The 57,671-nt window shown below is 46.6% G+C and carries 29 protein-coding genes and 4 pseudogenes (1 of these 33 running past the window's edge); 8 read left to right on the forward strand and 25 right to left on the reverse strand.

All coding sequences use genetic code 11. The features are described 5' to 3' along the window. Both LPW36_RS05240 and LPW36_RS05245 read right to left on the reverse strand, forming a co-directional pair. Window positions 1–76 (reverse strand): IS1 family transposase (locus tag LPW36_RS05240; RefSeq protein WP_338085967.1); only part of this gene is annotated, 76 nt, incomplete at its 3' end. Window positions 77–550: 474 nt separating this feature from the next. Continuing rightward, a pseudogene (locus LPW36_RS05245) lies at window positions 551–1,201 on the reverse strand (ROK family protein); the annotation flags it as partial. A 5-nt stretch (window positions 1,202–1,206) separates the two neighbouring features. Here LPW36_RS05245 and LPW36_RS05250 point away from each other — a divergent pair. After that, window positions 1,207–1,329, forward strand: a pseudogene (locus LPW36_RS05250) (MFS transporter); the annotation flags it as partial. Between the two features lie 204 nt (window positions 1,330–1,533). On the opposite strand, the gene eptB reads toward LPW36_RS05250, so the two are convergent. The 9 genes from eptB to LPW36_RS05295 all read right to left on the reverse strand — a co-directional run bounded on the left by eptB (window position 1,534) and on the right by LPW36_RS05295 (window position 12,043). Beyond that, complete coding sequence (gene eptB / locus LPW36_RS05255; protein WP_230608374.1) at window positions 1,534–3,189, reverse strand: kdo(2)-lipid A phosphoethanolamine 7''-transferase; 1,656 nt, start codon at window positions 3,187–3,189, stop codon at window positions 1,534–1,536. Between the two features lie 154 nt (window positions 3,190–3,343). Further along, window positions 3,344–3,664, reverse strand: coding sequence for a hypothetical protein (locus LPW36_RS05260; RefSeq protein ID WP_230608375.1), 321 nt, complete (start codon window positions 3,662–3,664; stop codon window positions 3,344–3,346). A 29-nt stretch (window positions 3,665–3,693) separates the two neighbouring features. After that, window positions 3,694–4,455 carry a 2-dehydro-3-deoxy-D-gluconate 5-dehydrogenase KduD gene (gene kduD / locus LPW36_RS05265; protein ID WP_230608376.1) on the reverse strand — a complete coding sequence of 254 codons (762 nt, stop codon included), beginning with the start codon at window positions 4,453–4,455 and terminating at the stop codon, window positions 3,694–3,696. 83 nt (window positions 4,456–4,538) lie between these two features. Then, window positions 4,539–5,375: a 5-dehydro-4-deoxy-D-glucuronate isomerase gene (gene kduI / locus LPW36_RS05270; RefSeq protein ID WP_230608377.1), complete on the reverse strand. Its 837-nt coding sequence runs from the start codon at window positions 5,373–5,375 to the stop codon at window positions 4,539–4,541. A 140-nt stretch (window positions 5,376–5,515) separates the two neighbouring features. Continuing rightward, window positions 5,516–5,959: a nuclear transport factor 2 family protein gene (locus LPW36_RS05275; protein WP_230608378.1), complete on the reverse strand. Its 444-nt coding sequence runs from the start codon at window positions 5,957–5,959 to the stop codon at window positions 5,516–5,518. Between the two features lie 66 nt (window positions 5,960–6,025). Further along, on the reverse strand, window positions 6,026–7,027 hold the full coding sequence (gene kdgT / locus LPW36_RS05280; RefSeq protein WP_230608379.1) for a 2-keto-3-deoxygluconate transporter: 1,002 nt from the start codon (window positions 7,025–7,027) through the stop codon (window positions 6,026–6,028). A gap of 767 nt (window positions 7,028–7,794) precedes the next feature. Continuing rightward, window positions 7,795–10,467 (reverse strand): aconitate hydratase AcnA, encoded by a 2,673-nt coding sequence (gene acnA / locus LPW36_RS05285; RefSeq protein ID WP_230608380.1) that lies wholly within the window; start codon window positions 10,465–10,467, stop codon window positions 7,795–7,797. Window positions 10,468–10,708: 241 nt separating this feature from the next. After that, entirely contained in the window at window positions 10,709–11,713 is a 1,005-nt protein-coding gene (locus LPW36_RS05290) for an AI-2E family transporter (RefSeq protein ID WP_230608472.1), read from the reverse strand. Between the two features lie 141 nt (window positions 11,714–11,854). After that, window positions 11,855–12,043 carry a hypothetical protein gene (locus LPW36_RS05295; RefSeq protein WP_230608381.1) on the reverse strand — a complete coding sequence of 63 codons (189 nt, stop codon included), beginning with the start codon at window positions 12,041–12,043 and terminating at the stop codon, window positions 11,855–11,857. A 194-nt stretch (window positions 12,044–12,237) separates the two neighbouring features. On the opposite strand from LPW36_RS05295, the gene LPW36_RS05300 reads away from it, so the two are divergent. Then, window positions 12,238–12,984 (forward strand): GntR family transcriptional regulator, encoded by a 747-nt coding sequence (locus tag LPW36_RS05300; RefSeq protein ID WP_230608382.1) that lies wholly within the window; start codon window positions 12,238–12,240, stop codon window positions 12,982–12,984. Between the two features lie 207 nt (window positions 12,985–13,191). On the opposite strand, the gene LPW36_RS05305 is transcribed toward LPW36_RS05300, so the two are convergent. The 3 genes from LPW36_RS05305 to LPW36_RS05315 form a co-directional block, all read right to left on the reverse strand. Then, window positions 13,192–14,172, reverse strand: a complete 981-nt coding sequence (locus tag LPW36_RS05305; protein ID WP_230608383.1) for a PfkB family carbohydrate kinase — start codon at window positions 14,170–14,172, stop codon at window positions 13,192–13,194. Next, window positions 14,159–15,181 (reverse strand): ADP-ribosylglycohydrolase family protein, encoded by a 1,023-nt coding sequence (locus LPW36_RS05310; RefSeq protein WP_230608384.1) that lies wholly within the window; start codon window positions 15,179–15,181, stop codon window positions 14,159–14,161. Before LPW36_RS05310 ends, LPW36_RS05305 begins: the two co-directional genes overlap by 14 nt. 74 nt (window positions 15,182–15,255) lie before the next feature. Then, a complete protein-coding gene (locus LPW36_RS05315; RefSeq protein WP_230608385.1) occupies window positions 15,256–16,527 on the reverse strand; it encodes a nucleoside permease in 1,272 nt (423 codons plus the stop codon). Window positions 16,528–17,045: 518 nt separating this feature from the next. Between LPW36_RS05315 and LPW36_RS05320 the strand changes: the two genes are divergently transcribed. Next, window positions 17,046–17,834: a protein bax gene (locus tag LPW36_RS05320; RefSeq protein WP_230608386.1), complete on the forward strand. Its 789-nt coding sequence runs from the start codon at window positions 17,046–17,048 to the stop codon at window positions 17,832–17,834. 653 nt (window positions 17,835–18,487) lie between these two features. Here the strand turns inward: LPW36_RS05320 and LPW36_RS05325 are convergent. From LPW36_RS05325 to LPW36_RS05345, 6 genes and pseudogenes are all read right to left on the reverse strand, one after another. After that, window positions 18,488–19,024: an MltR family transcriptional regulator gene (locus tag LPW36_RS05325; RefSeq protein ID WP_230608387.1), complete on the reverse strand. Its 537-nt coding sequence runs from the start codon at window positions 19,022–19,024 to the stop codon at window positions 18,488–18,490. A 96-nt stretch (window positions 19,025–19,120) separates the two neighbouring features. Further along, the gene (locus LPW36_RS05330) at window positions 19,121–20,275 is read right to left on the reverse strand and encodes a mannitol-1-phosphate 5-dehydrogenase (protein WP_230608388.1); all 1,155 of its coding nucleotides are present in this window, start codon (window positions 20,273–20,275) and stop codon (window positions 19,121–19,123) included. Between the two features lie 134 nt (window positions 20,276–20,409). Beyond that, a pseudogene (locus LPW36_RS17950) lies at window positions 20,410–20,862 on the reverse strand (PTS sugar transporter subunit IIA); the annotation flags it as partial. Window positions 20,863–20,946: 84 nt separating this feature from the next. Then, a pseudogene (locus LPW36_RS05335) lies at window positions 20,947–22,376 on the reverse strand (PTS mannitol transporter subunit IICBA); the annotation flags it as partial. 656 nt (window positions 22,377–23,032) lie between these two features. Continuing rightward, window positions 23,033–24,247 (reverse strand): MFS transporter, encoded by a 1,215-nt coding sequence (locus LPW36_RS05340; protein ID WP_230608390.1) that lies wholly within the window; start codon window positions 24,245–24,247, stop codon window positions 23,033–23,035. A 197-nt stretch (window positions 24,248–24,444) separates the two neighbouring features. Then, complete coding sequence (locus LPW36_RS05345) at window positions 24,445–24,768, reverse strand: hypothetical protein (RefSeq protein WP_230608392.1); 324 nt, start codon at window positions 24,766–24,768, stop codon at window positions 24,445–24,447. Window positions 24,769–25,516: 748 nt separating this feature from the next. Here LPW36_RS05345 and LPW36_RS05350 point away from each other — a divergent pair. Further along, window positions 25,517–26,872: an MFS transporter gene (locus LPW36_RS05350; RefSeq protein ID WP_230608395.1), complete on the forward strand. Its 1,356-nt coding sequence runs from the start codon at window positions 25,517–25,519 to the stop codon at window positions 26,870–26,872. 233 nt (window positions 26,873–27,105) lie between these two features. Next, window positions 27,106–27,858 carry a C40 family peptidase gene (locus tag LPW36_RS17810; RefSeq protein ID WP_276574008.1) on the forward strand — a complete coding sequence of 251 codons (753 nt, stop codon included), beginning with the start codon at window positions 27,106–27,108 and terminating at the stop codon, window positions 27,856–27,858. Window positions 27,859–28,096: 238 nt separating this feature from the next. Here the strand turns inward: LPW36_RS17810 and LPW36_RS05360 are convergent, their stop codons facing one another. From LPW36_RS05360 to LPW36_RS05375, 4 genes are all read right to left on the reverse strand, one after another. Next, window positions 28,097–28,711, reverse strand: a complete 615-nt coding sequence (locus tag LPW36_RS05360) for a helix-turn-helix domain-containing protein (protein WP_230608396.1) — start codon at window positions 28,709–28,711, stop codon at window positions 28,097–28,099. A 110-nt stretch (window positions 28,712–28,821) separates the two neighbouring features. After that, on the reverse strand, window positions 28,822–29,439 hold the full coding sequence (locus LPW36_RS05365; protein WP_230608398.1) for a helix-turn-helix domain-containing protein: 618 nt from the start codon (window positions 29,437–29,439) through the stop codon (window positions 28,822–28,824). A 114-nt stretch (window positions 29,440–29,553) separates the two neighbouring features. Then, the gene (locus LPW36_RS05370) at window positions 29,554–29,823 is read right to left on the reverse strand and encodes a helix-turn-helix domain-containing protein (protein WP_338085968.1); all 270 of its coding nucleotides are present in this window, start codon (window positions 29,821–29,823) and stop codon (window positions 29,554–29,556) included. Between the two features lie 83 nt (window positions 29,824–29,906). Next, window positions 29,907–30,524 carry a helix-turn-helix domain-containing protein gene (locus LPW36_RS05375; RefSeq protein ID WP_230608402.1) on the reverse strand — a complete coding sequence of 206 codons (618 nt, stop codon included), beginning with the start codon at window positions 30,522–30,524 and terminating at the stop codon, window positions 29,907–29,909. Window positions 30,525–31,538: 1,014 nt separating this feature from the next. On the opposite strand from LPW36_RS05375, the gene LPW36_RS05380 reads away from it, so the two are divergent. Together LPW36_RS05380 and LPW36_RS05385 are read left to right on the forward strand one after the other, a co-directional pair. Beyond that, complete coding sequence (locus LPW36_RS05380; protein WP_230608404.1) at window positions 31,539–49,538, forward strand: autotransporter-associated beta strand repeat-containing protein; 18,000 nt, start codon at window positions 31,539–31,541, stop codon at window positions 49,536–49,538. Between the two features lie 919 nt (window positions 49,539–50,457). Next, on the forward strand, window positions 50,458–55,350 hold the full coding sequence (locus tag LPW36_RS05385; protein ID WP_230608406.1) for an autotransporter outer membrane beta-barrel domain-containing protein: 4,893 nt from the start codon (window positions 50,458–50,460) through the stop codon (window positions 55,348–55,350). 454 nt (window positions 55,351–55,804) lie between these two features. Here the strand turns inward: LPW36_RS05385 and LPW36_RS05390 are convergent, their stop codons facing one another. Continuing rightward, window positions 55,805–55,966: a hypothetical protein gene (locus LPW36_RS05390; RefSeq protein ID WP_230608408.1), complete on the reverse strand. Its 162-nt coding sequence runs from the start codon at window positions 55,964–55,966 to the stop codon at window positions 55,805–55,807. 543 nt (window positions 55,967–56,509) lie between these two features. Here LPW36_RS05390 and LPW36_RS05395 point away from each other — a divergent pair. Next, window positions 56,510–57,671, forward strand: the 5' portion of a protein-coding gene (locus tag LPW36_RS05395; RefSeq protein WP_230608409.1) for a S8 family serine peptidase. Its footprint extends 2,135 nt past the window's final position; 1,162 of the gene's 3,297 nt are visible here — the first part of the coding sequence; its start codon is at window positions 56,510–56,512; its stop codon lies beyond the right edge, outside the window.

The raw sequence follows: 57,671 nt of genomic DNA on the forward strand, positions 1-57,671 counted from the left end.
CGGAGGTGGAATGACCGTTTCGGATCACATCACTCGTTTCAGAACAGCGGGGACAAACTACATCAATCTTTGCCATCAATCATCCAAAGGGCGAAGAATACCACAACACTAAATATGCGTCACGACCGCAATAAAGAAAGCGATTGAGTTAAATTTACTAAATTAAGTTAGCTATAGATAAACAGAGTATTTGGGGTATTAAAGTTGTTGTGTAAAATATAAGCAAGTCAGTTGGTGGTTTTGGTAGGGGAAATAAAGTATGAAATCCTGCTCCTTATCATTATGATTTCTAATGATATGCTTTGTATTTCAGCAGAGCACAATTACATTCTTCCCGGAATAAAAGGGAATTCAAAAATTCTATTTTATTGATTTATATAATTATCCCGACATTAGTGTCAGGTATCCTTTTTTCACTACTGATTTGTTATTTTTAAGTCGGAAAATGAAATTCCGATAACATATTAATCTATAAGCTTATTCTTTTTTTTGGATGAAAAATAACCAGGTGATCGCATCTTTTCATCAACCAGAAAATACTCACCAGACGTTAATCGTTCATTTCTTTCAGCGCTTGTTCCACATATAGGTAAGCAATGCCCATCACCTGCTGTTGGCGAGAAAGCTGACCAAAGCTAATATTCGTGGCGTTAATAAATACGGTATCCGTTTGATCAAAAGGATTAAAACCGGTTTGTTCCTGAATCAGCTGTAACCACTCTTTACCAAATCCACAACTGCGTCCGTATAGGTATATTTGATTGATATTTAATATATTTAGAAAATTGTACAGGCTAAGCCCAATGGCGCGGGCGGCTTTATTTACCATACTCCGCACTTCTTCATTTCGCTGATGATAATGTGTAATCAACCATTCTGTGGTGGGGGTTGCTGACGAATTCTGCTCCTGAGTATTCCGGACATAAACTTTGCGCACCTTACGAGCCATTTTCTTTAGGGCGGAAAGAGAAGCGATAGTCTCCAGACAGCCATAACGACCACAATCACACTGGCTGCCATCAGGGTCGATAATGGTGTGTCCTATTTGCCCACTACCATAAAGGCTTCCCCGATAGATCTGGTGGTTAATCACAAATGATGAGCCAATACCGTAATCAACATTAATGACGCAGAAATCCTGACAGTTGTGATGATTCTGCCACTTTTCCGCCATTGCCGGTAACTTTGATGAGTTTGTAATTTACCGCATTGACGCTGGCTCCGGTGACTTGGGTATTACTGTCGGAGATTTTTCCTAACCGCATTCGTGGTATGGCCATGGCGGTAGGCACTTTTTCACTGTGGATCGCCTGTTTCTTACTCACCTATATCTGGAAGCCTTAGAAGATGTACTGAGTGGCGATGCTCAGAGCACGAGAGGCAATACAGAAGAGATGGTTGAGGATAAGTAGGGTAATAAAGATTCAATAACGGATTACTTTAACCACTGATGTACTTCCGGCCGGATACTATGTTTATAGGTACACATGGTATCCGGCCGGAATATTCTCTGAAATTAAAACAGACGCAAGGTTATTGGCTACACCAGTTATTCGCCTGTTTAATTCCGCCATTCGGCGAACTATAACCCAGGCAACCAAGCATTGAGTCAAAGATCTCTTTGTGGTTTAGCGTCGCACCGGTACGTTGTTTGGCTCTCAGTCTTTCAAAAGCATCATAACGTTCTGGCTGTTTTAAAAAACTGTCAGAAGCCCAAACCATAATTGGCACCCGGAATTGCTCTGGTGGTGCCATTTCACGTGGGGTTGCGTGGAAGTGTGCATTATTACTGATGGATTCACCGTGATCGGCAGCATAGAACACCAGCGCATTTTTATCCCGCATTTGTTCAATCACATTAGTAATAAAGGTATCAACATACAGCACGCTGTTATCAAAGGAGTTAATTAACTGCGCTTTGGTACATGAACGGTCAATACCCATACATTCAGGCGTATAGCGCGCAAAACTGGCGGGGTAACGCTGAGAATAAAGATAGTGGGAGCCTTTAGTATGCAGAATCACCAGATGCTTACCGTTAGGGTAGCGCTGTAGTGATTTTTGTAGCTCATTGACTAACAGCATATCGTCAACGGGTTTGCCATTGTTGCGCTTCTCTGAGGCGATGGTTTCACGGAACTGATAGTCGTTAACATTGGTATCGTTATAAAACCACAGTTCACTTTGCATAGCGAAAAGCTCAGAGGTAAAACCTAATGACTTCATTACTGAAAAGACGTTTTTCTCTTGTAATGTGCGCTGGGCATTATCTTTAGTTCCTCCTTCACGTACAAACATGCAGAGTAAAGAGAGCTTGGTTGCCGTATCGCAAGACTTACCTTTAAACATCAGGAGATTATTTTCTTTCTCCATTTTAGGGGTGGTCTGACGGTAGTAACCCAACATACCCATATGATCCCAGCGGGTGGTTTCTCCGATGATAAACACCACATAGGTACTGTCGATATCAGCCGGAGGAACATAGGTGAATTGTTTAGCGGGATCGAACAGATCCTGTGTATTCTGATTGCCCTCAACTTTGGTATAAGCAAATAAACCGAGCGCTGCCAGCCAGTTAGAAGGAAGGTAAGAGTGTGCCACTATGCCACCATAGCTTGGCAGGTCCGTATTTGACTGTGTTTCTTCGTTTTTTTGCACATAGCCTTGCAGATGAAGCGGTAACCAGACTAACACCGCGGCTATCAGCAAGATCGCTAATGGTTTCCTGCGCTGGCCGGGCGTTTTGAGCTGCTCCATCAGAGTATGGTGTAAGTTATTTTTCCAGATCAGCAACAGCGGTAGGGCGCTAACCAGTACCATCCATAAAATTAAATGCCAGCCAATGGACTCTTTGTTCATATCCATATCGGTGGTGAGCACTGATATCACGACACCATAGCCAATGACCACATTGAAGAAAATCATGTAGTAGCTGGCCGCAACGGATATTAATACAAACAACGTAGCTGTTATGCGATAAAACAGTTTTCCCCCCAGCGATAGCAGACGCATAAGGAAAAAGGTAAAAAGAACGATAACCAGAATTTCGGTAGCGGCTTCGATGACTTTATCAAAACTTAAGCTATGGCTGAAACGACGGTAAAATACTGAAAGGTTAAGAAATATACCAATATAAATGGCTAATATTAAAGATATTTTTTGTTGTGATAGCGTTTTGAGTCTGTTCATAAAGTTGATGTATCGGTTTGGCTCATCAGGTTAGTTTTGTTATGGTCAAACAGTGTATAGAAAAATTCGTGCAATTAAATTTTTTATTATTAATAACAATATGTTGTAAGTTAATGTGTTGGTGAGTTTATATAAATATTTCAGTCTGTTAACTTTAAGACATTAATGAAATAGCCATACTGGTTAACATCGTTATTTCCTGATTACAGAGAGCGGATACCTGAAAGTGTGGCTTGCCGACACGACAGGCGTTGGTATTAAACCGATCAAAAACGGTCTGCTCCGTTGCCAGTGTTTTTTGCCATAAAGCGGGTGTTGCCAGTAGTAAGGCCAATAAGAAGATTCTTAGCATGATGATTTCAGCATTGTGTCGGGTTGAATAGAAAGGGTGGGAGATTTTAGGGGACAAAAATACAGGAGAAAAGGGGCAAGAAAGAATATCACCTTCGCCAATAAAAAAGGGGTGCTGGTGCACCCCAAAATCCTACAGAGAGAAGGTGGAACTTAGCGCGCTAACCAGCCGCCATCAACGGCAATAGTGTAGCCATTGATATAGTCAGAAGCAGGGGAAGAGAGGAATACCGCCGGGCCCATCAGATCGTCAGGTAAGCCCCAACGACCAGCAGGGATACGGTCCAGAATTTCAGCGCTACGGCTTTCGTCCGCACGTAACTGCTGAGTATTGTTGGTTGCCATATAGCCAGGCGCGATGGCGTTAACGTTAATACCGTGTTTTGCCCACTCGTTAGCCAGCAGACGGGTCACTCCCATTACGGCACTTTTCGATGCAGTATAAGAAGGAACGCGAATACCACCCTGATAAGAGAGCATTGATGCGATATTGATGATTTTTCCACCGTGGCCCTGCTTGATAAATTGGCGGGCAACCGCCTGTGACATAAAGAAGACGGTTTTGATGTTGAGGTTCATCACATCGTCCCAGTTCTTTTCGGTGAAATCGATGGCATCTTCACGACGAATAATACCGGCATTGTTAACCAGAATGTCGATTTTACCGTATTCGGCCAGCGCTTTTTCCAGCAGGCCGGGAATGCATTCAATGCTACTCAGATCGGCTGTCAGGCTTAAGAAACGACGACCCAGTGCTTTTACTTTCTCGATAGTTTCGGTTGGTTCGGTGATGTTTACACCAACGATGTCACAGCCAGCCTGTGCCAGACCTAACGCCATACCCTGACCCAAACCGGTATCACAACCGGTTACCATCGCTATTTTACCTTTCAAATTGAAAGAATCTAAAATCATGACAATATCTCCCTGGTGGGCAGCCTTAAGGTTGCCCATTTTGATATAGAAGCGGCCGGCATCACCGGCTGATAACAGATGAATTAACGGATATCTTTGATCTTCACATGGTCCATATCATCATAGGTTTGGTTTTCACCAATCATGCCCCAGATGAAGGTATAGTTTTTCGTACCCACGCCGGAGTGAATTGACCAGCTTGGTGAAAGTACGGCCTGCTCGTTGTGTACCAGAATATGACGGGTTTCTTGTGGCTGGCCCATCATGTGGAATACGGCATTTTCTTCGTCAATATTGAAGTAGAAATAGGCTTCCATACGACGCTCATGGGTATGAGTTGGCATCGTGTTCCATAAGCTACCTTCCGCCAGCTTGGTTAAACCCATGCTTAACTGACAGGTTTCTACTACTTCAGGGATCAGGTATTTGTTAATGGTACGCAGGTTACTGGTTTCCGGGCTACCTACAGTCATTGGGGTGACATCGGCGCGGGTGATCAGTTTGGTAGGATAAGCCATATGGGCCGGTGCACAGTTATAGTAGAACTTGGCTGGTTTAGCGGCATCAACACTGTTGAAAATCACCTCTTTTGCGCCTTTACCAATATAGATAGCTTCTTCATTACCTATTTCATAACGGGTACCGTCAACGGTAATAACCCCTGTGCCACCGATGTTAATCGCACCAAATTCACGGCGCTCAAGGAAGTAACTCACACCCAGTTGTTTACCCACTTCAGTACCGATAGTCACGCTCTTGCTGACCGGCATGATGCCACCGACGATGATGCGATCGATGTGGCTATAAGTCATGGTGTATTGGTCCGCTTCAAAGATTTTCTCAATCAGGAATTCGCGGCGTAGTTCAGTGGTATCCAGTTTTTTAGCGTGATCGCTGTGAATACTTTGACGAACTTGCATATCAGAACCTCTTTAACAAAATGAATAACAAGGATTATCTGTCTCATCTCCGCCATGCGAAGGCTAATCCACTGTCTTTATCAGGAATCAATCCTGTTAGTGTAGCCGCCATTTAAAACCATGGCGGCCCCCTGTCATGCTTATTGTGGCTGTGGAAGTTTATAAGCCTGGCGGGCTAACAGTTTCCAGTCGCCGGCTTTATCCTTTTTCCATACCTGCATGACGCCAATTTTAACTTCACCGGGCTTACCGCTGTCGTTGGTTTTGGCTTCAAAAATGTGTCGAACCACTGCGACATCACCATCTACGTTAACCGTCTGGTCATTCAGGTTTAGCGTCACAAAGCTGGATTTGCCGGTAACAATAGCGTCGACAAATTCGGCATTATTCTCAACGCGACCGCTGGAGTGGCCGTAACTGAGGTTTGGCGCGCCTACTTTTTCCAGCTCGGATTTCTTAGCGCTTAACATCGCCTGACGCATATTCTCGACCGCATTATTTACGGCTGTAACATCGGTACTTTGAGCAAAGCATGTACCGCTGATTAACAATGAGAACAGTGCTGCACCTAGTATTTTTTTCATGTTTCTTATCCCGTATCCTTGATTAAATAACCCAGAGTTCAAAACAACGTAGATAGTGCGTAAATCTTAAGCTTTGTCGGTAATGGCTGTGGTTTCGGCTTCAGCTTTTTGTGTTGCAGTCTTATTACCCATGCGTTTTGCCCACATGGCGGTAATAATTGGCACCAGAACCGAAGTCACGATAACTGAAGTTGCGACCAGTGCGGTGGCAGCAGGAGCAACAGGCTTAAATTGAGGTAGCATTTCTGCAATCAGTACCGGCGTGGCAACCGCAGCACCTGCGGTACTTGAAGCCGCAACCCCGGCGGTTCCGTTACCCCCACCGATAAACTTGTCGGCAATAATCAGTGGAATACCGGTGACAATAATAACCCCTACGCCTAACAGAATACCTAACAGACCGGTTTCCAGAATCACGCCCAGATTAATGGTGTTACCTAAGGCGAAGGCAAAGAATGGAATCAGCGTGTGTACCGCTTTGCTGAAGAATTCACGCAGTTCAGGATCCAGGTTACCCAGCGCGAAGCCAATCAGGAATGGCAGAACCGCACCAACGAAAGCTTGTGGTTCGAATGAAGCAATACCTGCGGTACCCAGAATAATCATGGTCATTAACGGACCCGATTCAATGGACATCAGTACGAATGCACCGGCTTCTTCCTTTGAGCCATACTGCTGCATGATAGAGGCGTACAGGCCACCGTTAGTCATATCCATCGCGGCAACCAATGCCAGCGTAGACATACCGGCGAAAAAGCCTACTTCAACACCGTATTCAGGAATGATTTGTGATGCAATAGCTGCAACCACCCAGGCGGTAGCAATTTTCGTAATAACCAGTGTACCGGACTTACGTAATACGGTGCCCGTTGCGCTCAGTTGTATGGATGCCCCCATACAGAAGAACCAGACAGCCAGAATTGGCACGGTACCTGTGATTAAACCGTTAGTAAATGAACCAAAATATTTACCCGCGCCAGGAGACAGGGTATGGCAAATAGCACCTAAGAACAGAGGAACCAGCATCAATCCGCCAGGGATTTTGTCAATTGCCTGTTTGATTTTCATATTATTTCCACCTAGTCAGTAAGTTATTTCCAATAACGATAAGTGCATAATTGATATCGTTGCTGAATAAAACAAAAAGTATCCTGTGATCACGCAATAATTACAGTGAGTATTATTGTGTGGCTCAATATTTTTTAATTTAAGTAGTTGCGACTGCTCTTTTAAGATAGTTTCAGAGAATATCCCAGTTTTAGTCAGGGTTTATACCCGCCTGATTTATCTTTTCTATTAGTGAATAGGTTTTAGTTAAGAGTAGTTGGCTCCTTATGGCGCTATTGGTTCCAATAATTAAAAGTAAATGAAATCGGTTAATGTTTTCTGTGATACTTAATTCTCGAAATAAATTATTCCATTGATAGTAAAGGGTTTATTTTATTTTTTTGTTTTGATTTGGCTTCGAGGTGCCGCTTTTGTTGATGCAATCCTAGCTAATTATGATGGTGGTTAGCTGTGATCTGAGTCATACAAATTATATTTTGTTTGTAAATATGAAACATCGTTTCAAAATTATAACTACGTTATTTCACAAAAATCAGTCTGGCGTGCTGGTGCTATCTGTAATGTGCTGGTTTTGTGATTTTTTTATCCGCTGATAAAAAATGAAAGGTTATAAGTCAGAATTTTTTTAAGTTGAATTGATTCTAAAGCGTGTGAATTGTCGTATGTGCGATTATTTCATTTGCTCAATAAAATGGTCAGCTAAAGTTTTAGTTGGTACGGAAGGGGAGCAACATCCATGTTGCTCGTACTGCTTTCGGTTGCGGTAACTACAGCATTTTTCTAATCACATAATGCAAAATACCGCCGTTTTGGTAATAGGTAAGTTCATTACCGGTATCAATACGGCAGCGGGTATTAATAATGTCATGGTGACCATCGGAGTGGGTGATAACGACCGTAACGGTTTGACCCGGTAGTAGGGTTGCCAATCCGGTAACGGTGATCGTTTCGTCTCCGGTTAAACCCAAAGATTTACGCGTAACGCCCGGCGCAAACTCCAGCGGTAAAATCCCCATACCAATCAGGTTAGAGCGGTGGATACGTTCAAAAGATTCGGCAATGACCACACGAACACCCAGCAGCATCGGCCCTTTTGCCGCCCAATCACGGCTGGAGCCGGAACCATACTCTTTGCCAACAATCACTGCCAGCGGCACATGGTCTTGCTGGTAACGCATTGCGGCATCGTAAATGGGCAGGGTTTCTTTGGTTGGAACGTAACGGGTAAAACCCCCTTCAACCCCGGGTACCATTTCATTGCGAATGCGAATATTGGCAAAAGTGCCGCGCATCATCACTTCGTGATTACCCCGGCGTGAGCCGTAAGAGTTAAAGTCTTTAGCCTCAATGCCGTGATTGTTAAGATAGATTCCCGCCGGGCTGTTAGCCTTTATATTCCCTGCCGGAGAGATGTGGTCCGTGGTGACGGAGTCTCCCAGCAGCGCCAGAATGCGGGCATCATGAATATCCTGTACCGCTTCAGGTGTTGCCTGCATAGTGGTAAAGAATGGGGGATGACGTATGTAAGTTGAATCTTCCTGCCAGCGGTAGGTTTGTGATGCTTCGACTTTAATGGATTGCCACTCTTCATCACCATCAAACACTTCCGCATACTCTTTGCGGAACATCGCTGCGGTAACCCCTTCAACCGCCTGAGCGATTTCATGGGAAGAGGGCCAGATATCTTTCAGATAGACGGGATTTCCCTGTTTATCCTGTCCCAACGGATCCTGAGACAAATCAACGTTCATATTACCCGCCAGCGCGTAGGCCACCACCAGTGGTGGAGAGGCCAGCCAGTTAGTTTTCACCAGCGGATGGATGCGGCCTTCAAAGTTACGGTTACCGGACAGCACGGCTCCAACGGTCAGATCCCCTTGTTTGATCGCCTCTTCAATTGGCGCTAGCAGCGGGCCGGAGTTACCAATACAGGTAGTACAGCCATAGCCAACCAGATTAAATCCCAGCGTTTCCAGATAGGGCGTCAGCCCTGCCGCATTCAGATAGTCAGTGACCACTTTAGAACCGGGAGCCAGAGAGGATTTAACCCACGGCTGGCGTTGTAAACCTTTCTCCACCGCTTTTTTCGCCAGCAATCCGGCCGCCAGCATCACGCCGGGGTTGGAGGTATTGGTACAGGACGTGATAGCGGCAATCGCGACGGCTCCCTGTTTCAGAGCAAAAGTATTCTCCTTCAGGGTGACGGGTACCTGCTCGGTACGCGGCGTTCGCGCAGTGGTGTCTAACTGAGTGTAGGCTGCAAAAGCCTGTTTGACGGCGCTTAATGTTACTCTGTCCTGAGGGCGTTTAGGGCCAGCCAGACTGGCTTCTACGCTGGATAAATCCAGTGACAGAGTACTGGTGAATACCGGTTCATCACCGGGATAGCGCCATAGCCCCTGCGCTTTACAATAGGCTTCAACCAGCGCAATTTGCTGTTCACCCCGACCGGACAGACGCATATAGCGCAATGTCTCTTCATCAACCGGGAAGAAGCCACAGGTAGCACCAAATTCCGGTGACATATTGCCGATGGTGGCACGGTCTGCCAGCGTCAGGCGCGCCAGCCCGTCACCATAGAATTCAACAAATTTGCCCACGACACCGTGCTGGCGCAGCATTTGGGTGACGGTTAGCACCAGATCGGTAGCGGTAATGCCTTCACGCAGCTGTCCGGTTATTTTGAAGCCAACCACATCAGGGATCAGCATTGAAACCGGCTGGCCCAACATGGCTGCTTCAGCTTCAATACCGCCAACGCCCCAGCCCAGAATACCCAAACCGTTAATCATCGTGGTATGAGAGTCGGTACCGACCAGAGTATCCGGATAGACCATCAGTTTGTCGTCCTGCTGCTCCTGCCAGACCGTTTGCCCCAGATACTCCAGATTGACCTGATGGCAAATGCCGGTACCCGGCGGCACCACGCGGAATCGATTGAAGGCTTTTTGCCCCCAGCGCAAAAAGGCGTATCGCTCATGGTTACGTTGCATTTCCAGCATAACGTTGGTGGTGAAGGCTCGGGCGTTAGCGTAATCATCCACGGTGACCGAGTGGTCAATCACCAGATCGGCGGGTGAGAGAGGGTTAACCTTACTGGCATCACCCCCAAGGCGATGAACGGCTTCCCGCATAGCGGCCAGATCGACAATGGCCGGAACGCCGGTAAAATCCTGCATTAATACCCGCGCCGGGCGATAGGCGATTTCACGGTCCGCATGGCCGCTCTCCAGCCACTTAACCAGTTCAGCCAGATCGGCTTCCTGTACCGTGTCGCCGTCGATAAAGCGCAGTAGGTTCTCTAATAGAACTTTAAGAGATTTAGGCAGGCGCTGGATATCGCCTAATTGGGCCGCGGCTTTCAACAGGCTGTAATAGTGATATTTCTGTTGGCCGACGGTTAGGATATCAAGGCTCTGTTGACGTAGATCAGATGACATAGCTCCTCCATTAATTACCGATATTGCTGGCATCCGCCAGTCGTTATTTTTGAAGTGCTGCCTGGCTGTATTAAAGATAACACAAATATTTCACAACATTTGATTAACATTTGTAAAGTTCGGTGGGGTTATTAATGAGGCAGGGGAAACAACAGACTCGGGAAAATCAGGGGAAAAAATCCACGGTGTAAAGACAAAACGTCGGGCAGACCTTTTTGATGGAATAGCTAAGGACAAGCCCTTATTTACCATCTCCCAGCATAACAGCCAGCCGCTGCCCTGAAGGGGTCGCTTCCAGCATGATTTTCGCCACAATGGTCAGGGGAACAGAGAGTAGCATCCCTACCGGTCCCAGTAACCAACCCCAAAATATGAGCGAAAGGAAAACCACTAAAGTGGACAAGCCCAACCCCCGGCCCATGACCCGCGGCTCGACGACATTACCAATCAGGATATTAACCATGGTAAAGCAGGCGGTTACAATCAGCGCATCGGACAGTCCGCTGAACAACAGGGTTTGTAACACCGGTGGAATGGCGGCAATCACTGAACCAATGTTAGGTATATAGTTAAGCAAAAAGCCCAAAGCGCCCCAAAGCAGAGCATATTTAACATCAAGAATTGACAGAAACAGCCAGATAATCAGTCCGGTTGCTACACTGGTGGCAGTCTTGATAGTTATATAGCGACTGATACTATCCAGTGCGGCCTGAATTCCCAACATTCCTTGCTGTGAATTATTCAGCGCTTTTCCTAACTTGCCGGGAAGGGTCTGAACTTCCAGCAGCATAAAAACCACGGTCATCAGCAACAAAAAGATATTGGTCATCATGCCGGAAAAACCCGACAACATACGGGTAATAAAGCTAACCAACGCGCCGGGATCGAAATACTGCATTAACTCTTCATTAGAGATATGAATATTAACCTGTGCCGCATAGGTCTGAAAGGTACGTAAGTGTTCACTAATTGGGCCGCGATACTGGGGCAGGGTACGGGTAAATTCATTCAGGGAAGAGCCCAACAGGCTGACGGCCATAAACATACCGATCATGATGGCAACAATAATAATTAACACTGAAAGTACCGAAGGTATTCGCCAGCGCGCCATCATGCGTACCAGAGGATAGAGAACAATGGACAAGAAAAGTGCCAGCAAAAAAGGAACCACAATTTGAGAGGCTGCTTTAATACCGGATAAAATAATTACCACTGAGGCCAGCATTAGCAGGGTACGTAACCCCATAGTGGATAAATCAGTTTTCAATCCTGTTTCTCTTCTGTCATTGGCAAATCGAACGCTATTATGACACAAATCAGATAATCCCACCCGTTTGATGATTTTGCTGCGTTATCGCTGGGTATTGCTGGTTTTTGTCGTCATTTGTTAGCCGGATAGCTTAATTAATCGAACCTGATAGTCCGCCAGCCTCTCTGCCACTGCTTCCCCTGTGCCATAGCTGGCACCGGTAATCAGAATAGTTTTGTTTTGCAGATAGTGACTTAGCGCGGATTTATCTGGTTGGCGATAGGGGAAGAGCAGGTATTTAGTTAATACGGAGGTGCGAGTATTCATTCATCCAGTTCCATAACTTTCCCTGACAATAATCCAATAGGCTGACAGAAATAACACGATGAAACCATTTTCTCAATCAGGGGTGTGTGTGAATAAAAGCATGCCGATAAATTCAGAGTGAGTATAATGGAGATACTTCAACTGAAAAAATAGTAATTTATTATTTTTCAACTAATTACTCTGGGCTGACTGAGATGAATAACACACACGCGACGTTGATTAAACAACTCTGTGAGCGTATTGCAGAGCCAGATAATACGCCGTTATACCTGAAGTTTGCTGAAACGGTCAAAATGGCAGTGCGTACTGGTATTTTGCCGCCGGGAAATATTCTGCCCGGTGAGCGTGACTTAAGTCAGTTAACCGGAGTGTCGCGAATCACCGTGCGTAAAGCTATGGAGACGCTGGATGAGCAGGGCGTAGTTATTCGTTCCCGCGGTTTTGGTACTCTAATTAGCGATAAGTTTGAATATTCATTGAAAGAAGCTAAGGGTTTTTCTCAACAGATAGAACTACAAGGGAAAAGGCCAAATACGCTGTGGATTAATAAGAGTATTGTGGATTGCCCGGATGAGGTTGCCGGACAGTTAAAAATTCCGGCTAACAGCCAGGTATTTATGCTTAAGCGTATTCGTTATGTGGATGAAGACCCGGTTTCTATTGAAGAGTCCTACGTTCCGCTAGAGTTAATCAAAAATGCCGATGATATCGGTATGTCGCTGTATGACTACTTTCGCAGTCAGAACATTATTCCTCAGCACACCAAAAGCAAAGTCAGTGCCCGTATGCCGGACGTTGAATTTCAGTCACATATTAAGCTGGATAGTGCGGTACCGGTGCTGGTGATTAAGCAGGTGGTGTTTGATCATCTGAATCGGCTGATTGAGTATAGTATTAATTTGTGCCGTAGTGATATGTATGTTTTTGTTTCGGAAGAATGATTTTTGGTCTGTGTTTATTTCGTCCACTAATAGTTATAGTGTCTGGATTTACAGCTGTGCGAGTGGCCGGGCAGGGAGGCATTACGGCGAATGCCCCCTGCACCCCCTGCGTCCATGCGGGGTGTGCTGGCCTCTCTGAGTCGTCAACTGAATTCCAGTGCTCTTTGGGAAGAGCAAAGATTAAGGACTAAAGGGCTGCTTTGTTGATCAAATATATTGTTTAAGATATTCCGATAACTCGGCTACCGATGGTGCGCAGTCGCCGCCGCGGTGGCTGACGACGTAAGAGGCAACGGCATTGCCCAGGGTGACTGCGTCAGGCAGTGACCAGCCAGAGGACAGGGCGGCGAGTACTCCGCCTGCGTGGCTGTCGCCGGCGCCGATAGTGTCGACTACCTGTGCGGCGAACGGTTTAACCCAGCCTTTTTGTTTAGCGTCGTGATAACAGGCACCCTCTTTATCGACACGAATAATTAACGGACAACCGTAGCGGCAGAACCAGTCTTCTGTCAGCGTTTCGGCACTCAGAACAGAAGTATGGCCGGATAGTCGGGCATTCATCAGTTCGGCTTCCTGACGATTGAGAGAGACCATTGGCTTGAGGGCCATCAGGCGCGCCAGTTGCTGTTCTGATATATCTTCAATACGCGGGCCAAAATCGATAAACAGATTAATACTGCTTTCCAATGACTCCAGCCAGTCAACCAGCACTTCTCCGGTGACAGAGGCTAACTGGTAGCCAGAGAGGTAGACTAAGGTATCTGGCTGGAGTTTAAGACGACTCAGAATTTCTCTGTCCCACTGGTTTTCCACACCGCTGACGGACAGAAAGGTGCGTTCACCGTCGGGTTCGACTAATGCCAGGCACCAGCCGTTATCACCTTTGTCGGTTTCCAGTGCGGAAACGATGCCTTTCTCATTCAGAGTTTTACGAATAATATCGGCCCAGATTCCTTGCCCCATCGGCAAAGCGTTAAGGGAGGATAGTCCTAATCGATGCAGGGTGATGGCGATATTCAATGCACAACCCCCCACATTGACACCTTGCTGGTGTAGTTCAATATCACTGCCACGGTGGGGCAGTGAATAGGCATCGGCAATGACATCAATCACTGCGGCACCAATCACACAAATTGGGCGCTGGTTAATTAACGATGGAAGTCGATTTTTTAGTTCAGCGGCGTTCATAAGCGGTCTCCCTTTGGTGACGAAGCTGGATAAAGGCCTGACTGTAGTGAGTGAAATCCAACTGATTGGCCCGATCTAACTGCTGTTTTAACTGCGGATCAATACGCTCAATTCCGTGTAAGGCTCCGCAAATGGCGGTTGCCATCGCACCAATGGTATCCGTATCACCGCCGAGGTTGGCACACAGAATGGCGCAGCGGTTAGGATCGGTTTGCGCCAGTTCAACCATTGCGATAGCCGCAGGTACGGATTCAATGGTACTGGTGCCGGCTCCGACTAACCGATAAATCTGTTCCATCCCTTGCTCAACGCCTTCTGCCCGCCTGGCGGTGTGTAATGCCAGCTCGATTCTGGCCGCCATTGAAGCGCTAAAGGTGGTGATATGCTTTTCCTGTGCCGCTTTGGCTACCGCAGGAAGCTGATCGCAAATTTGTGACCAATTGGCACCATCAATCGCCTTAGAAATTGCCCAAGCCACGGCCACGGCACCGGCAATAGCCACGTCAGACTTATGGGTTGGGCTGGAGGCTTTGGCCACATCGGCGATAAAATCATCCAGCGAATGGGTTGGTAGCAGGCAGCCAAGAGGCGAAACCCGCATGGCGGCACCGTTGGTGACGCCATTATTCTCTAATTGCTCAATGGGCGTGCCCTGTTTAATGGCATTAAGTGCAATCTTGGAGGTTGGGCCCAGGACGTTTTTATTAAAGGCGTCAAACTTCTCTGCCCAGCTCATAATATTACGACCAATAACCGCAGGCTCAATGTCCCCTTTGCATTCAATGATGGCATCTGCCAGCGCCAGCGCCATTGAGGTATCATCAGTAAATTCGGCGGTATTAAAGTAGCAGGCGGCGTTGTTTTCTGCCGGTCCCGGTAAAAAACGATCTATCCAGCCAAAATAGGATTTGACCCGAGAACGAGGCCACAACTCCGAGGGCATGCCCATTGCGTCGCCCAAAGCCTGGCCATAGAAGGCACCTAAAATGCGGTTCTCTTTATTCATCATAAACCCTTAATATTGACTTTATTACTGTACCGCGGAATTCACTGGCTGAAGACCGCGGCGGATAACACTATCTATTATGCTTCGGCTGATTTGGCGTCTTGTGCCACGACGTCAATGGTTTTGATTTCGCCGTCGGATTCTCTGAAGAACAGCATAAACAGGATGGTAATCACCACAATCATGATGGCTCCAAAGCCCCACATGCCTGCCCAGTTAAACGTTTGTCCGTTAACCGGCTCGGCGTAGGCAAACATTTTTTCCATCATTTGACCGCCTAAACGGTAGCCTAACAGGCTGCCGAAGCCCTGACAGCAAAGGGTAATCAGCCCCTGAGCGGCGGCGCGCATATGTACCGGCGCTTTTTTATCAACATAGATATAAGCGGTGACGTAGTAGAAGTCGTAGCTCACACCGTGCAGCAGAATACCGAGGAATAGCAGGCCATAAGTGAAGATATGGTCGGCACCACCATAAACGAAGAAACCATAGCGGATAGCCGCAGTGATCAGGCCAAGTAATAGCACTTTTTTGATGCCAAAACGCTTGGTAAAAAACGGTAACGCCAGCATAAAGAAGATTTCAGAGAACTGGCCCAGCGTCATCCAGCCGGTGGCATTCTTCATACCCACTTCGGTCAGGTAACCATTGGCAAAGATGTAGTAGAAAGCCAGCGGCATAGCGAACAGGAATGAACAGAAGAAGAACACCAGAAAGTTGCGATCTTTCAACAGAACGATTGCATCCAGCCCCAGCATCACCTTCATACTCATCTTACCGGTACTCTTCGGCGGCGTATTTGGCAACATCAGAGCAAATACCCCCAGCAGCGCAGAGCTGGCAGCGGTAATCAACAGAGGAATATTGCTGGCAGAAATATCGCCATAGCCCAGCATTCCCGGTAAGAAACCACACACCAGACCAGAGGCAATCCAGCCGATAGTGCCCATGACCCGAATACGTGGGAACTGACGCTCTACATCATCGACGTTAGAAAACGCAATGCTGTTGGTGAGCGCAATTGTTGGCATATAGGTTAATGAATAGGCCAGCAGCAACGGGAAGAAGGTACTGAACTGGGTTTGTTGTGCTGCCAGCCACATTAGTATGGCTCCGGCAAACATCAATACGGCCAGTACTTTCTGTGCCGCGAAGAAGCGGTCAGTGATGGATCCCACCAAAATAGGGGAGAGAATGGCGGCTATTGCCGTACAGGCGTAGGACCAGCCGATTTCTGTTGGCGTAAAGCCGCTTGAGTTCAGGAAAAGCCACAGAGGTACAAACCAGGCTCCCCATATAAACCATTCAATGAACATCATGAATGAGAGTTTTGCTATTGTTTTATTCATGTTTCAGTCCTTTCATGATACTGCGTAGGTTAGGTAGTGCTTACCACGACAATACCACTTGATAATACCTTTACAATACCTTTGTTTGAAAACCTTGAGCCAGGTAACATTGTTGCAGACCATATAGGGGGTGAATTTCCTCACCAGCGATGAATTATCTGGTAACAGTGTTGTTGGCAGCAAGGCTGAAAGAGTGGTTTCAGTTTCAGGCGGATAACTTAATATATTTTAAAGTTTTTTTTGCAAAGAAAAGATCAGCGCAGCGCTAAAGTCATTGAATATCCCATAGGTTAACTACAGAATTGTGTAACTTCCATCAGTGAAGAAATGATTTTTTTAAACAGCCAGTAACATCTCATGCTGAAAAAATGCTTTTATATCCAAATATTACACGTCGAATTGATATTTCGGTGAGATAATCGTTTTTTGTTACAACTTGCTACTTTTAATTTATTCCTGCATTATCGACCATCTTAAATCGAAATCTGATTATTTTGTGAACTAGTTTTGGAGTTTTTATGCCTTCACTTGTTTTAAAAATAATGGGTTCAGCGTTTTTCTTTTTGAGTGTGAGTTCATCGGTCGGTTGGGCATCAACAGGGACAATGATCCATCAAGAGTATTCTCTCAATGATAAGCTTGACAGCCTACCTGATTTGCGAAAATACCCTTCCGGCACTCAACGAAAAAAAGCATTTCTTAATGCAGTTGTACCTATTATTGACCAACAAAACAGTCAAATTCGCCAGGAACGCGAGTGGCTATTAAAAAAGCGTTCATCCCAGAGCTGGAGCTCGCAGGACATCGTGAAGCTACAGCAAATCTGTAGTCGTTATCGCATGGAGTGCAACTCAAATCCCAGGAAGGTGAAATGGGATGAGCTGTTAAAACGCGTTGATGTTCTGCCGACTCATTTAGTGGTTGCTCAGGCAGCAACAGAGTCGGGTTGGGGAACCTCTAAACTGGCGCAAACCAACAAGAACCTGTTTGGTATGCGCTGCGGTAGTAAAAGCTGTAATAGCAAAGGTGGAATAAAAGGGTATTCGTCCTACAGCACTGTAGATGATTCCGTTACCGCCTATTTGTTGAATATGAACACCCATGCAGCCTATAACAAACTGCGTGAGTCACGGGCTGAGCTGAGAAGCCAGGGTGATACCGTGACGGCCGAGCACCTGGTGAATAAACTGGGACGCTACTCTGAACGAGGCGCATCCTATAACCAGTTTTTACGCAAAATGCTGGACCATAATGAAGAGTTGATCCAGCAGGTGAGGACGGCGTCGAGTCTTGATGTGGCAGGGTGATATTTAACAAGGTAAAAAACCGAACAGTTAGATGTTCGGTTTTTTTTTGTGTGGGGGAAGGGAAGGTTGTTTTGATGTTGTTTAATTTGGTCTGGTGTCAGTTTTGCCGCTTTGGATGTTGTGTTTATTTCGGCAGTGGAGCTTGCGTCGAGCAAAGGGGCGTTAGGGCGAACGCCCCTCTGCACTCCCACATCTGCATGCCTCGCTGTTTAACTGTTTGGTCTGGTGTCAGTTTCGCCGCTTTGGGTGTAGTGTTTATCCCGGCAGTAGTGCTTGCGTCGAGCAAAGGGGCGTTGGGGCGAACGCCCCTCTGCACTCCCCGCGCCTGCGCAGCCGACTGTTGACCGCCGCGTAGCGGCGGCAACCTCAGTCAATAAAAAAGCTGACGCACCGGCGCAGAGCCGCTCCAGACGTCGCTGCGCCTCGACCAACATCCATGTTGGTCGTGCTACTTTTTTATTGACTGAGGCAACATTCGGATGCTTTAACCTGAAGGGCGAAGGGCGAAGGGCGAAGGGCGAAGGGCGAAGGGCGAAGGGCGAAGGGCGAAGGGCGAAGGGCGAAGGGCGAAGGGCGAAGGGCGAAGGGCGAAGGGCGAAACCTGACGCACCCGGTAACCGAGTACAGACGGTCTTCCGGCCAGAATATTCACTCTAGAAAGCCTTCTTATGCCCCAATCTCGACAACAAATCCGTAATATACAGCACCAACGTCGAGCGGATAGCCTGCTGATAACGCTGAAGCTGCATATCCACCAGCTTGTCATCAATCACCTCTTCCGGCAGGTTTAGTACCGGGGGTGGGGGGAGGGCAATCCCATGCAACATATGTAACGGACCCAGCACCTCATCATCGGTAAAGCTGAGATTACCCTGAATATTGAGCAGCTCATTATTGAGTGCCAGTAGCAGCTCAACATCTTCATATTCATCCCGGGTGATGACTCCCAGGGCGTAAATCAACTTCAGGCGTACCGGAAGTGCTGCCAGAGGGCCTGAACCCTCCAGCAATGGCTCGACGGCATACTTGACGGCATAATCATCTTTGCGGAATACCTGCAGGATCAGCAGATCGACGGCGTCGGCTAACAGGCTGACAGCAGCCTCAATAAAGCCTTTCACCGTTAATCTGGCATTCAAACGTTCCAGAATGCGGTTTTCAAATACCTGTGTTTCTTCCATTGTTGCCATAGTTTACTTTGCCAGCTAACGTTTTTACCTGAATAGCAGACATTGCTGCCCGATGTTGTTACATAAAAGTGTATACTCACATTATACAGACATCTGTTAAGCCTGACGCTGCATGGTGTTATACACATTTGTTATTTGAGTCACAACTTTGGGTTGATCCTGAAGGTTACAAGCATCCCGCAGGGTTTGTTCAATACCTTTCGAGGCCAGCATATTTGCCAGCTCTTGCGCCTGTGGATCCTGTTCACTGCGATAATTCAATGCCGCCGCGATACCAATCAGTAAATTTTGATGTGGTAACCCGTATTCCAGCGTACCACGAAGCGGCTTAATTAACCGATCCCCTTCACTCAGCTTACGCAATGGCTGACGGCCTACACGCTCAACGTCATCATGCAAATAGGGGTTCTCAAAACGACTCAGGATTTTATCAATATAGGCGGCATGCTGCTCAGGATCGAATGAGTAACGCCGAATCAACACAGCACCGCTCTCTTCCATCGCAGCTTTTACTATCTGACGAATATCCGGATTGAGAATAGCCTCACGAATGGTTTTACATCCCGCCTGTTGACCTAAATAGGCAGTGATAGCGTGCCCGGTATTTAGGGTGAACAGCTTGCGTTCTATATAGGCCATTAAATTAGCGGTAGGTTCCATACCCTCAATATGGGGTAGCTCTCCTTTAAATTGAGTGCTGTCTACAATCCACTCGCTAAAGGTTTCAACCGTGACATCCAATGGATCGTTAGCTGCTTCGCCAGGAGGAACAATACGGTCTACGGCAGAATCGACAAAACCAATGCATTGCTCCATCCATCCCTGCATCTCTTCAGGAATCTGTTGCATCACATGCTGCTTAAGCTGGCTGGTGCCACGCACCATATTCTCGCAGGCAATAATGTTTAACGGCTGATTGTTACCTTGTTGGTAGCGAGCGATTAATCCCTGGGCCAGAGTACCGGCAATCTTTTCCAGCACTTGTGGGCCAACGGCCGTAGTGATGATATCGGCTTGCGCTATTTGACGAATAGCGTCCGGGCTGGCGCTGTGGATTGCGCTAATATGGCTCACTTTTTCTATTCTGGCATCTTTACCAACCACATTAACCTGATAGCTTTGCTGATGTGCCAGTTGATCAACCAACGGTTGGTTAACATCGGCAAAGGTGAGTTCGGCCTGAGCATCCGCCAAGAGTTTACCGATAAATCCACGCCCGATATTGCCCGCACCAAAATGTATTGCTTTCATAAGCTTAACCTTAATATTCTGTGTTCAAATCTAAACCGCAAAAAAAGATCAGGGGCTGGGGACCAGCCCCTAATAACAAAGTATCAGCAGCTAAAATGATGACTGCGGCAGTAGATACTTTGCAATACGTACAACTAAGCGGCTTGCTCACCGGCCAGCAGGTCTAATACTTCCTGCACGCTGGTGGTTTTTGCCAGGCGTTCAATAATGCCGTCTTCATCCAATGCATTGGTTAAACGGGTAATAACCTGAATATGCTGGTTATTCCGTGCCGCAATACCAATGACCAGATGGGCTGTCTCTTCCGCGCTATCGCCGAAACAGACCCCCTGTGGGTATTGACAAATCACTACGCCGGTATTCAGTACGCGATCTTTGGCTTCTACGGTGCCGTGTGGAACGGCAATGGATTCTCCAAGATAGGTTGAGGTTAACGCTTCACGGGCCAGCATTGCGTCGATATAGTCTGGCTCCACATAGCCGCCATCAACCAGCATCTGACCGGCAAAGCGGATAGCCTGCTCTTTATTGTCAGCCTGCAAGTTGAGGAAGATATTATTGGCACTCAGCTCAAACAGATTTTCTTCCTGATGGGCCGGGTCAAAATGTTCATCATTAGCTGCGACAATAGTTTGAGTAATCAATTTGCTGTCGTTGGCGGCCTGCGGATGTTTGGCCGCCAGCAGCCGGGCCGTTAATTCGTTATAAAGCTGACTGTCGAGAAAGTTTTTCAGCGAGATATGGATAGCATGAGGCGCATGGTCCATCGCCCGACGGGTAAGGTCCTGATGCGTAATCACCATATCCACGCCTTCCGGCAGACTGTTAATCGCGCAGTTGGCGACAGAAATATGGTTGAGTCCTGCATCTTTTATTTTTTTACGCAATACACCGGCACCCATGGCGCTGGAGCCCATACCGGCATCGCAGGCAACTATAATGGTGCGCACATAGTCACCATATCGTTTTTGTTCATGGCAGGCTGTGCTGCTCCGCCCTGGGCTTTATTGCCTTTGGCCGGTTGTTTCATACCTTGCATACGGCGAGTGGCATCTGCCAGACCGTTATTCTCTTCTTCACCGGCAGGTGCGCGTTTAAGCATTACGGCAGAAACCAGGAATGAGACAATACCCGACGCCAGAATTGACAGAACGACACCAATTAGCGATGACTTTGGTGTCATCAGCAGTACGGCAAAAATAGAACCGGGAGAAGCCGGGGAAACTAATCCTGCATTAAACAGCGTCAGGGTAAACACCCCGGTCATTCCGCCTAAAATCACCGCTATAATTAAACGCGGGTTCATTAAAACGTAAGGGAAATAGATCTCATGAATGCCGCCAAAGAAGTGGATGATGACCGCACCCGGAGCGGACTGTTTTGCACTACCCTTACCAAAAAACATATAGGCCAGCAGAACGCCAAGACCAGGACCCGGGTTAGCTTCAATCAGAAAGAAAATAGATTTGCCGGTTTCTGTGGCCTGTTGGATCCCTAAGGGAGAGAAAATTCCGTGGTTGATGGCGTTATTCAGAAACAGGATTTTAGCCGGTTCAACAAAAATCGAAGTCAATGGCAGCAGGTTGTTCTGCACCATAATATTCACCCCGGCGGCCATCACTTTCGACAGTGACTCAACCAGAGGGCCAATAGTCATAAAGGCCAGAATAGCCAGCAGCATACCAATAATACCGGCAGAGAAGTTATTCACTAACATCTCAAAACCGCTTTTGATTTTACCATCAACCCAACGGTCAAAGCGGCGAATGGCATAACCACCTAAAGGACCGACTATCATGGCGCCCATAAACATCGGCATATCGGCACCGATGATCACTCCCATAGTGGTAATTGCCCCAACCACACCACCGCGTTCGTCACCAACCAGACGCCCACCGGTGTAGCCAATTAACAGCGGCAGCAGATAGGTAATCATTGGGCCAACCAGTTTAGCCAGCGTTTCGTTAGGTAGCCAACCAGTAGGAATAAACAGTGCAGTAATCAGCCCCCAGGCAATAAATGCGCCGATATTGGGCATCACCATATTGCTGAGGAAACGGCCAAAATTCTGTACCTTGACCTTTATATTTGGTGATAACATAAAACACCCCTCGAGGTACGCGCAGATGGTGGTGCGCGTGTAGTAGTCGGGACGGTTTCGCCAAAAACCGTCAATCGTTTTTCAATGCAGGCCGACTCTATCACGACATTTTTATCTCGCGTACCCCGGGGTGGACTTTGTGATCAATGTCACCCAGTCACCCCCCTTGCGCTATGTTTATGTGTGACATTAATCACAAGAATGGGCTGTAATAAAGCGACAATGTTAATAAAAGTTCTGATTTAGTGGATTTTATGTGATCAAGATCGCTTTTTTGTTAGTGGTGTTTGTTTATTAAATGAGATATTCATCACAAAATATTTTTTCATTTCCCACTTTGCCAATCAATAACCCTGTTTTGAATCCATTACTTTGGTAGCTTATTATTATTTCTGTAACTTAATTACAATTTATTGGTTTTTTTACGACTCTATTTCAGGAATACCGCATGGCGCCTGGTATTTTTCAAATCTTTCTTTTCCAGTACCCACGCATGTAGTGCGTTATTACTTTTATGTTCACTGTTTTACAAAGGCTTGTGTGTTGGAGATTGCGTTAAACCTCTGATATTGATCCCGAACTAAACCAGGTGATATCACAGATCCCAGAAATGATGGATATTCTGCGCCGCACATAGCGGATTGCTGTAGGCCAATTTATGACTTAACTACCGCGGTGCGACATAATAAATAGCTTAAAACAATTCCCAGTACACCCCAGACTCCGGTTAACAGCCATACCGACCCCCAACCTTGAGTATATTCCACCACCAAAGCAACAATGATCGGGCCGGCAAACTGCCCAAAGCTTATCCACTGTTGTAACCAACCAATGGTAACGGGAATATTTTGTGCTGATGGGGTCACTTTAACGGCCAGATTAAACAGAGTCGCCGGGGCCAGCCCTCCGACAGCAGAAAACAGAGTTATAGCGATAAATTGAATCCATGGGGAGCTGTTGAGTCCAAAGGCAATAAAAGCGGACAGAATCATAGTAATGAAAGCAATATTTAACAGCAGATTAGCAGATACCTTGTGTTGTAACAGTTTTCCTGCCAATAAGTTCCCAACAATATTAACCCCGGCGGCAATTGCTGTGAAGGTACCCATTAGTGCACCGGAGATCCCTGCTTCACGGTAGATAATGGGAAGAAAACTTATGATTGCCACCCACTGACTGGTATACATGGAGAAGGTGACCGCCACCAACCAGGGTTCTTTCGTCGTCAGGGTTTGTTTGATGGACAACCAGGCTTGATGTAACTGGTTATTCGAAGGAGAGGGGCTTGAGTTATTCTCCTTCACTAGCAACCACACCAGCAGCGCCATCAACAGGGTGATAATGCCCGAACCTACCCATAGCACTGACCAGTCAAAATAGTTGATCATGGAGGCACCGGCAAATAGCGCAAATACCGTTGCCGTTGGTATATAGGCACTCCATAAGGCAACAAAGAAACTTAATCGGGCTTTGGGGGCTATATGCCTGATTAAGGCCAGGGCAGACATGGTTACCATTAATAAGGCAAAGCCTTCAATAATCCGAAATATCAGTAGCATTGAGATGTTGTTGGCCGTTGCACCGGCAAATGATGCCGCGGAGAGGACCAACAGGCCAATAAGAATACTTTGCTTTTGTCCTATACGCTGGACAAACAGACCAAATACCAGCCCCAGTAGCATTCCCGCCAGTTGAAATACCGAAATTAACCATCCCGTCTGCGACAGGGTTAGCGCCAGCGTTTCCTGCAACACAGGCAGCACCGGAGGCAGTTTCCAAATATGTAATGCGGCACTCACTCCTGCCAGAAAGACGATAAAAGCTCGAGTGGCGGAAGAGGTTACTGCTTGTTTCTGATGGCTGACAGACATAACGCTCCTGAGCAATAACATCCATAATCCGTTAACATCAGGGGGATGCAAAGTGTCGACCATAGCTCAAAATTAAATTATTTATAACAATTAATTATCAAATTTGTTACATAAATCGTTTCAGGTATAGAATACCAGTGAACAGAAATCAAAACCTGTGAGTGGAAACGTTTTCTATAAGGAACATTTATCAGGAGTTACTTTGATGCAATAGCAATGGATTGTTTGAGTAGGGCAATCAGTTCGCTACCGTCCCGGGTGGTAAACTTTGCGCAGGGTGCATCCCAGTTATTGTCAGAAATGGCATAGATAACGAATTGCCCCTGATCGTCAAAAGAGGGATACCAACCAATATCAACAATATTGCCGTTGCTGAATTCTATTTGTAGTAAATCTTCATCAAGGTAATCAATTAAAGAGGATAAAGATTGATTTAAATTTAATGAGGTAATTTGATTGTAGATACTAACGCTATTTTGCACTTTGATAGTAGCGCCACACACTATGATTTCTTTAGCCATTAAATTCGTCTTATTTTTATTAAAGTCAATTAATAATGATTAAAAACGCTTTGATTATAATAAATATATCTTGAATTTTGAAGTGGTTATATTGAAATTATTATAAAATCATTCGTTATTTAATTATATTTAGATAATTTTTTGTTATATATAAAATAAAAAAAACAATGTATTGAGAGTCAGGATAATCATTTTCTGATATCAGAGTTTGATCGACAGGCTCCTGGGAAGAGTATTTTATCCATTTGGGATATAAAACCATCAACCTGCCGGTGGAGAAAACAGAGGGGTTATTCTATTTTTTCCCTTAAGGCATGCGATTATCTTTTGACAGAAAATTATTTTTAACAGAAGTGTTGTATAAAGGCTCGATTTTTACCAGTCACACACGGTCTGACAGGCTATATTTGTTATGAATCATTCTTAATACGAATTTATTTAGATAAATATTCTGGGTTTTGCTGACAAATAAAGCATGATGACCTATTTTCAGTTGTGTGGTTTACAGTATGTCGAATTTACTGCTATAACTAGTAACAAGTGACCATTCATACAGCTACGCAGTACTGACCGCGAATCAATGGATTGAGTGCCTTCAGCGACAGAACATCTCTGAACGATATATGCATTCCTGATTTATTTTCCGGCTACGGAATGTGTTCGCGTCGGTCACTTTTGGAAACCTAATTAATCTATTTTTAGGCAAGATTTTCGCAAATACAATAATTCGATAACAGGTTATAAGTAAATGACAGCGTCTTCACCTACAATAACAGGCCAGCCCAAAGCGCGACCGTTGAATAATAATGATTATAAGACCTTAGGGTTATCTTCCCTTGGTGGAACCCTGGAGTTTTATGATTTCGTTATCTTTGTTTTCTTTACCGGAACATTAACCCAACTGTTTTTCCCTGGTGATAATGAGTTTATTGCCCAAATGAAAACCCTGGGTATTTTTGCTGCCGGTTATCTGGCTCGCCCGCTCGGTGGGATTATTATGGCGCACTACGGCGATAAAATTGGCCGTAAGCGCATGTTCACCCTAAGTATTTTCCTGATGGCATTACCAACGCTGGTGATTGGTTTACTGCCAACTTACGCTTCTATTGGTGTGATGGCACCCATTCTTCTGTTACTGATGCGCATCCTGCAAGGTGCAGCAATCGGTGGTGAAATGCCGGGCGCATGGGTATTTATTGCAGAACACACCCCTGAGCAGCGTTATGGTTTAGGTATTGGTACCCTGACCTCAGGTATTACTGGCGGTATCCTGCTGGGTTCCATTGTGGCTATCTTTATTCAACGTAGCTACAGCACGACAGAAATTAACGATTATGCATGGCGTATTCCGTTTATTCTTGGTGGCGTGTTTGGTTTTATTTCGGTTTACATGCGTAAATTCTTGCAGGAAACCCCAATTTTTAAAGAGATGGCAGAAAAGCATGCTCTGGCAAAAGAGCTTCCGGTTAAAACGGTTATTAAGAGCCATAAGCTGGCCTGTGGTATTACCGCAATTTTGACCTGGTCTCTGTCTACGGCGGTGGTGGTAACCATTCTGATGACGCCTTCTGTTGTGGTAGAGAAGATGTATCAGATCGACAGAACCATTTCGCTGGAGGCTAACTGCGTTGCTACACTCATGTTAACGCTGGGCTGTATTTTCTGGGGATGGATTAGCGATAAGCTGGGTACCCGAGTCTGTATGGCGGCATCCTGGGGTGGTTTAGCAATTACGGCTTACCATTTTTACAGTTCGCTGCATCCGGGAATTGGCGCAGGGGAATTGATGTTTAATTATGGTTTGATGGGGCTGTTTGTTGGTGCTATTGCCACAACGCCAATTGTTGGTGTTCGTGCCTTCCCACCGGCTATTCGTTTCTCCGGCTTGTCTTTTGCTTACAACCTGGCTTACGCGGTATTTGGTGGTTTAACCCCAATGATAACCGGCGCATGGCTACAGCAAAGCTCTATGGCTCCGGCTTATTACGTAGGAATTGTATCCCTGTTAGCGGTTGCGGTTGCTTTCCTGCCGCTGGCTTACAAAGGCTGGACAGCAAAAAAGCAGCCTGACGCGATTCCCGCGTCGCCGATTATTGCTGATTAAGATGGGATGAAAATAAAGAAACCGCCAAACGGCGGTTTTTTTATTTCAGACTGATAATGGAGTCAGTTTTTAGGTCTGGTAGCAGCCAATCTATTTCTCATTGAAACATCTTGTCATTTTTATACAGGTTCGGGTTACAAAAAAAACGTTTTAATCTTTGCACAACTGAATAGACTGATTCCACTTTTCCTCTTTCAGTTTGAGACCGAAATATAAATTTAAATCATACTATTATGACGCATATTATACCTATCGCACTCTATAGCCTGTTTCGTTCCTTCGTTGGAGGGATTATCTGCATTTTTATGCTGTTTCTCTCTTTTCATGCTAATGCCGCTGGCCACCATCAGGTTAGCAAAAAGTTACCGCTGGCAGCCCATGTGGTGATGAAAAGCAACACCAAACGTAAACGAGTTTCATTAAATGGCGTCGGTAAAGCCCATCAGCAGTCTGATGAGCAACAGGAGATTCTGGCAGGGAGTAATCCATTCCGTCAGCGTAACATTGATGAGTTACGAATTAGCGAAGGTATGCACCCTCAAATATCGACGGTTCAGAAAAACACCATGGTGGCTGCGAAACGTGAAGTGATTGCTAACTTGATGAAGCAACTGGGTAAGCCCTATCACTATGGAGGAACTTCACCACGTACCGGATTTGATTGTAGTGGTCTGGTGAACTATGCCTATCGGGACCATTTGAAATCAATGTTGCCAAGAACCGCCAATAATATGTTTCATATGTCCGCTGAACAGGCGCTGGAAATAGAAAAAGAGCAACTGCATAGTGGCGATCTGGTCTTTTTCCGTACCCATAGTCGTAGCCGTGGTTATGCGGATCACGTTGGGGTATATCTGGGTGATGGTGAGTTTATTCAGGCGCCACGTACCGGTAAAGATATTCAGATTAGCCGACTGGATGAGGACTACTGGCAGGAGCACTATATTGGTGCTCGCCGGGTGTTGTTACCTGCTGCGGTACGCTAATTTCAGGCCTCGCGCGTGTTTACACCGCGAGGTAACGCTATTTTGATAAAACATCTATTACTTCATCCTGACCTTATAGTTTCTCTGGCAATAATGTGACTGAAGTCAATTTGCCATTCTTCATAAAGAGATAGCCGCTTTTTCTTAACTCTGACAGTGTATAGGACAAAATGGGAACTGGATATAATCAACCTGAACTGAATATTGTTGCCGGAACGTCAGCTAACTAACCGGATATTCAAAACCTCTCCGGCAAGGTGGTTATCGACATCAGTTTGCCATTATTCATAGTGATATAGTCACCTTTTCTTAATTCTGACAGTACCATCATCACATAACTGCGTGACAACCAGGACCGTTTAATAATGTAAGAGGCCACGGTCACCGAGTTTTTTATCTCGTCACTGGACTGGGCTAATTCTATTAACAACAGGCGAATAAAAGCATAGTTATTAGGGTTAATGGTTTTGGCAAACACACGATAATATTCGGTCATATTATTCGCCAGTACGTAGTTGACTGATTCATACAGGCCTTTTTCGGCAATGACTTTGCGGGCATCTTCTATGGTCAGGGCATTTACGGTGATATTTTGGCCCGGCTTAATATAAAAATAGGTTGGGGGAGCATAAAGGTTAGTCAGGCCGAGAAGAGCAGGCCCTTCATAAAAAGTTAGCAGACGCTCTTCATTCATATAGATACCGAAAAAACCCTCCTGTATGCAGTAAATATCGTCTGTCATCGGATATACCTTACCTTTCTTAATGGTAAGCTGCTGGGTTTTACCACTGCGAATAAAGGTATCCATCAACCATTGACGATGAGCATCACAGTCGGGAAGATTATCTGTCATTTTTTGCACCTGAGTAAATGGATTCTGTTAACAATAAGATAAAAACAGTCAGGGAGGATAACCAACCCGGTCCTGTTTTTTGTCAGAATATCAGCCAGTAAATATAGTGTTTAGAACCTCTCCGGTAATGAGGTTATTGAAATCAATTTACCATCATCCATAGTGATATAGCCGCCTTTTCTTAATTCTGACAACACCATCATCACGTAGCTGCGTGATAACCCTGAGCGTTTAATAATGTAGGCAGCCACCGTTATGGAGTCTTTTATTGCATCGCTGGCCCGGTTTAAGTCCATAATCAGCAGGCGAATAAAGGTGTAATTATTAGGGCTAATGACTTTTTCATACATATGAAAAAAAGCCGTTGTATTATTGGCTAATACGTAACCTATTGACTGATATAAATCTTTCTCTTTAATAATTTTTCGTGCTTCTTCTGTTGGCAGAGTAGATATGGTGCAGGTTTTGCCCGGCTTAATATAAAACTGTACGGGTTCAGAGTAAAAGTTAGTCAGACCGATAATGGCCTGCCCTTCATAATAGGCCAGCAGGCGCTCTCCCTGATTCATATACACAGAGAAAACTCCCTTTTGAATACAGCAGACCTCATCGGTCGTAAGATAAGAATTCCCCTTTGGCACTGCAATGGCTTTAATTTTATCGCTCCGGGTAAACGCGTCCATCAACCGTTGAAGATGAATTTTATAGTCGGGAAACTGGTCTGCCATTATTTGATACCTGAACCTGTATTTATTTATTAACTATAGGAGAAAAAACTGCGCGGAGTATAGCCTGTCTCTCTCTAATTTTTATTAAGATTCCGGCCAGCAAACCGGTGGGAGTCAGAGTTTTTCCGGCAACGAAGTCATTGAAACCAGTTTTCCTTTTTCTATTGTGACATAGCCACCTTTTCTTAATTCTGACAGCACCAGCATGACATAGCTGCGCGATAGAGAGCCCGGAACGCTTAATAATAAAAAAACTGCCATTACAGAAGCTTTTACCATATCGGCGGCCTGATTCAAGTCCATTAATAGCGTGCGAATTAGCGCATAATTATTAGGATTGATGGTTGTTGAGTTTAGCTGGCCGACTCTGACAATAGCGGATATTTTTCTGGTTCAACTATCAGCAAGTTTAGATAGCTTATGTCAGTTTCTACCGTTGGCAGAGCAGTAGTCAGCTACGCTGTTGCTTAGAACTTCTCCGGTAGTGAATTTATTGAAATTAATTTGCCATCTTCCATGGTGATATAGTCGCCCTTTCTTAATTCTGACAGCACCATCATTACATAGCTACGCGATAGCCCTGAGCGTTTCATAATGTAAGATGCCACCGTGACAGAGGTTTTTACCGCATCGCTGGTCTGATTTAAGTCCATAAGCAGAATGCGGATAAAAGAATAATTGTTAGAAGTAATGGTTTTTTCAAAAGTATGAAAAAACTCGACTATATTATTAGATAGTACATAGATTATTGACTCATATAGATTTTTTTCTTTGATGATTTTTTTTGCTTCTTCTGCTGACAAAGTAAATATGATACTGGTTTGGGCTGGCTTAATATAAATATCGACGGTGTTTGTGTGGAAATTTGTTAGCCCAAGAATAGTAAGCCCTTCTGCATAAGCCAGCAAACGATCTTCTTTGTTCATATAAATAGGGAATAGCCCTCCCTGAAAGCAGCAAATATTATTGGAAATATAATGTTTACTACATTTTTTAACGGTAAGTTTTTTGACTTTATCGCTTTGAGTAAAGGCATCAGTCAGTAATTCAAAATGCATTTTAAGGTCGGTAGGAATATTTAGCATTGTGTCACCTGATGAGTGGGTTCTATCGATTGTGAATTAAAATCAGTGTAATAATTTGTATTTTTTATCATTTATAATGCTTTCCGGCTGATATTAATATGATTTAGTGTTTGAAATTTTCCTTGTCGCTATAGAATTATAAGCCACCGTTTTAGTGCGGATTTATCTTTCGCTGGATTCTCAGAAGGGTTTTTTCATCATCCAATTGATTAATATTGTTTTTTTGATTTTTCTTTGAAAGTTAATTTGTTTTTTTATAGAAAAATAACTGTCTTTTATTAATTATGACTCTGATTTAATTATGTTGTTGGAAGGATTTTATTTTTTACCGATGTAATATTCTTTCTTTAAGAACGCTTTTTACTCGTTTTTGTGTTGTGTTTTTATAAGGAGTGTGTGAAGAAAATATCATTATGCGGGTGATGGTTTTTACACTAATAGAAATAGAGAGGGGTTATGAATGAGCCTGTAACTTACTGGCTCATATAGATAGAGAGCTTATCCTCAGTGGGCAGTAATTATTTCGATGGTCCCGGTCAGTAAATTAAACTTTATAATCTCTCTGGTAGTGAGCTAATTGAGCTCAATTTACTCCTCTCCATAGTGTTGTAGCTATCTTTTCTTAATCGGCCATCAGGGAAGGATTTTTATCATTTTGCCATATTTATGAATTTATTTCATATTCAATGCGTTAAATTTAAGTTTACCACATTTTTTGATTAATGCGTTGATGAAAATATTCGCAATACACTAAGCTGTGAACTTTTTTTATTTCATTTCTAATCTATATTTATTAGTAGATGTTTTTTTGTATTACAGGGGATGCGCTCCTTTTTTAATATGTTGATTTTTATTTAAAAAATTATTTCAATTGCGTTTTTTCAACGCTATTGGTGTGAATTATAAGTAAGAATGGATGGATGCCAGTTTTGTTTTTTACATAGAAATACAGGGAGTAGAACTGTTCTTCAGGAATGTGTCGCCATCAGACAGGTCCTTATCAGGGTAAGCAAAATGAATAAAAAACATGATATTAGAAACAGTGACAAACGCCGGTTTAATTCTTTACATAAAGCGATAGTTCTCGCATTTCCTGCATTTTATTTAAGCTTGTCCATTCCACTCCATGCGGCAACAACGCTGACAGAAGGGCAGGATATTTACACCAACGGATTAAATACCGGTTCTTATGATTTATTGCTTGATGGTAATGTGACATGGAACACCATGTTTGCGATGAATAATTTATCCAAGACGGTGATAACGATTAATGGTAATGACTATACAATTACCATTAATGGTAGCAGTTCTCAGCGTTTGTTGGATATTACTCAAACCAGTAACACTATTTCAATTAATAATGTCACCATTACCTCTAAGCCTTTTACCGGTGCTCGTAGCTCATTAATTCGGCTCTATCAGCTTAATGATAAAGCCGATATTAATCTGGAAGGCACCACTTTCCTGGATATTGGACCGACGGATTACAATACTTATGCCTCCGCCGATTATGGACCTATTTTATCTATTCGTGGCAGTACCGGTACGGTAATGAATGTGGATGGTGGGACCACAGGCGTACTGTTTAAAGGAAACCATGGTTTAGCGGACCAGCCCGGTGTGGTCGGCCTTTATTCAAACAACACCATGAACTTTACTGGCAAAGTGACCTTTGACAGTAACTGGACCGGTAACTACGGCGGCGCATTAACGGTATTTGATGTCGCTGGCAGTAAGATGAGCTTTGCCGGTGAAACCAATTTTATTAACAATCACTCCTCGGTATTTGGCGGAGCCATCGATTTCTGGGGCGCTTCCGCCGCGATGGACTTTAACGGCCCCGCGACATTTACCGGTAACTATGTTTACGGTACCACTACTAACTCTTTTGATTATCCTGACCATGTTGACGACCAGCATACCCGTGGAGGTGCCATTAATATTGGCTACCTCAGCCCCGGTGCCAGCGGCCTTAATCTGAACTTTAATAACACCGCGACCTTTAGCGGTAACTATGTTATTGAACCTAAAAATAACTACAACGCTTTAGGCGGTGCGGTTAGTGCTTATGGTAACGGCGGTAACTATAACTATTTTATGAATTTTAACGGTGCCACGACCTTTGATGGCAACTATGTTTATTCATTAACCGGCTCGGGTTACGGCGGGGCTATTTATTATGATGCGGGTTCGGCGGCTACGCTAAATTTGGGGCCGGGCTCCAGCGTGACTAACAATTACGCCAAAACCCAGGGTGGCGGTATTTACCTGAAAACCGGGACGATTAATCTGAAAGCGAATGGCGGCGATATTCTCTTTCAGGGTAATCGTCAGGGGGCAAGTTTTGCACTTATTGGCAGCGGTCCGCTTTATGCCCCGGAGGTTGGCTCAGGAAATCCTAATGCTATCTATCTGGGGGGCACAGGCAGCCTGAATCTGGATGTTTCTGATGGTAACTTTATTCATTTTTATGATCCCATAGCCTCTGTTTCTACCGCAACCATTACCGTGAATAAAACCGGGGCGGGAGAGGTTCTGTTTCATGGTAACAGTAGCAACCCCGGGGATCCGCTGTATAACTCCGATATTCAAACCAATACCAATGTTAATGGCGGTGCTTTTTCACTGACCGATGGTGTTAACTACGGTAATTCCGGGTTTGGTATTTTTGCGGTCAATAATGGCGGTATGGTTCAGGGTAATAACAACAGTATATTGGAAGCGAAAACCATCAATATTAACTCTGGTGGTACGGTAGCGGCCAATGGCGGGATCTTTAACCTGAATGCGGGTACCGGCGGTGTGATATCAACCGCAGGACGATTTAGCGGATTTGGTACCATTGTTGCGCCAGGTATCTCTTTAAGCACCAGCGCGGCTAACGTCTCAACGGCGGATATCGCGACGGACAACACATTAACCTTAGACAGCTTATTAACCAATGCGGGTTCGTTTAGTAAGAGCGGTGCAGGTACGCTGATTCTCACCAAAACTAACACCTATACCGGCGCAACCAGCATTAGCGACGGCACATTGCAGGCCAATAACACCAATATTATTGCTGCCAGTTCCGGACTTAATATGACCGGTGGAGTATTTGATTTAAATAACTTAAATCAAACGTTAAAAAGCCTGAGTGGAACCGCTGGTGCCATTACCACCGGAACTGGTGTATTAACGGTTAACGGCACCAGCACGACAAGCTATGCCGGTACTATCAGCGGTAACGGTAATCTGCTTAAGCAAGGTACCGGAGGACTAACCTTAACCGGTAATGTGACGCTTAATGCCCCTGGCTCTGAGCTACAGGTAACGGGCGGTAGCCTGAATATTAGTGGTGGTAGCCAGACACAAATTACCACAGGAACCGTTGACAGTAATGCTGCACTAAACCTGAGTGACAGCGGTACGAACGTTCAGTTTAATGACCTGTATGTGGGCAATTCAGCCAGCAGTAACAGTACTTTTTTCATTAACAGCGGTGCACAGGCACATATCAACAATATCCTGTATATAGGTTCACTGGACAATTCACAGGGTAACGTACTGGTTAACGGTGCCGGTACCTTACTGGATGCCAATTTAGTGCTGGTGGGAAATAGTGCCGGGAGCGGTACACTTAATCTGAATAACTCAGGGGTGTTATTAACCAATAGCCTGCAAAAAGGAACCGGCAGAGCAGGAGTGGTCAACTTTAACGCCGGTATCCTACAGGCTAAAAGCGACAACGCTAATTTTATCAGCGAATTTGCTGCCGGAGATCTGGTGTTAGGCGCTACCGGCGGCACCATTGATTCTAACGGTTTTAATATTGCCACCGGTAATATATTTAGCGGTACTGGCAGGTTGACCAAAAGTGGCAGCGGCATATTTACCTTAACCGGTGTTAATACCTACACCGGCGGCACCAGTGTGTCCGGTGGAACATTACGCCTGACCGGAGCCGGTACCGTGAGTTCTGGCGGTGTGAATATTGCTTCTGGTGCATCCATGTTTGTTGATACACCTTCTTCAGGCAATTACAGTTTTAATAATGCCCTGACCGGTAGTGGTTTACTGCAGGTAGGGTTACTTAGCGGCACTAATACCTTCCAGTTTGGCGGTGGGGTGGGCAGCGCATTTGCCGGTACGGTACAGTTGGGTAACAGCAGTTTTGCGCTATCCGGCAATAATACCACTGCGCTAACCAGCGCTATTTTACAGTTGGATAGTGGCAGCACGACGACTGTCGGTGCGGGAACTCAGAATATTGGGGGGCTGACACTAAACGGCGGTTCACTGATTTTTAATAACCTGCCAACCGGAGTGATTAACACCGGAGCGCTGACGTTGACGTCGGGAAGTATCGCCATTGACCCCAATACCATTACCAATGTTAGCGGTAATATTCTGGGGCAGGATGATGGCGTTGATTTTCGTTTAATCACTGCCGGTAGCGTATCCGGTAGTGCAGCGAATCTGACCCTGACGGATCTACTTGGCAATCAGGTCGTGGAATCAGCGAATGTGGTTCAGGGTGGTAATACCGTTGCTATTGGTTCTTATGATTTTGCGCTGGGTAACGATGCTACCGGGCTTTATACCCGCTACTCACTATCGCAGTTGGATTTACAAAACGGGCAGACGCTAACACTGTCCGGCGATGCAACAACACCAACCGGCATGGATGAACTGCACGCCAAAATCACCGGTACCGGCAATCTGTTAATTAATGCAACCAACAGCATCACTCTGAATAATCTATCGAATGATTATAGCGGCACCACCACGGTAGGCACCGGCTCTCTGATTCTGGGCAGTAATAATGCGCTGGGGAATACCAGCGATTTTATTATTAATAGCGGGGCGACCGCCGATCTGAATGGTAAAACTCAGACGGTTGGTTTGTTACACGGCGATGGTGGTCTGAATATGAATTCCGGTGGTTTAACTATCACCGGAGGTGGTGATTTTGACGGTGTTATCAGCGGTAACGCCGGTGAGTTTACTTTGCAGGGTGGCGATCTGCTGTTACTTGGTAATAACACCTATACCGGTACCACTAATATTAATAGTGGTTCGAATCTACAAATTGGTAATGGCGGTACTATCGGTGATTATGCCGGTAATATTACCAACAACGGGCAGGTTACTTTTAACCGCAGCAATGATTCATCCTATACCGGTATTATTAGTGGTAGCGGCTATCTGTCAAAATTTGGAACAGGGACTTTGACTCTGAGTGGTGCTAATACCTATCAGGGAGGGAGTCAAATCAACTTTGGTACGCTGGTTGCCACTCAGGGAAACGTGCTGGGAACGGGTATTGTTAACAATAACTCAACCCTGGAGTTAAATTTTGCCAATAACAGCGTATTTAGTAACGTTTTAAATGGCGTTGGCTATCTGGTAAAAACCGGTGCCGGTATTGCGACGCTGGACAGTCTGGGTTCTACTCAGGGTAGCATTTCGGTTAATCAGGGAACCTTAGCTTTCGTTCAAAACGGCATATTCAATGCCAGCAACTTAACCACTGCGAATGGGGCAACTCTCGATGTGGCTGGCCCATCAACGCTGAACCTGAGTGGTGCTTTAACCCAAAACAGCGGCTCAATACTGAATGTTGGGGTGGGTACGGGCCAGACGGCCATTAACGCAGACACCGCTTCGCTGGGTGGAACCCTCAATATCACCGATTTCAATGCTAATGTACCGGACAACGCCAGTGCGCTCATTGGTACCGAATTTACCGTTATCCATACCACCAATGGCATTACAAATGATTTCTCCACTGTTGATTTGGGGGGGGCGCAAAGTGATGTGGATTATCTGACGCTGTCTGGCCGGGTGGTTAACGGAGTGGATTATAACATCGGCCTTCAGTTGACATGGCTGGCTGGTGCCTTATTAGGCAACGGTACTTTTACGCTGGGTAATGCCAGCGATCTGTTTAATGTAGATGTGGTACTGGCGGATCAAACCGGTCCATTTACCAGCGGCTGGGATGGTAAAACGCTGACCAAAGAAGGAGATGGCACTTTGCAGCTCTCTTCGGTCAATACCTACACCGGCGGCACATTTGTTAATGGCGGCATACTACAAACAGGCATTGCCAATGCTTTTGCGGGCAGTAGTAATGTGAGTGTGGGCAGTGGTGCTACGCTGGACCTGAACAGCTTTAATCAGCAGGCGAACAATCTGAGCGGTGAAGGAAGCATTACGCTGGGCAGTGCGGTATTAACGGCGAATAACAGTGCTGACAGTGCCTTCAATGGTGTGATTAACGGCACCGGTAGTTTGACTAAAACCGGTACCGGTACTTTGACGCTGGGAGGCACAAATACCTATCAGGGGGGGACTTCCGTTAACGCAGGTACTCTGACCATTACGCAGGGCGGAGCATTAGGAACGGGTAGCGTTAATAATAGCGCATCGCTGGAGCTAAATTTTGCCAGTACCAGCCAATTAAATAATGTCTTAAGCGGCAGCGGTAATCTGGTAAAAACGGGTGCCGGTATCGCTGTACTGAACAGACTGGGTTCAACCCAGGGTGATATTGCGGTTAACCAGGGGACGTTATCCTTTGTTCAGAACGGCATATTTAATGCCAGTAGTTTAACTACTGCCGATGGCGCTACTCTCGATGTAGCTGGCCCATCAACGCTGAACCTGAGCGGTGCATTAACCCAAAACATCAACGCAATACTCAATGTGGGGGTCGGCACGGGTCAGACGGCCATCAATGCGGATACCGCTTCACTGGGCGGCGCGCTAAATATTATTGATTTCAACCCCGATGTACCGGATAACGCCAGTGCGCTTATCGGCACCGAATTTACCGTTATCCATACCACCAATGGCATTACAAATGATTTCTCCAGCGTCGATCTGGGGGGCGCACAAAGCGATTTGAACTATCTGACGCTGTCTGGTCGGGTGGTAAACGGTGTGGATTACAATGTTGGCTTCTATTTAACCTGGCAAGCCGGAGCTTTATTAGGTAACGGTATTTTTACCGTGGGTAACCCCAGCAATCTGTTTAATGTGGATATGGTACTGGCCGATCAAGCGGGACCTTTTATCAGCGGCTGGGATGGTAAAACCCTGACCAAAGACGGGCTGGGCATCCTGCAACTCTCTTCGGTAAATACCTATACCGGCAGTACGCTGATTAATGGGGGAACGCTGGAAACCGGCATTGCCAATGCTTTTGCCACCAGCAGCAATGTGGTGGTGGCCAATGGCGGTACGCTAAATCTTAACGGTTTTAATCAACTGGCCAACAATCTGAGTGGTGCCGGTAGTATCACATTACGCAATGCGGTATTGACGGCCAATAACAGTGCGGATACTGCCTTTGATGGCGAAATCGGCGGCGCAGGCAGCCTGATTAAAACCGGTACCGGTGCCCTGACCTTAAGCGGCATCAATACCTATCAGGGAGGAAGTACTCTCAATGGCGGCACTCTGGTTGCCACCAATGGTTTAGCGCTGGGCGTTGGTGATATTACCAATAACGCCACGCTGGAACTGAATTTTGCCAGTGATAGCACATTAGATAACCTGTTAAGCGGAAGTGGCACCCTGATCAAAACTGGATCGGGCATCGCCACATTGACCAGTACAGGCTCAAGTCAGGGGGCCATTAATGTCAATCAGGGAACCTTAAGCTTTGCCCAGAGTGGAGCCTTTAATGGCATCAGCCTGACTACTGGCAGCGGAGCCACTACCTCTGTCGCGGCAAATTCTTCCCTTGATTTAAGCGGTGCACTGACTCAAGACAGTGGGTCAACGCTAAATATCAATATAGGTACCGCTGAACTATCTATTACCGCGGATACCGCATCGCTGGCCGGAGCACTAAGTGTCTCGGGCTTTACCGCTAATGCACCAGCCAGCGCCAGTGTATTGCCGAATACAGAGTTCACCATTATTCATACTGATAACGGTATCAGCGGTGATTTTTCCAGCATTGATTTTAATGGTTCAGGCAGCCTGGTCGATTACCTGACGTTAGGCGGGCGCGTGGTTAACGGTGTTGATTATCATGTTGGCATGGGACTCACCTGGCTGGCGGGTTCGGCATCGGGCAACGGTCTGTTTACACTAGCCAATGCTGATGACATGTTTAATGTGGATGTGGCACTGGCGGATCAAACCGGTACTTTTACCAGCGGCTGGGATGGCAAAACCCTGACCAAAGCGGGGTTGGGTACACTGATACTCTCTTCGGCTAATAGTTACACTGGCGATACCCTGATTAACGCGGGAACGCTGGAAACCGGTATCGCCAATGCTTTTGCCTCCAGCAGTAACGTGGTGGTGAACAGTAGTACCTTGTTGAATCTGAATAACTTTGATCAATTGGCCAATAATCTGAGTGGTGCAGGTAATATCAAATTAGGTAGTGCAACACTAACGGCGAATAACAATGCAGGTACTACCTTTAGCGGTGAAATTGGCGGGGACGGTAGCCTGATTAAAACCGGTACCGGCACGCTGACCTTAAGCGGTGAGAATACCTATCTGGGTGATACCACTATCAGCGACGGTATTTTAGTTGCCACCAATGGCAACGCGCTGGGTAGTGGTACCGTTAACAATAGCGCTGCACTGGAACTGAACTTCACCACCGATAGCACTCTGAATAATATATTAAGCGGTAGCGGTAGCCTGACTAAAACCGGCACCGGTATTGCCACGTTAAGCGGTGTTGGTTCGACTCAGGGAGCGATCAATGTCAGTCAGGGTGCACTAAATCTTGCTCAAAACGTGGTACTTAACGGAACCAGCCTGATTACGGCTAATGATGCGACGCTTTCCCTTGCTCAGGATGCTTCACTTAACCTGAGCGGTACACTGACCCAAAGCAGCACTGCAACATTAAATATTGATACAGGAACATCTCAACCGGCCATTACTGCGGGTTCCGCCTCTCTGGGCGGCTCATTGAATGTGACCAGTTTCACCACCAGTGCTCCAGCCAGCGCCAGTGCATTACCCGGTACAGAATATACTCTCATTCATACCGTTAACGGTATTACCGGTGACTTTGCCTCTGTCGATTTAGGTGGTGCAGCCAGCAATGTGGATTATCTGACGCTGGCGGGCCGGATCGTTAACGGGGTGGATTATAATCTGGGCTTTGGTTTAACCTGGCAGGCAGGAGATGCGCTGGGCAACGGTATTTTTACGCTGACTGATGCCAGCGATCTGTTTAATGTCGATGTGGTGCTGGTGGATCAAACCGGCACTTTTACCAGCGGCTGGGATGGTAAAACCCTGACCAAAGAAGGGCTGGGCATCCTGCAACTCTCCTCAGTAAATACCTATACCGGCAGTACATTGGTTAATGGCGGCACACTACAGGCCGGTATCGCCAATGCCTTTGCCTCCAGCAGTAATGTGGTGGTGACCAATGGCGGTACGCTGAATCTGAACGGCTTTGATCAACTGGCCAACAATCTGAGTGGTGCCGGTAGTATCACATTACGTAATGCAGTACTGACGGCCAATAACGGTGCAGATACCTCCTTTGACGGCGAAATCGGCGGGGACGGTAGCCTGGTTAAAACCGGTACCGGTGCTCTGACTTTAAGCGGTATCAATACCTATCAGGGAGGAAGTACCCTCAGCGATGGTACCCTGATTGCCACCAATGGTTTAGCACTGGGGGTTGGCAATATTGAAAATAACGCCACGCTGGAGCTAAATTTTGCCAGCGATAGCTCGCTGAATAACCTTCTGAGCGGTAGCGGTACCCTGACTAAAACCGGAATGGGTGTTGCCTCGTTAGGCGGAGTGGGTTCAACGCAGGGAGCCGTAAATGTTAATCAGGGAACCTTAAGTTTTACTCAGGACGGCATATTTACTGCCAGCAGCTTAACCACTGCCGATGGAGCAACCACCTCTCTGGCAGGAGAATCCATTCTGAATCTGAGTGGTGCATTAACCCAAAACAGCACCTCGGTGTTAAATGTTGGCGTAGGAACCGGCCAAACGGCGATTAATGCGGACACCGCTTCGCTGGGCGGCACGCTTAATATTACCGACTTTAACGCCAATGTGCCTGATAGCGCCAGTGCGTTAACCAATACTGAATTTACCGTTATCCATACCGCTAATGGCATCACTAATAATTTTACTACCGTGGATCTGGGTGGTGCGCAAAGCGATGTGGATTATCTGACGCTGTCCGGCCGGGTGGTTAACGGCGTGGATTATAACATTGGCTTCCAGTTAACCTGGCTGACCGGTAATGCATTGGGTAATGGGACTTTCACGCTGGGTGATGCCAGCAGTCTGTTCAATGTGGATGTGGTACTGGCGGATCAACCCGGGCCATTTACCAGCGGTTGGGATGGCAAATCCCTGACTAAAGAAGGCTTGGGTACTCTGCAACTCTCCTCGGTGAATACCTATACCGGCAGTACCCTGGTTAATGCGGGAACGCTGGAAACCGGCATTGCCAATGCCTTTGCCAGCAGCAGTAATGTGGTGGTGGCCAACGGCGGTACGCTGAATCTGAACGGCTTTGATCAACTGGCTAACAATCTGAGTGGTGCCGGTAGCATCACGCTACGCAATGCGATACTGACGGCTAATAACAGTACAGATACCGCCTTTGACGGTGAAATCGGCGGGGCCGGTAGCCTGATGAAAACCGGTACTGGTACCCTGACTTTAAGCGGTATCAATACCTATCAGGGAGGAAGCACCCTCAGCGCCGGTACTTTGGTTGCCACCAATGGTTTAGCGCTGGGCGTTGGCGATATAGAGAACAACGTTACGCTGGAATTAAATTTTGCCAGCGACAGCGAAATGGCGAATCTATTGAGCGGCAGCGGTAGTCTGGTGAAAACCGGAGCGGGCGTTGCTTCATTAAGCAGCACAGGTTCAAATCAGGGAGCGATTAGTGTTAATCAGGGCACATTAAACTTCACTCAAAATGGCGGATTTGGTGCGACCAGCCTGACTACTGCCGATGGTGCCTCCACTTCTCTGGAAGGCGAGGCGGTTCTGAATCTGAGTGGGGCGCTGACGCAAAACAGCAGCTCAATATTAAACGTCGAGGTAGGTAGCGGTCTGACCGCCATTAATGCCGACAGCGCATCCTTAGGCGGTACCCTGAATATCACCGGTTTCAATACCGCGATACCAAACAGCGCCAGTGCACTAACCAACACTGAGTTTACCGTAATTCATACCCTCAATGGCATCACCAATGACTTTGCGCTGGTGGATTTAGGCGGTGCTGAAAGTGATGTGGATTATCTGACGCTGGCGGGTCAGATTGTTAATGGTGTTGACTATAACGTTGGTTTTGGTCTGACCTGGCAGGCAGGAAACTCACAGGGCAACGGTACCTTTACGCTAACCAACGCCAGCGATCTGTTTAATGTGGATATGGTGCTGGCAGATCAAACCGGGCCGTTTACCAGCGGTTGGGATGGCAAATCCCTGACCAAAGCAGGATTGGGCACATTGCAACTCTCTGCGGTTAACACCTATACCGGCAGCACCCTGATCAATACAGGAACCCTGCAAACCGGTATCGCCAATGCCTTTGCCACCAGTAGTGATGTCACGGTCGCCAGCGGCGCAACCTTGGATCTGAATAACTTTGATCAGCAGGCTAATAACCTGAATGGTGCAGGCAGTATTCTGTTAGGCAGCGCCACCTTAACCGCTAATAATAGTGCAGATACTGCCTTTAGCGGTGTCATTGAAGGCACCGGTAATCTGAGCAAAACCGGTACAGGTACTTTGACGCTGAGCGGTGAAAGTATTTATGAGGGCGGCAGCAATATCAGTGCCGGTACACTGGTAGCAACCCAGGGTAACGCACTGGGAACCGGTAATATCAATAACACAGCCACTCTGGAACTTAACTTCCTCACGGATAGCACCCTGAGTAACCTTCTGTCAGGCAGTGGAACCCTGATTAAAAGTGGCGCAGGTATGGCAACCCTGAATGCGGTTGGTGCTGCTCAGGGTAATGTAGCGGTTAATAGTGGTACGTTAAACTTTGTTCAAACCGGGGCGTTTACCGCGGATAATCTGACTACCGCTACGGGTGCCACTACCATGCTGGCAGCAAATGCCACGTTAAACCTGAGTGGTGCATTAACACAAAATACGAATGCAATTTTAGACGTTACGTTGGGAATTGATTACCCAATAATAAGTGCCGTTACTGCGGCACTGGATGGTTCACTTAAAGTATCTGGTATTGATACCAGCATTATCCCGGTAAACGCCAGCGATCTGGATGCAAACAACGCTACTATCATCCACACAACCGGTGGTATCAGCGGCGATTTTACTACCGTGGATTTAGGCGGTGCAGCCAGCAGCGTGGACTACCTGACCTTAGCCGGGCGAATTGTTGGTGGTGTAGATTATAACGTTGGTCTGGGTTTGACATGGCTGGCAGGCAGTTCACTGGGCAATGGCACCTTTACCCTGACTAATGTGGACGATCTGTTTAATGTGGATGTCATACTGGCAGATCAAACCGGATCCTTTACCAGTGCCTGGGACGGCAAGAGCCTGACCAAAGCCGGGTTGGGCACATTGCAACTTTCTGCGGTCAATACCTACACCGGCAGCACGCTGGTTAATGCTGGCACACTACAGACGGGTATCGCCAATGCCTTTGCCACCAGCAGCGATGTGGCCGTTGCCAGCGGCGCTACGCTGGACCTGAATAACTTTGCTCAACAGGCCAATAATCTGTCCGGTACGGGCAGTATTCTGTTAGGCAGTGCGGCATTAATCGCCAGTAACAGTGCAGATACCACCTTTAGCGGTGTAATTGATGGCACCGGCAGCCTGATGAAAATCGGTACCGGCACCCTGACCTTAAGCGGTGACAATACCTATCAGGGCGGCAGTACCATTAGTGACGGTACGCTGGTAGCCACTAATGCGGGGGCACTGGGAACCGGGGCAATAAATAATACAGCGACGCTGGAGCTGAATTTTGCCAGCGGCAGTACATTACGCAGTTTACTAAGTGCCAGCGACAATACCTTAAGTAATGTGTTAAGCGGCAATGGCACTCTGACCAAAACCGGTGCCGGGACTGCTACATTAACCGGGGTTGGTTCAACTCAGGGGGCGATTAACGTTAATCAGGGCACGCTGAACTTTGCCCAGAGCGGGGTATTTAACGGCAGCAGCCTGACAACCGCCAATGATGCCATCACCTCGTTGGCGGCTGATTCAACGCTGAATCTGAGCGGTGCACTGACGCAAAACACGACGTCTGTATTGAATGTGGCGGTGGGCAGTGCCAATCCGGCGATTGTTGCAGACAGTGCCGCATTAGACGGTACGTTAAATATCACCGGTTTTAGCACCACCGCACCAACCAGCGCCAGCGATTTAACCAATACCGAGTTTACCGTTATTCATACCACCGGTTCCGGCGGTATTACCGGTGACTTTACCGCCGTGGATTTAGGCGGCGCGGCCAGCAGTGTGGATTACCTGACTTTAGCCGGTCGGGTGGTAAACAATACCGACTACAACGTAGGCTTTGGTCTGACCTGGCTGGCGGGCACCGCATTGGGCAACGGCACCTTTACTCTGACCAATGCCGGTGATCTGTTTAATGTGGACGTGGTGCTGGCGGATCAAACCGGATCCTTTACCAGCAACTGGGACGGTAAGAGCCTGACCAAAGCCGGAGCCGGTACCCTGCAACTTTCTGCGGTCAATACCTACACCGGCAGCACGCTGGTTAATGCCGGAACCCTGCAAACCGGTATCGCCAATGCCTTTGCCACCAGCAGCGATGTGACCGTTGCCAGCGGCGCTACGCTGGACCTGAATAGCTTTGCTCAACAGGCCAATAACCTGTCCGGGGCGGGCAGCATTCTGTTGGGCAGCGCGGTGTTAACCGCCAACAATAATGCAGATACCAGCTTTAGCGGCGTGATGAGCGGCAGCGGCAGCCTGACGAAAACCGGTACCGGCACCCTGACTTTAAGCGGGGTGAATACCTATCAGGGCGGCAGTACCCTGAGCGGCGGTACGCTGATTGCCACTCAGGGCAGCGCACTGGGAACCGGCAGCATTGATAATGGCGCAACGCTGGAACTGAACTTCGCCAGCGACAGTACCTTAAGTAACCTGTTAACCGGCAGCGGCAACCTGAATAAAACCGGAGCGGGTGTTGCCACCCTGACCGGAGCGGGCTCAACTCAGGGCGCGATTAACGTTAATCAGGGCACGCTGAACTTTGCCCAGAGCGGGGTATTTAACGGCAGCAGCCTGACAACCGCCAATGATGCCATCACTTCCGTGGCCGCCGATGCGTCACTGAGCCTGACGGGGGCGCTAACGCAAAACGCGACGTCTGTATTGAATGTGGCGGTGGGCAGCGTTCAGCCAGCGATCGCCGCGGATACGGCAGCGTTAGACGGTACTCTGAATATTACCGGCTTTACTGCCAGTGCCCCGACTAACGCCAGTGCGTTAATTAATACTGAATTTAATGTCATTCATACCACCAGCGGTATTACCGGTGACTTTACCGCCGTGGATTTAGGCGGCGCGGCCAGCAGTGTGGATTACCTGACCTTAGCCGGCCGGGTGGTAAACAATACCGACTACAACGTAGGCTTTGGTCTGACCTGGCTGGCGGGCACCGCATTGGGCAACGGCACCTTTACTCTGACCAATGCCGGTGACCTGTTTAATGTGGACGTGGTGCTGGCAGATCAAACCGGGCCGTTTACCAGCAGCTGGGACGGTAAGAGCCTGACCAAAGCCGGAGCCGGTACCCTGCAACTTTCTGCGGTCAATACCTACACCGGCAGCACGTTAGTTAATGCCGGAACCCTGCAAACCGGTATCGCCAATGCCTTTGCCACCAGCAGCGATGTGACCGTTGCCAGCGGCGCTACGCTGGACCTGAATAGCTTTGCTCAACAGGCCAATAACCTGTCCGGGGCGGGCAGCATTCTGTTGGGCAGTGCGGTGTTAACCGCCAACAATAATGCAGATACCAGCTTTAGCGGCGTGATGAGTGGCAGCGGCAGCCTGACGAAAACCGGTACCGGCACCCTGACTTTAAGCGGGGTGAATACCTACCAGGGCGGCAGTACCCTGAGCGGTGGTACGCTGATTGCCACTCAGGGCAGCGCACTGGGAACCGGCAGCATTGATAATGGCGCAACGCTGGAACTGAACTTCGCCAGCGACAGTACCTTAAGTAACCTGTTAACCGGCAGCGGTAACCTGAATAAAACCGGAGCGGGTGTTGCCACCCTGACCGGAGCGGGCTCAACTCAGGGGGTGATTAACGTCAATCAGGGCACGCTGAACTTTGCTCAGGTCGGTGACTTTAATGGCAGTAGTTTGACCACCAGCGATGGGGCTACAACGGCACTGGCTGAAGACAGCACGCTAAACCTCAGTGGTTCACTGGTTCAGAATAGTGGTTCAACACTGTCTGTTCTGTTGGGTACGACTCAACCGGTGATTCAGGCTGATACTTCTACCTTGAGTGGAACACTAAAAGTCATCGGTATTGATGGCGATACTAATCCAACCAAGGCCAGCGATCTGCCAAATACCGAATTTACTATTATTCATACCACCAACGGCATTACCGGTGATTTTACCAATATTGACCTGAACGGCGTCTCCAGCGCCGTGGATTATCTGACGGTCAGCGCGGGAAAAAGCGTGGACAATAAGGATTACAACGTCGGTTATGGATTGACCTGGTTAGCCGGTACGACTCTGGCGAATGGTACCTTTACCTTAACCAACGCGAATGACAAGTTTAATGTAGATATTGTGTTGGCGGATCAGGCCGGATCGAGTACCGGGTGGAATGGTCAGAGCCTGACGAAAGAGGGTAGCGGTACGCTGATATTGTCATCCGCTAATACCTATACCGGCGATACATTAATCAACAATGGTACCTTACAGACGGGCATTGCTAATGCGTTTGCTGACAGTGGCAACGTGATTATTCATAACAATGGCATTCTGAGTTTGAATAGTTTCGAACAGTCAGCCAATAACCTGAGCGGTAATGGTGGTGTCCTGTTAGGCAATAGTGATTTAACGGTTAACAGTCTGGCGGCTACGACGTTTGCCGGTTCCATCAGCGGTAATGGTGGTTTAATTAAAACCGGTACAGAGACTTTCACTCTGACCGGCGTTAATTTCTACAGTGGTTCTACCACGATAAATCAGGGGCGTTTGGTGGGTACCCGTGGATTGTCCCTCGGCCTGTCAGATATTAACAATAATGCTGAACTGGAGCTGGCATTTGCCCAGGACAGCACGCTGATCAACCAGTTAACCGGCAGTGGGGAACTGATTAAAACCGGTGCGGGAATAGCTACCCTGATTCACGGTGGATCATCTCAGGGTAGCGTTTCGGTTGATGGTGGAACGCTTAAACTGGCGCAAACCGGCGCATTTAACGCCGATGATTATCATACGTCTGATGGTGCAACCACTTCCATGGCGGCTAATGCCGCGCTGGTAGTCGCCAATCAGTTTAAGTCAGATGGTACGCTGGCGGTGGTAGCCGGTAATACTTCACCTGTGGTAACAGCGGATACGGCAGCGCTGGGTAGTAACGCCGTATTTAATCTGTCGGGCTACTCGGCACCGGAAACCACCAGCGCCAGTCAACTGGCCTATAACCAGTTTATGGTTATTAACACTTCGGCACCGGGTAATCTGACCGGCAACTTTGCCTCATTTAATTTAGGTGGCGCGACCAGTCCGGTAGATTATCTGTCGATGACCGCCATCCATGATGGCCAGAACTACAGTATTGGTTTGGCGCTGGCCTGGTATGGCGCATATAGCGTAACGCCCGATAGTGCTCACGGAACCTTTACGTTAAACGGTGCTAATGAGTATTTCGATCTGGATGTCGTGTTGGCGGATGAAGTCGCAAATGCCACAACCGGCTGGGATGGTAAAACCCTGACTAAAGCAGGTGAAGGTACGCTGCAACTCTCTAAAGCCAATAGCTATAGCGGCGCTACATTGATTAACGGCGGTACCTTACTGGCCGGGAATGCCAATGTGATTGCCAATAGTTCACAACTTGCCATAGCCGCAGGCGCTACCTTTAATCTGAACAATTTTGACCAACGGATAAATAACCTTAGCGGCGGCGGTAATGTGGTGTTGGGCGATGCGGTGCTGACCACCAATCACAGTACAGATACTACCTTCAGCGGTGTGATTAGCGGTGCGGGTAGTCTGAATAAAACCGGAAATGGGGTCTTGCTGTTAACCGGAGATAATATCTATGCAGGAGGCACCACTATTACCAGCGGAACGCTGCAATTGGGTAATGGCGGCACCAGTGGTAGCGTCATTGGCAATATTGCTGATAATGGAACATTAGTTTTCGACCGTAGCAATGGCCATTTGTATAACGATGTAATTAGCGGCACCGGCAATGTGGTTCAACAGGGCTCTGGTACACTGTTTATGAATAATAACCAGACCTACCAGGGAACCACAGACGTTAATGCCGGAGCGCTGGTTCTGCTTAAAGAATCATTGTTAACCAGCGTAAATACCGTCTCGGTTGCGGCGGGTGCTGAACTGGGGGGCTACGGCGGTGTTAACGGTAGCGTTATTAATAACGGGTTATTGGCGGTAGCGGATGCGGCGGTAGGATTTGTTAATGCACCGGCGGGCAATTTTACCATTGGCGGTAATATAACGAATGCAGGTGAAATCCGCATGTCCAGCCCGGATCCTCGCAGTCAGTTAATCGTTAAAGGCAACTATATTGGAAATAATGGGCTGCTTACCATCAGTACTATTCTGGGGGATGATAACTCCGCTACGGATAAATTGGTGGTGGCTGGCGATACCTCTGGTACTACGCGTCTGGTGGTGAATAATTCAGGCGGTGCGGGAGCGCAAACGGTTAACGGTATTGAAGTTGTTAGCGTTGCCGGTCAATCCAACGGCCAGTTTACTTTGGCTAATCGGGTTGTGGCGGGTGCTTATGAATACAGTCTGTATCAGGGATTACCAAGTGCAGTTAACGGAAACTGGTATTTACGTTCGCAGGGGCCAGGGGAAACGCCTCAATGGCGTCCGGAAGCCGGTATCTACCTGGGGAATCAGTCAATAGCCAGCCAGTTGCAAATGCAAACGCTGTTTGACCGTCAGGGTAGCCAGTTCAGGAGTGCTGATAACAGTAGCTGGGGACGTATTATCGGTGGTCGGGTTGATAGTAAAGCCGCGGGTCATAATATCGATATGAGCAGTGACTATACGCTGATTCAGATTGGTAGCGATTTACTGAACTATAACCTTGGCGATTCAGGGTTAGTTGCTGGGGTTATGGGCAGTTGGGGCGATGTGGATACCGACTCCACCGGCAATGCCGATCTGAATGGAACACATCATAGTGCGACCGGTACCGTTGAGGGCTTTAATCTGGGGGTTTATGCCACCTGGTTTGCCGATGCGAAAGAGCAAACAGGGGCTTATATTGATAACTGGTATCAATATGGCTGGTACGATAACCACGTCAGCGGTGAAGGCATGACAACAGACAGCTATGATTCTCGCCCATTTGCCGCATCGCTGGAGACGGGATACAGCTTTATTCTCAATAGTAATCCTCTGAATCAGTGGCGGCTTATTCCTCAGGCTCAGGTGGTATATAACAAATATTCCGCCGATAGTTTTGTTGATTCCAGCAACACCAAAATTGACGGGCAGAATAACGATGTATGGAACACTCGTCTGGGTACCAGAGTGACGGGGAATATACAGGGTAAAGGTTACACTCATCATCCATTTGCGGAGGTTAACTGGTGGTATAGCAAACAAGATGCCTCGGTGACTTTTGATGGTATGCGAATCGATCAGGATATGCCCAATAATCGGGCTGAACTGAAAGTGGGCATACAAAGTGAGTTTGATAATAAGTGGAGTACCTGGGTTAATCTGGGCGTTCAAAGTGGCGCTGATGATTATCACAACATAGGCGGAGGTATTGGTGTTCGCTATGTTTGGTAGTAAACCGGCTTAGTCATTTCATCAAAACCGGTGTGTTGCTAGCAGCACACCGATTTTTGCTGTTATAGGATCTGAAACGAATAAGAAGAACAAATTTTAAACTGAAATAGCCCGCTATAGAGACAATATTTGCGATTGTCCAATAAAATATAGATACAGCTCCCGCCATTATTCAATAAATCCTGGGGACCACTGTTGTTTATATATTACAAAAATGTATTCAATAAGTTAGTGATGATGCGTTGTCTATTATTCGGCATATTATTTTTATCTATTTAAGCAGGATGTGTTGCTAATTGAATACATTGCAATAGTCAGTTAAGGGTATAAGTAAATTCCTGCTTGAGCGTATTAAAAAGCTTATGATAATATTTCTTATCGCTTAATTTTGTTGAATTAGCTTGCTTTTACTTTTATTATATTGTCATTAATTGTATTTTTATTATTGAGTTATTGCTCAATTAATAAATTTGCCATGAAACTTTAATATAAAATCAGGGATTATTTTGAGTATGTTTTATTCTCACTATAAAACTATCACCAGTATTGTACTGGTCACTGGTACTTCCGGGACGGCACGGGAGGGCCATGTATACACTGATTAGTAGTCATAATAATTTTGGAAAACATCTCATTAAAAGATGATTCTAATATATTAAAATTTATTGTTTTTTTGTTTTTACCTATATTTGGTTATTGCAGTGTTAGTAGTGAATAATAATTAGCTATTTCTCTTTTATATATGAAATATCGTTATTTATTATTTTTATAATTAATGTCTGAATAGCACTTATCTTTATGATGGATGTTATTTCCGGGCGGCGTATTAATGTTTTTGTTTTATATCAGACAAATAAATGCAGCTATTAGCTGTATTTAATAAAGTGTCGAAAAGGACGATTTAATTAGGATTATTAGGATGAAAAAAAGACTCGACAAGTTCACCAACGGTAAATACAGGTTTAATTCTTTGCAAAAAGCCATCGTATTTTCCTTCCCTGCGTTATATTTAGGCGTTTCAATGAACGCCACCGGAGCACAAACGCTGGTTGACGGTCAGGATATCTATGCTAACGGTTTGAATGCAGGCGCATACGATTTAGTGTTGGATGGTGATGTCACCTGGAATACGGCGTTTACGATTAACTCCGCCGCAAAATCTACTATCGCTATTGATGGTGATGGCAATGTTATCAACATTAGTACCTATAATGGGCAGCGTCTGTTTAATATCTATGAAACGCAGAACTCAATTGCTATTAATGACGCCACGATTACTGCCGATCCGTTTGCCGGTGCGCGTTATGCCCTGATTAAGCTGGAAACATCCAAAACTACCGTTAACCTCGATCTGGAAGGAACCACCTTCCTGGATATCGGGCCAACCGACTATAACTCAGGCGGTGTTGCAGATTATGGTCCGATCATCTCTGTTCGCGGTGGCACAGGTTCCGTAATGAACATTGATGGTGGTGTTGAAGGCGTCGTGTTTGAAGGTAACCACGGACAGTGGGACCAGCCGGGGGTAATCGGTATCGATACCGCCAACACCATGAACTTTAACGGTAAAGTCACTTTTGATAGTAACTGGACCGCTAACTATGGTGGTGCGGTAACCATATATCAATCCGGTGGCAACGTAGTGAATTTTAATGGTGAAACCAATTTCATCAATAACCATGCGGCCGTGTTTGGTGGTGCAATCGACCTGTGGGGAGGTAGTGCCGATCTGACGTTTAACGGTAAAACTAACTTCACTGGTAACTATGTCTATGGTACAGCAAACAGCACATATGAAAGCCCTGTCCATACCAATGGTCAGTACTCCCGCGGTGGCGCTATCAATATTGGTTATCTGAACCCGGGTTCCAGCAGCGTTAATCTGGTATTTAATAACGATACGGTATTTAAAGATAACTTTGTTATTGAAGCTAAAGACAGATATAACGCATTAGGCGGTGCAGTCAGCGCTTACGGCGGTAACTATAACTACCTGATGAACTTTAACGGAGCGACTACTTTTGATGGTAACTACGTTTATTCATTAACCGGCGATGCTTACGGCGGTGCGATTTATTACGATGCAGGTCCTAATGCAGTATTAAACCTGGGCCCAGGCTCAAAAGTGACCAACAACGTAGCGAAAACTCAGGGCGGTGCTATCTATCTGCAAGGTGGAACCATCAATCTGAATGCTAACGGTGGCGATATTGTATTCCAGGGTAACCGTCAGGGAGCAACCTTTACCGATATTGGTGATGGTATCTATGCACCGGTAGCCGGTACTGGCGATCCTAACGCTATTTATCTGGGCGGTTCAGGCAGCCTGAATATGGACGTGGCTGCGGGTAACCTGATTCATTTCTATGATCCAATTGCCTCTATCTCCAGTGCAACCATGGAAATTAACAAAACCGGTGACGGTGAAGTGATTTTCCATGGTAACAGCAGCAATCCGGGCGATGCGCTGTATAACTCGGATATCAAAAACAATACCAATGTTAACGGCGGTAAATTCACGCTGGTAGACGGCGTTAGCTACGGTAATATTGAGTTTGGTACTTTTGCCGTTAATGATAAAGCAACCCTTCAGGGCGGTGATAAAACGACGCTGACGGCGAAAGGCATTAACATTAACTCAGGCGGTACCGTTCTGGTTAATGGCGGCATCTTTAATTTGACTGCCGGTGCTAACAATGTGATTTCAACCGCGGGCCTGTTCACCGGTTCCGGTACCCTTGTTGCCCCAGTAATTTCTTTAAGCAATAGTGCGGCTAACACAACCGTTGCCAATATTGAGTCTGGTAAAGAGCTGGTGATGGATGCGCTGTTGCAGGATGCAGGTTCATTCAATAAATCAGGCGACGGTACGCTGGTATTGACCAAGACTAACACCTTTACCGGTGCGACCACCATTGATGGCGGTACGCTGAAGGCTAATATCGTCGATATTATTGCTGCCAGCTCCGGCCTGAAAATGACCGCAGGCGCCTTTGATCTGAATAACTTTGATCAAACGGTAAAAAGCCTGAGTGGCACCGGCTCTATTACTATGGGTACCGGTAACTTAACGGTTAAAGACACAGATACCACTACCTATGATGGCATTATCAGCGGCAACGGTAGCCTGACTAAAGATGGTTCAGGTTCACTGACGCTGACGGCTGAAAATACCTATCAGGGTGGTACTAATGTTAAGGCTGGCACTTTAGTAGCAACACAAACTAAAGCGTTAAGCAGCGGTGATATTGTCAACAATGGCACATTGCAGCTCGATTTTGCCAAAGATGAAGCGTTAGCTAATGCACTGTCTGGCACCGGTACGCTAAACAAAACCGGCAGCGGTAAAGCCACATTAACCCATAATGGCTCCAGCCAGGGTGATGTGAATGTGAAGGCGGGCGCGTTACGTTTCGAACAAACGGGCGATTTTAACGCGGCTAACGTAACTAACAGCGCAGAAGCCACCTTATCGATGGCGGCAAATGCGACGCTGGCGGTTGCAGAACAGTTTAAGACCGACGGTAAGTTTGATGTGGTTGCTGGTAATGCGGCTTCTGTTGTGACGGCAAAATCTGCTGAAATCGGTAGTGCTGCAACCCTTAACCTGTCTGGTTATAACGTTCCAGCCACGATGAGCAGCAAAGAGCTGGGTAGTAATGATTTCCGTGTTATCACCACTTCAGCCGCGGGTAAGCTGACAGGTGATTTCAAAGCGGTTTCTGTCGGTGGCGCAGCCAGTGAAGTTGATTATCTGGTTCTGACCCCAACGAATGACAAGCAAAATTACAGTATTGGCCTGGGCCTCTCCTGGTATGCGGCTGAGTCTAAAGCGCCTGCAAAAGCACAGGGTACTTTTACTCTGGTTGATCAGAAAGAGTTCTTCGATCTGGGTGCAGTTCTGGCGGATAAAGCGGCCAATGCGGCAACCGGCTGGGATGGTAAAACGCTGACTAAAGCAGGCGAAGGTACACTTCAACTGTCTGGCGTTAATACTTACACCGGCGCAACGCTGATTAACGCAGGTACATTACGTGCCGGAAGTGCAGATATTATTGCCAAGAGTTCACAGTTAACCGTAGCAAATGGCGGAACCTTTGATCTGAATAACTTTGATCAGCACGTTAATAACCTGAACGGAGCCGGTAACGTTACATTAGGCAGCGCAACCTTAACTACCACTAACGATGTCAATAATACCTTTAGTGGTGTGATCGGCGGTGCGGGTAACTTTGTTCAGGAAGGTAAGGGTCAGTTAACTATCACTAACAGCCAAACCTATCTGGGTACTACCAACATTAATGCGGGCTACATGACCCTGCTGAATAACGCAGTGCTGAACAGTAGCAACGTGACTATTGCTAAAGGAGCAGAGCTGGGCGGTTACGGTGGCGTAAATGGCAGCGTTATCAACGATGGCTTACTGGCAACGGCTGATGCCGCTAACGGTTATGCAGCAGAACCTGCGGGTAACTTCACGATTGGTGGTAACTTCACTAACAACGGTGAAATCCGTATGGCCAGCCCGGACCCACGTAGCCAAACCATCGTTAAAGGTAACTACATTGGTAATAACGGTCTGTTAACGCTGAGTACCGTGCTGGGTGGCGATAACTCTATTACCGATAAGCTGATTATCTCCGGTGATACTTCTGGTACTACTAACGTCGTGGTGAACAATGCCGGTGGCGAAGGTGCTCAAACTAAGAAGGGTATCGAGATTATTAGCGTAGGCGGACAGTCAAACGGTCAGTTCACATTGGCTAACCGTATCGTGGCGGGTGCTTATGAATATAGCCTGTATCAGGGACTTCCATATGAAGCCAACGGTAACTGGTATCTGCGTTCTGTTGGACCAGAGAATAAACCACAGTTGCGTCCTGAAGCGGGTATCTATTTAAGCAACCAGTCTATGGCCAGCGTATTACAATCTCTGACACTGTTTGACCGTCAGGGTAGCCAGTTCAGAAGTGCTGACAGCAGCGCCTGGGGTCGTATTATCGGTGGTCGTGTTGACAATAAAGCCGGTAATGGTGGCCTGGATATGAACAGCGATTATACGTTGATTCAGGTGGGTGGTGATTTACTGAACTATACCACGGGTGATTCCGGTACGGTGGTTGGTGTGATGGGAAGCTGGGGCGATGTGGACTCCGATGCCAGCAGCAAAGCCAATAAGAAGGGTAAACAGTATAGTGCTACCGGTACGGTTGAAGGCTTCAGTCTGGGTGTTTATGCGACCTGGTTTGCTGATGCTAAAGATCAGAAAGGCGCTTACCTTGATGGTTGGTCTCAATACGGTTGGTATAACAACAGCGCCAGCGGTGAGTCAATGTCTACAGACAAGTATGACTCTACGTCGATGACTTCATCACTGGAAGCCGGTTACAGCTTTGTACTTAACGACAATACCATGAACGAGTGGCGTTTAATTCCACAGGCTCAGGTTGTTTATAACGACTACTCAGCCAACAGTTTTGTTGATTCTGGCAAGACCAAGGTTGATGGTCAGAAGAATGATAACTGGAGCACGCGTTTAGGTTCTCGCATTGCGGGCAAAATCAAAGGTGAGAGTTATACCCATCGTCCGTTTGCTGAGGTGAACTGGTGGTATGCTCAGGATGGCGCTTCCGTTAAGTTAGACCAGAATACCGTTAAGCAAGATATGCCGAAGAATCGTGCAGAGCTGAAACTGGGTCTTCAGAGCGAGTTTGATAATAACTGGAGTACCACAGTAAGCGTAGGCGGTCAGGTTGGTAACAATGGTTATCACAGTATGCAGGGTGGTATTAATGTTCGTTACGCGTTTTAATTAGCCTTAACGATCATATAGTCCGGAACAGCGTGTCATTCGTGGCACGCTGTTTTTTTATAGCCGCTAAACGCCATATCTCTTATTTCCTCCGGAAGTGATGCAATAGCGCCCACCGCGAGGCCCGATACAAATCCGTCCTGAGGAACAGGGGCATCCGCTGTCTGAATAGTTAATCGGTCTGACGACGGGCAGTGACCCTGACCAGAAACGATAAACAGCAGGTGCGATGGTTGGTTTTTTATTGTTGATATAACAGTTATCAGTATTGCACAGTAAAGAAGAGGGTACCCATCTGGCGGGTTCTGTATCCGGCGTTATCCTTGACCAACTATCTCTTTGCTCATGAATCAATACTTTCTGGTCTTGTTTCAGCGAAGCAATAACTTTCCCATTTGGGGAACTGCGCACATTAAGTTTTTTGGCACTGACATATTGCGTAACTAACTGAATTTCAGGCGGTGCTGAAGTGGTTTGGCCGCGATAATAAAGCAGTGGCTGTGGTATGAGGTGATGATTTATCTGAAGTGGTTGGTTTCTCTGATTTAAAGATGAAACCAACAACGACAATAACAATAAGGGCGATCATCATATTATTACGTTTAGCTCTGACCATAATCATCTTCCTCGTATGAAAAGGTATGTTATGGCATAAGCATTTGATAATAATCAGCTGTCAGATTTGCCAGCTCTCCCGTAATAAACAGGGAATATTTTAATTTATCGCAGTCACTTCGCTTGTTTGGGTGTGAAGGCACAGCGGTGTTAAAGGTGCTCGCCCGTCGCACAATAATTGAGTACAGCACAACATCATTTACACACAAAACCTACTCACTCTGAATTCCACTCCTGTTACTTAAAAACAACACATTTCTATCGTGATATATCCCATTTGGTAATGAATAACCAAACAAAATAACCAATAAAAAACAAAATCATCAATATAAATATCGTAAATTTCAATACAAGAAGCACATCACAAAATTGAAACTATCCGTAAAGTGTAAAAAAGTATGTTGATATTTATCAATATGTAACCAATCAATAAGTGGGCAAACTTATCGCCGTAGTTTGGTACCGCGTTTAATCAAAATAGAAAGTGGCACAGCTGCCATTAACCAGAAACGTTTATATAAGCCTCGCTTGAAGGAATTTTTATATGAATACGATGTTCGAGACATTTTTTGATAGTGCTCACCAAAAATCGTTTACAACTAATAAAAAACAGGAAAAAACCACAGGGTTAACCAAGTCTGCGGTTGCTTTAGCTATTGCTGCGGCAACCTTATCAATGACGGGAGGGGCAACGGCAGCCTATATCGAACCCGGACAAATTGGTGATAAAGCCAGTTGGGAAACCGAGGAATACGCTAAAGACTGGGGACTGAAGGCGATGAAAGCGTCAAGTGCCTATGCCTTAGGTTATTACGGGCAGGGTGTCAGAGTTGGCGTAATGGACTCCGGGGCGCTGTTGTTTAAACATTCTGATTTGAATGGCGAGCGCTTTCATGCGGTTCATGCCTCCGGGGTATATGGATCTTCTGGTTTACGCTATCCACAGGTGGCAACAGGAGGCCAGCAGGGCGCTTATGTAAAAGGTGAAGCCTTTGATATCACCGGTGAATGGGTATTGGGCCTGAATGATGGACACGGTACTCATGTAACCGGCACTGTCGGTGCCAACAGGGATGGTGAAGGTATGCATGGCGTTGCCTGGGGTTCCGATATTTATGTCGGTAACAACGGGGGCACTGATAGTAATAACTATGGCCCATTCCAGGATTACCAGTACTTCTATACCGGCTGGAAAGCGATGGTGGATGCCGGTGCTGAAGTCATCAATAACAGCTGGGGTACCAATATTCGCATTGTTGACCGGAAAACCACCGGGAGCGACAACGGAAATACCGGCGTTCACCTGCCAGCGAATAATATCAATCAGTCAGAATATGAGTATTTCTACTTCAACAAAATGTACGGTGATAACCCATCATTTGTTGATGCCGCTTATGATGCGGTGAAAGACACTACGGTAGTGCAAATATTTACCACCGGCAACCGTGATTATGCTAACCCATTCTATCGTGCACTTTACCCCTATTTTAATCCGGAGGCTGAACAGCACTGGATTGCGGTGGCCGGTTTACAGCGCGTAACCGGAACCGATAACTACGCTCTCTCCTATACCTGGAACGAAGCTGGTGATGCCAAATGGTGGACCGTAGTGGCTCCGGGCAGCGTGATATATTCCACTACGGTGGATTCTGCTACCGGTGCCGCCGGTTGGGGAAATTCATCCGGTACCTCTATGTCAGCCCCTC

The sequence above is a fragment of the Limnobaculum eriocheiris genome, from assembly GCF_021010575.1.
Classification (GTDB): Bacteria; Pseudomonadota; Gammaproteobacteria; order Enterobacterales; family Enterobacteriaceae; genus Limnobaculum; species Limnobaculum eriocheiris.

What these genes read in the sequence shown, in the direction of transcription:
- eptB (WP_230608374.1), bottom strand. Translation starts at nt 3,189, where the DNA reads ATGAACAGACTCAAAACGCTATCACAACAAAAAATATCTTTAATATTA.
- kduD (WP_230608376.1), bottom strand. Translation starts at nt 4,455, where the DNA reads ATGATTTTAGATTCTTTCAATTTGAAAGGTAAAATAGCGATGGTAACC.
- kduI (WP_230608377.1), bottom strand. Translation starts at nt 5,375, where the DNA reads ATGCAAGTTCGTCAAAGTATTCACAGCGATCACGCTAAAAAACTGGAT.
- LPW36_RS05275 (WP_230608378.1), bottom strand. Translation starts at nt 5,959, where the DNA reads ATGAAAAAAATACTAGGTGCAGCACTGTTCTCATTGTTAATCAGCGGT.
- kdgT (WP_230608379.1), bottom strand. Translation starts at nt 7,027, where the DNA reads ATGAAAATCAAACAGGCAATTGACAAAATCCCTGGCGGATTGATGCTG.
- acnA (WP_230608380.1), bottom strand. Translation starts at nt 10,467, where the DNA reads ATGTCATCTGATCTACGTCAACAGAGCCTTGATATCCTAACCGTCGGC.
- LPW36_RS05290 (WP_230608472.1), bottom strand. Translation starts at nt 11,713, where the DNA reads ATGGGGTTACGTACCCTGCTAATGCTGGCCTCAGTGGTAATTATTTTA.
- LPW36_RS05295 (WP_230608381.1), bottom strand. Translation starts at nt 12,043, where the DNA reads ATGAATACTCGCACCTCCGTATTAACTAAATACCTGCTCTTCCCCTAT.
- LPW36_RS05300 (WP_230608382.1), top strand. Translation starts at nt 12,238, where the DNA reads ATGAATAACACACACGCGACGTTGATTAAACAACTCTGTGAGCGTATT.
- LPW36_RS05305 (WP_230608383.1), bottom strand. Translation starts at nt 14,172, where the DNA reads ATGAACGCCGCTGAACTAAAAAATCGACTTCCATCGTTAATTAACCAG.
- LPW36_RS05310 (WP_230608384.1), bottom strand. Translation starts at nt 15,181, where the DNA reads ATGATGAATAAAGAGAACCGCATTTTAGGTGCCTTCTATGGCCAGGCT.
- LPW36_RS05315 (WP_230608385.1), bottom strand. Translation starts at nt 16,527, where the DNA reads ATGAATAAAACAATAGCAAAACTCTCATTCATGATGTTCATTGAATGG.
- LPW36_RS05320 (WP_230608386.1), top strand. Translation starts at nt 17,046, where the DNA reads ATGCCTTCACTTGTTTTAAAAATAATGGGTTCAGCGTTTTTCTTTTTG.
- LPW36_RS05325 (WP_230608387.1), bottom strand. Translation starts at nt 19,024, where the DNA reads ATGGCAACAATGGAAGAAACACAGGTATTTGAAAACCGCATTCTGGAA.
- LPW36_RS05330 (WP_230608388.1), bottom strand. Translation starts at nt 20,275, where the DNA reads ATGAAAGCAATACATTTTGGTGCGGGCAATATCGGGCGTGGATTTATC.
- LPW36_RS05340 (WP_230608390.1), bottom strand. Translation starts at nt 24,247, where the DNA reads ATGTCTGTCAGCCATCAGAAACAAGCAGTAACCTCTTCCGCCACTCGA.
- LPW36_RS05345 (WP_230608392.1), bottom strand. Translation starts at nt 24,768, where the DNA reads ATGGCTAAAGAAATCATAGTGTGTGGCGCTACTATCAAAGTGCAAAAT.
- LPW36_RS05350 (WP_230608395.1), top strand. Translation starts at nt 25,517, where the DNA reads ATGACAGCGTCTTCACCTACAATAACAGGCCAGCCCAAAGCGCGACCG.
- LPW36_RS17810 (WP_276574008.1), top strand. Translation starts at nt 27,106, where the DNA reads ATGACGCATATTATACCTATCGCACTCTATAGCCTGTTTCGTTCCTTC.
- LPW36_RS05360 (WP_230608396.1), bottom strand. Translation starts at nt 28,711, where the DNA reads ATGACAGATAATCTTCCCGACTGTGATGCTCATCGTCAATGGTTGATG.
- LPW36_RS05365 (WP_230608398.1), bottom strand. Translation starts at nt 29,439, where the DNA reads ATGGCAGACCAGTTTCCCGACTATAAAATTCATCTTCAACGGTTGATG.
- LPW36_RS05375 (WP_230608402.1), bottom strand. Translation starts at nt 30,524, where the DNA reads ATGCTAAATATTCCTACCGACCTTAAAATGCATTTTGAATTACTGACT.
- LPW36_RS05380 (WP_230608404.1), top strand. Translation starts at nt 31,539, where the DNA reads ATGAATAAAAAACATGATATTAGAAACAGTGACAAACGCCGGTTTAAT.
- LPW36_RS05385 (WP_230608406.1), top strand. Translation starts at nt 50,458, where the DNA reads ATGAAAAAAAGACTCGACAAGTTCACCAACGGTAAATACAGGTTTAAT.
- LPW36_RS05390 (WP_230608408.1), bottom strand. Translation starts at nt 55,966, where the DNA reads ATGGTCAGAGCTAAACGTAATAATATGATGATCGCCCTTATTGTTATT.